This is a genomic window from Fulvivirga marina (genome assembly GCF_016775155.1).
Taxonomy (GTDB): domain Bacteria; phylum Bacteroidota; class Bacteroidia; order Cytophagales; family Cyclobacteriaceae; genus Fulvivirga; species Fulvivirga marina.
Window position 1 is genome coordinate 1 of record NZ_JAEUGD010000053.1, and the last position, 57,671, is coordinate 57,671.

Genomic DNA, 57,671 nt, shown 5'->3' on the forward strand with positions numbered 1-57,671 from the left:
GGAGTCTTTACAGTTTATTCAGATAAGAAAGACTTTATTTTCGGACCGCTTTACAGAAACTGGGGACATTTTGCTTACAACGGCAACAGAGACAGAGCCTCACAGCCCATTAACGAAGCCGACCTGAAGCTCAGTGATAAACTTGAAAACGGTTACCAGTCCGGAGACGTGCAGAGTCCCGATGACCTGTCAGGGCAAGACCCTTATGATCCGGCTGCAGAGAATTTCATCATGATGTTTACCAAAGGTGAAACCCGGGTATGGTCAGGGTATGATGAGTTTACTTACCTAAACGGAACCATGATCAGTAGCTCCCGGATGGGTGATGATGATATTCGTCCCTTCCAGGGATTCGATGGGTCTGGAGGAAGTACAATTCGTGCTATTAATAAAATCAATAAGAGTGAAACCATATCCGCTTCAGGCGGTGGTGGCGTAGGGAGTGTCAATGGTAGTGCCAATGCAAGTACAGGTTGGTCAAAGCTGATAAGCGATTTTATGGATATGAATGGTGACCGATATCCCGACATCGTTACAGAAAAAGGTGTGCAGTTTACCTTACCAACCGGTAGGTTGGAGGATACTTATGGAAACCTCAATAGTGGAGTGATCAATAAAACCACGACTGATGCCGCAGGCGCATCCATAGGAGGCTTTTATAAAACTGAACCAAAAGCTACTAATACAAACGCCAGAGCAACACGTTCCGATGCCGGAGGAGCCAAAGTAAGCGGTACGATCAGTGGAAATTTCGGTGTTGGTACCAATGAAGGAGATTACACCTGGGCTGATGTGAACGGTGACGGCCTGCCCGATAGGGTAAAATCCAATGGTATGGTAGCCCTCAACCTTGGATACAAATTAACACAAGAAGAGCCCTGGGGACATAATAGAATTCAGGACTCAAAAAGTAAAAGTACAGGGGGAGGCTTAGGTTTTAGTAAAGGAGTAGGTAGCGAGTCGTCATCTATTTCCGGAGGAATTGGCGTATCACTGTCTGAAAATAGTGTTACACATTCCCTGCAAGATGTAAACGGAGACGGCCTGGCCGATGATGTATTAGTTGATGGTGGTGTTAAAGTGAAATTAAACACGGGTAATGGCTTCCAGACCACTTACCAAGATTGGAGCGGGGCTGAGAAAATTACAGAAAGTTCAACTACAGGTGAGTCAGCCAATGCAGCATTTACCGGATGTATACCTCTTCCTCCCATTGCACCAGTGGTTAAACTATGTTTCAATCCAAGCGGTCATGTTGGGCAAAGCATGAGCCGGGACCTGGAGAAATTTACAGATATAGATGGAGATGGCTTCCCTGATTACTTAAAATCCACCCGAGATGATAACCTCACAGTAAAGCGGTCTACCATTGGTAAAACCAATATGCTTAGAAAAGTAAACAGGCCTTTGGGAGCAACTTTTACAGTAGATTATGAGCTGAAAGGAAGCACTTATGAAATGCCCAATAATGTGTGGGCATTGAGTGAAGTAAAGGTATTTGATGGTTTTTCTGGAGATGGAGTAGACGAAAATCCCGAGCTGGATACTATGCTTACAACCTTTGCCTATAACAATGGGCTTTACAATCGCCACGAACGGGAATTCTATGGCTTCGATGAAGTGGTAACAACCACCCACGATACTGGCAATGGTGATGCACCCTATATTGGTGTGACACAAACATTTGCCAACAAAAACTACTATGAAAAAGGCCTTTTATTAAAAGAAGTAATGGCCGATGCGGATGGCAATCTGTTTATAGAAAAGACCAATACATACGAACTGCACGACTTGGATGGTAACGTGTTGGATGAAAGTTTCACCTCTTCAGACGATGGCATTGCCTTCCCGGCAATGGTAGAAACCACTCAGAAGTTCTACGAAGGACAGTCAGAAGCAGGGAAAAGTACGCACATGCAATATGAATATAGTGCTATAGGTAATGTTACTACATATACCGACTTTGGTGACGAGGGAGAAAATGATGACCTCTTTGCCACTATAGTATATCATGACCTGGATGGCCCTTATATCAAATCTATGCCATCATCCATTGAAGTGGAAAGCACCGAGGGTACGCTCAGGAAAAGAGAGGCTGATATCAACAGTACGGGTAATGTTACTCAAATACGTCAATATTTGGAAAATGAGTCAATGGCTGTCCACGATATGACCTATGACAAGTATGGCAACCTGGAGACTATCACCCGTCCGGGAAATAGTAATGGAGAGCGGTTGTCCATTGAATATACATATGACGATGAAGTTCATACCTATGTAGAGTCTGTTACCAATAGCTACGGCTATACTTCTGAAGCCAAGTATGATTTTAGTTTTGGTCAGGTACTAGAAAGTATAGACCTGAATGGTAATAAGATTTCATATGAACTGGATGATTTGGGTAGAGTAACAAAAATTATTGGCCCCTATGAACAACAAGGAGCTCCTTATACTATTATGTTTGACTATCATCCAGATGCCGAAGTGCCATGGGCATGGACGAAACACTATGACCCACAGAATAATGGCAATGACATGGAGACTGCCATATTTGTTGATGGCTTGGGTCGAGTACTTCAAACCAAGAAAGATGCTGCTATCTACCAAGGAGAGGGCAAACCAGATGAAGAGATGATGGTGGTTTCTGGTCGAGTGTTGTTTGATGCATTTGGCCGTACCGCAGAAGCTTATTATCCAACCTTAGAAGCTACCAACCACCAGGGAGATTTTAATGGTGCTTTTGATACAGTAGACCCGACAGTCACCACTTACGATGTACTCAATAGGGCACTTACAGTAACCTTACCGGACGGGGCGACAACTTCTACTAAGTATAGTTTTGGTGCTGACCGTGAAGGGGATGATCAATTCAGCACCCTAACTACAGATGCCAATGGTGTGAAGACGGAACAATTTACCGATGTGCGAGGTAGGGTAACTGCAGTGAAAAACTACACTTCAGATGGTAGTGTATGGACTAGCTTTAAATACAACGCCATCAATGAGCAAATAGAGGCTACTGATGATATCGAAGCGACCACCTATTCTGAATATGACTGGTTTGGCAGAAGAGTAGAAAGAAAACACCCGGATGCAGGGACCACAACTTACAGCTACGACCTGGCAGGCAACCTAATCGAATTGGTAACCGCGAATCTGGCAGAGAGCGGTGAAGCTATAAATTATACTTATGAGTATGAAAGGCTTGCCGACATCACATACCCAGAAAATCCGGAAAATAATGTACATTATACTTATGGTGGTCCTGATGCTGAACATAACCGGGCAGGCAGGATTGTGATACAGGAGGATGCCTCGGGAGCCCAGGAATTTTTCTATGGTCCACTGGGAGAAGTAATTAAAAACATCCGCACGGTAGTAATCCCTCAGTTTGATGCCCAGACCTATGTGACGGAATGGAAATACGATACCTGGAACAGACTGGAGACTATGACTTACCCAGATGGGGAAGAAGTAAAATACCACTACAATGTAGGAGGGTTACTTAAGAGCATGGATGGAAAGAAGAAAGGTGCTAAATTTAATTATGTGGAGCAGTTGGGTTATGACAAGTTTGAGCAACGAGTATTCCTAAAATATGGAAATGGAACAAAAACCAATTATACTTACGAGTCGGATCGCAGAAGGTTGAAAAATATGACGGCAGCTACAGCTTCAAATCGTAACTTCATGGATAATGTGTATGAGTATGATAAAGTAAATAACATATTGAGCCTCAAGAATAATGCTCCAGTGCCTACGAGTGACTTGATGGGCGGTAGCTCAGAATATACGTATGAGTATGACGACCTCTATAGGCTAACTTCAGCGGAAGGCCATTATACAGGCAGTAATGAACAGCATCGTTATACTTTAGAGATGAGTTACAACACGGTAGGAAGCATATTGCAGAAAAACCAGCTACACGAGCGAGCTGGAGGTAATGGTGGTTCGTTTACTGAGCAGCATAAAACCACATATAATAATGTATATGCCTATGGAGATGAGCAACCTCATGCTGCGAAGCATATCGGTGACCAAAGCTATACTTATGATGAGAATGGTAACCAGACTGGCTGGACACATGATGTCAGTGGGCAACGCAGAGAAATACTTTGGGACGAAGAGAATAGAATCAGAGCGATTTCTGATAATGGAGCCAATTTTCACTACACTTATGATGCCTCAGGTACAAGAGTGCTGAAAGGCAAGAGTAGTGGCCAATCTATTTACAAAAATGGTAAGTGGAAAACCGGCTCCGGTCAGATGGGCAATTATACGGTTTATGTAAACCCTTACATTGTGCTGAAAAGCGGTGGTTATACTAAACACTATTATATAGAGGGTCAACGAATCGTGAGTAAGTTGGGGGGAGGCTTCGATAATAATGGACAAGGACCACTGAAAGCTGGAGCAGGAAAAGTAAGCTACAATACTAAACATCAGGAGTTGTTTGATGGCATAGTGCGAAATCTCAAATTCCTGGCAGATGATGGCTCGATACTTACTGCTGGTAAAAGTGGCAAGGTGCCTCCCGGCCAGATATTAGGAGATAGCCCTTCTACAAAAGCTGAACAGTTTCAATACTTTTATCATCCTGACCATTTGGGAAGTACAAGTTACATTACGGATGCAAGTGGTGAAGTGTATCAACACCTGGAGTACTTTGCTTTTGGGGAGACATTTGTAGAGGAGCATAGTAATACACATAGAACACCTTATTTGTTTAATGGTAAAGAGCTGGATGAAGAGACTGGGTTGTATTACTACGGTGCCAGGTACTACGATGTTCAAACGAGTATTTGGTTGTCTGTTGACCCCAGAGCAGATGAGCGGGAATGGCTCTCACCCTACAATTTTGTGAGCAATAACCCGATCATGAGAATCGACCCTACAGGAGCTCTTGACGGTGATTATTTTGATAAGGAAGGAAACCACTTAGGAAATGATGGTATTGATGACGGTAAGGTGCATGTAGTAGATGGGGCTTCTAAGTTTAATGAATCGGACTTTCAGGAAGGCGGGAAATATCATAACAATCAGGCTGAATATTATGAAAATAATGGCGATGGATACTCTGTAACTGAAGTTGGAGCGGACTCTGACTTAGGAAAAATGATAAGGACTGTTTATGCTGAAGCGGCAGGACAAGGGTCAGAGTCTAAATTAGCCGTGGCAGAAGTAATTCGTAACCGTGCTAATGACAATACAGCACCTTCAGCAGCAAATAAATACACAGCACAGTTTTCCGGAGTAGATACTTATGGTGAAGTAGTTGAGCAGCGGGGCCAATTTGAAAGTGTACAAAGTGGAGCGGCCCGGTATACAAACCCTCTATCAGTTACAAGCGGAAATGTTCTTGAGCAACGAGCATTTGTTGGAAGTGCAGGGGCTTCGATTAAAGCCCACTATCAGAATACAAATACAGCAAATGGGGCATTGTTCTTTTATAGCCCATATATCAAAGCTCCTAGTTGGACCTCTGTTCTGCAAAAGGTGGATGTATCAGGAGTTAGTAATAGTGATTTCAGGTTCTATAAATACAAGTAAGATGAAGATTATGATGGGACTTACAGGATCATTGTTGTTACTTGTTGCAATTAGCTGCGGAAGCAGTACAGATCCGGAAGGAAAGCAAGATAAATCAATTATCAAACGTGAGCTTTTGAATGTTGATACTACAAAAACTGAAGTTGTTCTGAATGAAGGTAGGATATATTTTGAGTTGGAGTATGTGGGATATTCTGAATATATAGCAAGGTGGGGGGAATCTTCCAACGCTTTATTCCAAGACACTATCAAGATATTGGAAAGTGGAAACCCTAAGATGATGGCTTTAGAAAGTAGTGGTATCTACATTAGTCAGGGTTGTGGAACAGCCTGTTCTTTTGCCTACGTACTTCCATTTAGGACTGATGCAAAGGTGAAGTACTACTTGTACCCGTTAGCGATTGATTTAAAGAATAATCTGATAGCTTATAATGGTGAAGAGACAGAATCGTTGGCGGTAGTGGAAAGCTATCTTACAGGTGAAAGCGAACTGATAAAAGCAGATTTTTTACCAGGTCCTTATCCAGGGTATTCGATAGATAGTATATTCCTATCAGGTGAAAAAATGTTTATTGAGTGGAAAAGCTCTAACGGAAAGTTGCAACAAAAGCAGTTTGAAATTACAATCAAATAAATCCGGGGAATTTCTTAAAAGAAATAATTGCTGATGATAGAAAATGGGAAGTGATATGTGAGTTAATCAAATCCCATGGGATTATTAAATATCAACCAGCGACTGAATTATTGCGACCAATGATAGATGAAAAGAGACAGTATGATATGGTAAGTATGGTAGCTTCTACTGCGTATGTACGTTTGAAAAGGAAGGATATAAATGATCTTCAACCCATGGTTGAATTGCTCCAGCAAAATTGTTATTCGATTTCAGAAGGGGCTTTAGAGGCTTAGGGATATGATAAGATGATTCCGGGAGAATCAACTCAATCTCAAATTATTGAGTTATGTTGGGATTTAGGTGATGATAGGAATAAAGATGCCTAAGCTGAATAATGTAGCTAAAAACACCCTCAATGGTAGATATGTGAAATTGAGATAAACCTTTAGATAATGAAACAATTGAACAAACTATGAAAATCAACAACCTAATTTTTTATGTTGCTCTACTAGTTGGCGTTAGTTTAGGGTTAGCATCTTGTAGTGAGGATGATGAACCAGAAGTGTTGATCGATCCAAGTGTGCTTATAGGTACCTGGAATGCTGTAAGTCAGCAGTATAAAGATTGCCCTGATGCAGCCAACAATGCTACTAATACCTGTGGAACTCAAGATTTTTGCTTTATCATTTCCTTTAATGAAGATGGTACATATACTGAGCAACAGTTTGGGAGTGCCACTGTGGATGATGGCAATTATAATGCAATGGAAGGTATATTAAGTGGGTGCTTTACTTATAAAGGGTGCCAAAACTGGATATTTAGTGTGAGTGGTGATAAGCTGACTCTTCAACAAGTAAATTCTACGGAGTGCTCAGAAGTATTGACTTTTACTAAAGGAAGTTGATCTTAACATAAGATTTTTTTAAAGAGAAATGAGGCCGTCTCAAATGTTACGTTTGAGATGGTTTTTTTGGTGTTTTTTCATCTCCGCTTTTGAATTGCTTGAAAAACTCATCATTGGATGTGCTCATCTTTTAATTCTTGATACATTTTTTTAAGGTAATAATTAGTTCTTAAATTGTCAGGATTGGCCCTAGTTGCCCTGTTTTCATCTACCAGGAATTTCAGGCTATTGCATATCAATTGTTTATATTTTTCTGGTTTCAGAAGAAGTTTCCATTTGTAAATTGAGGCAGTGTAGTAACCGATGTTTTGGTTTTTGGTGAAAACACCAACAACGGGAGTGTCAATCTTCGTGAGATAATGCGCCATTCAGCCTATAGCTAAATAACATATAGACATTTTCATGTCCATCCAACTCGGACAAATCTATGGTTAATATACCCTCTTGAGCATCTGAATTAAGACTGTTGGTCAAGTCAGATAAATTACCGGCCTTAATTGTGCCAAGTAGAATCAGGTCTCCTTGCTGCATCTCAACAATTTGAATACTAATTTCTGCAATCGCCATTTGTTGACTCAAATAATCCAATCTGTTACGCGAGAACTTAGCGGTAAAATTATTGCTATCTCCGATTGAAAATTGATGCCATTCATTGGGAAAATCATGTTTAAGACTAAACAAGCGGGTAAAAGTCCCTATTTTATTAATAACTTCATCTTTTATGAATTTTGTAGACCCATCTGACAGTTTTGTGCCCCCTTGCTTTGCAGTATAACGTATATGTAGAATCACATCCGAAATAGTATCATAATTAAACTGCCTGATCTCTGAAGGCAGATCCAGGCGCCAACTACTGATTACCCCGGCTTTTTCAAAAGGTAGGAAACGCTGATCATTCAGGTTGACCTCAAACATTCCACTATCATTTTGTCCACTACTAGTCACAATAGATTGAACCTCCCCGGAATAATCAACAAAGCGGGAATCTTCGGGTTGCCTGCCATAGTTATCACCAACAATTGAGGAAATCCGGACACTACTGGATTGCAGCGTCAACGAACAGTTTATACTTGTATATGGCCCGCTAATACAGGGTATCGATACGGCAATCGATTTTATGCGCCTCATATACTGCCCGGGAGTGTCCAGGTCAAATAACCATTCCGGTAGATTTATGGTGGCAGAGCCGGTAGCCTTGAGGTCAAGCAAAGCTTGCGGGGTGAGCTGGCGAATGGATATGTGCTTTGTCATTTCTAACTGGCGCTTATTTTTATCCATGAAGCTACGTTCCATCTGACGCAAAGCCAGATGAAGTTGCTCTCCTGCCATCAGCCCTTCTTTATTGCTTTCCCAGTATCCAAAACGAATGAAGTTGGATGCTGATTCTCCCAATTCTAATCGATAGAGCTTTTCAGCCTTTTTGGCTAATTCATAACTTAGCTGATAAAATTGCTTGTAGACACTGAATAACTGGTCTTTCATCCAGGCATAGAGCTCAACATTAGTGAACTTATTTTTCAGGTATTCTTCTACCTCTTTCGCCCTTGAAATTTGATTTTCGTGATTGGACAATTCATTTTCAGCAATATGGATGCGAATATCTGCAGCCGTGATGTCACTGTCCAGGCGAGATATTTCTTTGATCAACTGATTAGCCTGATGGGTCCACTCTTGTTCTCTGCGGATATGAGAGGCCATGCGTGATGCCTGGGAGGATTCAAAACTCAGGTGGGAGGCCATTATATCAAATCTTTCTGCCATAGAGGTAAGAGCAGTACCCAGGTTTGAACCTCCGTAGGTTATAGTTGCACCTATGCCAAATGGTTCTACATTTACAGAAGCATTAGGTATGAGGTGGGCCAAATTAGCTGAGTTTTTGATTACACTAGCAGTAAGTCTTAGGTTGTTCGCGTCATTTGCTTTAGTTAACTCCTGTAATTCTTTAGGGATAAGTTTTACACCTGTAGTATCGCTATCTGCCAGGCTAACATCCACATCTACTTCAAGCTCCGTTATTGCTTCCCCAATCTCAGGTTCTTGTGGCTCTTCGATTCCTAATAGTGTTTGGTAATAGACGAAATTGGAAACCAGGGTTTCTCTATTTTTAAGTAGACTTTCCTTTGCCAGCTTAGCTTCGCCAAGTTGCTGCTCTCTGACCAGTTTAATTTCATTGAGCATGGTCACCTCATGGGTAGCCCTGATTTGTGCGATATCTTCCGAATCCCTTTTCTCAATTGCAGATAATAATGTGCCTCCAAGGCTTCGACATTCCTGGCATTGCTCTATGGCTTTATTGAAAATATACTGGAATCGGTAATGCGGTAAAGGTGCATTAAGATCACCGAGGATACTGCCCAAACTTAGTCCCTGAGCAGTTGCCTGAACCAATAAGGCGGGATCAATTGGAGGTTGGAATAAGGCTAGCTGTCTTTCTATACCTTCAATATTCATGCAATGCCTGATTTTGAACAACCGGTCTTCAATAACCTCCCAATATTCAAGTAATTTATCGTTTGAAGGAATCCCAAAATATTTCGTGGCGCTTGCTCCCAGTAGTGAGCCGGGGCTATCATCAACCGAAGGTACAGATATGTCGCCCGAGTAGGGGAAAGTGTGCTCCAATATTACCTCAGCGTTGGAAAAGCCATCCAGTCGGTTTTTTAAACTATGATAGGTTTCTGGTCTAATGGTTCCCCGGGCAGGTATTTCCTGTGGTTTAGGCCCCAAGATATGCGAAGCGATAATATAAAGTTGGGTAGCCTCGTTGATACTTTCAATGGTGTCTTGACGAAAAAGACTATCCGCCCACGCAATCGTGTTGTCCAGGTATTTCATTACCGTTAGCTTCTTATATTTATTCGGAAGCATTTGGGCAATGAGGTGTGGACGGAATGGGTTATTACGCCATTCATCCAACAGGGTGTTTTTTTTGCCAATTGAATTTAAGTATTCGCGAATATTTTCCAGTTCCTTTTTAAACGGCTTGCACTTCCAATAGCGCTCTGCCGGATATTCAGGTGAGGTAGTAGCCTCATCAGTAGTAGGGTTAAAAATGTAATGAAACCATTTCATGGCCTCTGCATATTTGCTGTTTTTGCTAAGCTGTCCGGCAATATGTAATGGTAAGTGAAAGAATAATTCCCAGTTGTACAATGAATATGCCCCCGTAGCATCAAAGTCTATTTTTTCTTCAGGTAAGAATTTAGATTTCCTTACAGAATTTGTCGGATTGTGATGGCTTTTAAATTCATGACCATCGTCACTCTCTATTTCTAAATCCAATGCCAGCAATTCCTGTATCCCTTTTCGATTCATGGTGGCCAAAAATTCATCAGCAAAAGGATGGTAAAAGGTGTGAAATTGAAGCGATGTGATATTTATCCAGGGACTTGATTTTTTATGTGTTTGTGCAAATGCTCCGGCCACCTTGGTTGTGATTCCATTTTTCCGGGCTTTGCCATTTGCCAGTCGACCGGCATTATTTCCATTTAATGTCATCGTATCGAGTCTGGCTTCTGTAGCAATGCTCCGGTTATTCTCCCGGATATTATTTATATCAAAACCATTATGGTGCTCCAGGAAAGGTATGATCGGTCGAGCGTATTCAGGATCAATTGATTCATCCAGATTTACAAAATAATTATGAGGTGTTACATAATAGGCATGAGCCGTATCCTGATAAAAAAAGGATTTTTTGTTGGTTTGAGAATATCCAATGGACTCAGGCTTTAGGAGAACATCGGATGAAAACAACGTGTGAAAAGAACTTTTAACATCTTCTAAAATTTTAGAATTATCTAAATAGAACTCTTCCTCTACTTCTTTTATCTTATTATAGCTATTGAGAAAATTTGCGTAATGATGTTCCTCCCTGTCATTTAATAAAACAGTTGGATTTTCATAAATACTATTAATTTCAAATTCGCCTAATACTAATCGGTTGAGTTCACTTGAATGGCTATTTAGTGTTTCTAATTCTTTTCTTAAATTTTCTTTATGTATTTCGCGTATTGTGGGACTATTAAGAAGTGCTTCGATTAAGCGCTCAAACAAATCAATAGTTTTATAACTTCTGTTATATCTATTGGAAAACTTCTTAATCTGTAAAGACTCACCATTCTTCTCGACTTTGAATAAAAAATCCTCAGGTTTGAAAAACTTCTTAAACAAACTTGTATCAAGGTCTTCTTCTGACACCTTCATGGCCGGTGATAATTCATGACTAGCCGACCATAGCCCATTTTTATATTCACTGTAAACCAGTTTGATTTTCCAAAATATATCTGGTTCCAGGTTTTCTATATTGGTCCTTGAGGCATTATAAATGGACCGGTTATTGTCTTTTTTAATTTGAGTTTCCTCAAATATTGGCCAAAACAAAAATAGTCTTCCTTTCCATACTACCGGGAGCAAGTGAATGCCACTATTCTCACCGCCATTTTCATGGTCTTCAACTCCCTGAATGTTTATGTCTACTGGTTCCCATGGAGACCATGTTTCCGTGTCAATTTTATATCTCTGGTAATAGTACTTGTATGGAGTTGAGGAGGTTCTGCCAAATATATGGGCAATGTTTTCATCATTATCTTCATAATAGCCGCAAATATCTAATTTGGCTACTTCTGCCAGGTCAAAGAGATAGTTTCTGAAAGCGGTCTCCACATTATCCGGTGTAATGTCGTTTTTAGCAAGAAATGACTCTGCGGCTTTGTAGGCTGCACTTTTATTGAGACGAAGCTCAGGTAAGGCCCAGTTTTCGGCATAGAGCAAAACTTTTCGGTTAGCTTCCCATACGCGATAATTTTTCATCCATTTCCACTCAGGGCCGGAAAGGTAGTCAGGGCTTACACCGGTTTCTCTACCGTCTTCATCCTGATGGCTCTCAAGGTTCAGAAAACAGCGGTTTATAAATAGCTGAACGGATGAAATGGCTTGCTTGATCCTGGAAGTATCCATACAAGCATCCATTTGGACATCTAATAGGAAATATTCGAACAGACCGTTAGCATCTTGTATTCTGCCGTTGTCCCACAAGCGTAGTGTTGGGTGAACCAAAAGGTATTGAATTAGCGCTTGTTTTTGATTTTCTCTTAAAACATCACTTATGGCAGGAGCTACCTGTAGCCAGGTTTGTTCTTTATACTTTGATTTAACGGTATTTTTGATGCTTAAAGCAACTTCATTTAATTGATTGAAATTTTCATCCCAATGAGTGATGTCATCTTCAACAGGGCACCAGCTTATGGCAGTAGATGCTGATATGCCTAATTTCCTGATTAATTGTACCGCCTCATGAATTTGTTTCAGATGGGAAGGTGTAATTAAATCAGAGGGAGAGTAGCTCAGGTGCTCAGCCATTGCCCTGAAATGCTCAGACTTACCGGTAAACATGTTGGCTAGTTTGGCATATAATTCATCAACTGTCGATTCGGGGAGCTGCGCCTGAGCAAAGAATTCTACTAACGAGTTGGTGTCTGTAATTAGTCTATTTTTTAGATAAGAATAGTTGTGTAGGGATATCCACGAGTCTATAGTTGGGTTAAAAAAGTCTAATCCTGCAAAATCGAGGTTGTTATTTTTTATGTAGTTGATTTCAATAGCGCTAAGTGCAAAGCGGTCAGAGATAATTCTGGCTTTATTCCAACCGTCAACAGCCTCTCCAAAACTTTCGTGTTCCGAAAAAAGGAATTGAGCATGGATAAGCTCTTTCGGAATACTTGAAGATTTCCAACTTAAATTTATACCACCACTTTCAATACCATTACTTTGATAACTTAAATGGATTGGATATAACTCTCCGGCTTTCAAATCGCTGGATGTAACTTCTATTTTAGTGTTATCTGAGGCACTTCTGCTTGCCAGTGCTGTGTCATTTAACCAAAGAGTAAATGTTTCTGCATCTTGTTCTACGTCTATGATGAAGGTGAATTTTTCATTGTTGGGTACGCGAATCCATCCTTTCCACGAAATTTCATCCGGAATGTCACTGTCCCAATGAAAATCAATCGTAGGGTCTATCTGCGTACTGGTGGTGCCGGAATGGAGATAGGTTGCTTTAAGACCAAACTGTGACAACTTTTCTGCCCAGTAATTTAACTCTCCACCAGCCAGTTCGTTTAGACGGACTTCATCCAGGGAGGTCAGTTTTGAGAGGGAGGCCAATAAGCTATCACTTTGCAAAGTTGTTTTTATGATGGGTAAGAGGTAGCTATGGATATACTTAAAGTTTGTTCTGTTGTTTTCCTGTTCACCCTCTAAAGGCCGATCACGAAGGCTTTCATAAGCTTCATTCTGTAGGGTGTCATTCGGGAAAATTCCATAAAGTATATCTTTTATAAATTGCCGGGGTTGTTGGTAAAGCGCATTCGTAGCATCAGCGATAACACCACCGTCAATCGAGCGCAGGTAATCCCTTTCAGCCGCTGTCATCATGCCTCTAAATACTAACTGACCGGAGTCACGTAAATAGGTGGTTTTTTCCTTTATATCAGCTGCTGTATCAGGTATAGTGATGTCAAGACCTGAAGACGCTGTAGTCCTAAAGTTTAAATTACCTTTCGCTAAATCAATAATTTGATCTATAATATCAGGTTCATAAATAAGCCCAAGCTTTTCGCGGAGTGTTTCCTCATCTACCGGGTCTAAAAAGGTATGTTGTTCTTCTATGGATATGAATGAGGATCGAATCCCGAGCAAAGCTTTTTGTATCTGTCCGACATCCACGGAGAGTTTTTGGTCTTCCTGTTCAAGGTTTAAAATCAGATATTGGAGTTCGGATATAGAGGCCCCTGCTTTTTTGATATTATCCACTAGTTCAATAAAGGCAAGGGTTTGTGCCGGATTTTGTTCTCCAAATTCACCAGTTGGTTCATGCCATAGGCTAAAAGGGGTAAATCGATCAGCAAGGCTACTGTCACTGCGTATGATTGCTAACAATACTGCTATTTCTTCTATGCTTAATTTTAGTGCTCTGGCAAGTACCACATGTCGATAAATTCTACTCAGATTAGGGATGGTAAGGATGGAATCCTCTTCGTCTAATTCTTCAGTCTGTAATATCTGTGACAATTCGGAGTCTTCCAGGCTAAATGCCGCCAAAAGGCTCGGCTTATGGTCTGTGATAAGCAAACTTGGGCTTTCCTCTTCCGGGAGAGAAGATTCCACAGGTTTCTCATCCAAAAATCTGCCCAGCGGATCAGGTAGATAAATGCTGTCTATTTCTTGCAAGGCTTTATTAAGGAAAAGCTTACCGTAGAGGGCTTTTTCACCACGAGACTCAATGTTTCCCCAAAGCGTTATCAGGGATGTAATGGGAACATTCAGCTTATGCTTTACCTGTTGGATATGGTGGATTTGTTCTAATACACCGGCATTAATATCATCAGCATGTAACTCTTTAAGTACCAGGTCTAGTTCGGTGATACTCCACCCTAACTTTGGATAAAGTCGTACAAAACGATGAAGCTTACTAAAAGGGCTATCAGGGATTTTAATGTTTTCCGCTTCATAAATATCTTGAAGCGACCTCAATCGCGTATTTTCAAGGCTGCATTCGGAAATGGGGTTACCTTCTTCATCCGAATCAGGGGCATGAAGTGTGATTACATTTTTAATGCCCGGGAAATTTTCCGATACCCAGGGCTGAAAGCCTGACAGAACGCTTTCCGGTATTACTTCCTGAAGATCGGGGTCGGTTGTAGGATCTAAAGTTCCCGCTGCAATTTCATTTAATTTATCATACAGGTCTTTCTCGGGAAGATCACTATGGAGTAAAAGCTTGTTTAAATAATTGAAAGCTGTAGCCTTTGGATTAATGTAATGTGTATCTAAAAGCGTGAGAACATCCTTGTAGTCTAAATTTGTCCTTTTGAGCAATTCTGGTACGTATATCAGGCTGTCTTTCCAATCTGAGGTTTCCGTATTGTATCCATAAAAATTTTGTAGTGGAATGGATTCACCTCCTTCTTCCAGTTGAATTTCATTTCCCGCTATGATATGATAACTTATTGGGTTTAACCCAAGACATTCTATGGTCTTATTTATTACGCCGGACTCTGAATGAATCTCCGGATTGAGGGTATTGATCAATTCACACCGGCTACTTTTGAGGTGGTTGAGGTATATGCGGATGGTGTCTAAGGGTTGGTGGTAGGGGAGCGAAAGCGGATATATGGATTTAGCCAATTTACGATAGGCCTCACTTATCGTGAATTGAGGAGTAGCCTGTAATTCTTCTGTAGAAATATCATCTATATTTTTAGCAGTTTCTGCATTAAGTTCATCATGAGCTACATAGAACTCCATCACCTCATTGGCCAAATCGATATAAGGAATAATGGTGTTGGTGTTTTCACAAGTAAGGTGTAAATGGGCCAAATCCGGCCTGCGCTTTAGCAATACGTCCAGCGGAGTTTCATTGCTACTATTTACTTTACTGCCTTCCATATTCAGGTAGGAGTGCATCAAGTCTACCAGGTAGGCTGCCGGGCTTAGTACCGATCGACAGTGCTTGCATTCACAAAAATCTACCGGCCCAATGAGATTGCGCCAATCAGGCAGTACCTCTTCTATGGCTTCTCTGACACTTTCATCTTCTGTTGATCCTCCTGTTTTTTTTATGGCACCTCCTATGAGCGCAGGAGAATAATGGTTACTGATCTCATGGAAGTTGATCAGGTGTAGTTCATTTTGAAGAACTATATTTTTGGCCCTTCCATGAATGATCAAGGCCTGTTTAGTTTCTAGCTTTTTACCATATTCTTGAAGGAAGATATCTTTTGGAATGCTGGCAATTTGCTTTGCATTACCGATGTTCCTTTCGAGCAAAACAGCCATGGACTGAGGGTCAGGACAGAGTTGAAGCAGCCGCTTCAGTTTGTTTGTTTCTTCCTTTAACTCGGTAACCCGGTCGGGGTCAACCTTTCGAAAAAGATCTTCATAATCTTCAACGCGTGATTTACGCAGATCGAAACCATTGGGGATAGCCTCATCAAAAAAAGCGGACAGATTTTCCTGCATTCCATTACTGGGGAAAGTACCCTTTTGGATATTATGGGCTACAGTATCGGTGGGGTAGGAGGCCTGTAAAGCATGGGTGATCCTTGAGAGGTAATTGGCTTGCTTTTCCTTTTTATTCTTACCCGGTATATGCGGTGGGATTTCAGTGCTTTCAACGGCAGCTTTCAGTTCTTCAGGACGGTAAATAATTTCCCTTGGATGAGTGATCCCCTGATCTTTTTGAAGTTTTTTTACCAGTGTAAAATTGTTTTCGGAGAGCAGAGAAAGCTCATTCGTGAGCCTAAGCTGACTTACAGCTTCCGGGTTGTTTTCAAATGCGGGTAACTTGGGGACTACATCTTGCCAAAATTCAATAGCATTACCCTGATGATTGGCATAGGCGTTGAGTAATTGATTATGGCTCTCCGTTTGGTTAGGTAATGCCAGGTTGAGGAATTCTCTTGCGGGTACCTGGTTTTCTGAAGGAGGACGATCCAAAGCGAACTCTGTAGCCACTTTTTCTAAAGCAGTTAAGAATATTTCCAGCGTTTCTTCTTTATATTCTTTAATGATTTGCTCTTTCATGGCCTTACTCAACGCTTGTTTTAGATGGATTCGGGGTGTCTTAGCCAGGTTAAACCAGGTAAGTGTAACCTGCTTGCGACCCAGGGCATACATAAATCCTTGAAAGAGCGAGTCGTTCTGACTTTCTGCGAGTAAGCTGGCTCCGGTAGCCAGAATGGTAACATAGGCTACCGGCCATTCAATCTCTTCTGCCACTAGCTTCAACTGTTCTTCAGAGGCAGCTATATCGGAAAGCTTTAGTTTAGCCTCTTCAACGAAGCTTTTTGCGGCAGGGTAAATTTGATCATATTCGGAGAGCGTTTGGTCTGGCTCACTCAGGGCAATGTTAAGGTTGTTGATTTTATTTTCTGAGGAATATTCGCGCTTGAAGGCTAGTCTCGATCGACCCACAATCTCATTTTTCCGGATGGCAAAGGCGACTACATCGGCCTTTCCACGCTCGTTTGCTTTGAACGCTTCAGAAGAAAAACTGACTTCATATTCTCCATTATCATCAATCGAACTCGTTCCCAAAAATTCAATGCCTTGAGTGCCCTTCAGTTCCTTTACCGTCTGTACAGACTTATAATGAGCAGCTCCCAACAGATCAATGTCATAAACATGGACCGTAACTTCAGATTTGCTGCTATTTTCTAAATTCAAGACATGCCCTGAAACCGTGAATTCTTCGATTTCATCCTTTTCTTTCAAGGCTACCTCATAAGTATGTTTTCCCGGAGGTACATTATTGTACGCTTCACCTTCTTCCAGTCCATCATAGAATAGGGTATCCTCATCATATATCCGGAAATATAGTTGGGGGCTTTCACCATTATTATTTAGATCTTCCCGGGTAAACTGAAAGGTAGCAATCCCTTTTTCTGAGATTTTATTGGCTTGTATTGGGTAAGTATTTTGACCTACAACATTCCGGCATTCAGCTCTTAGCAACTTAAAATCCAGTGAAAATTCGCTTTTTACCTGTAAGCCAATCGTAAATACTTCTTTGGGTTTTGCCTCTCGGCTTACTGGAATTTTAATGGAGACGAAACGATTGGAGCTTTTTAACGGATGGACATAGCGATTGGGTAATATTTTTCCTTTGTTGTCCTTAACCTCAAAGGTAGCTTTAGTGCCGTTGGGTATAAATTCATCATGAAATGAAAGCTTGAAAAAACCATCATTACCCACCTTGGCGGATTGTTTTGGGACTTTCTTTCCTAACTGCGTTACAAGCAATGTCACGGTTACGTTTTTAATGATTTTTTGGGATTTTTGGTCAATTACTTGGCCTTTGAGCTTGAAGGTTGCCATGGTATTTGATGGTTATAGGTTAGAAGAAATAGTTTGCTTGTAGTTTCTATTGTTTATTAAAGGTTTTGTATGAGTCACGATTTAATTTGAATGGAATATTTGGCTTTCATGATTTTTCTGTTTTAAGTCTTTTTTAAAGAGGCACAAATGAGCCCTTGAATCAGCTTGGCTTTTAAATATTCCAGCTTTCATTCAAATTTTCATTCTCTATGAAATCCAATCAATGAATCTAAGGCTTCGCTTTCTGCAACTATCGTAGTACCGTGAACTCGTCGAATATCTGTACCAGAACTCACAGTTTCATTCTCAGGAACTCCAGGTAACTCGTTTATGCTTAAACCACTATTTAGGTGTTGGCGAAGCAATCTTCTTGAACTTTCTGAAGCGCCAAAGAATGATGCAGTCCAAAACCGTCTAGCTTCAGTAGATATGTCATCTTCGATCTCAAGATTTAATTCCTCTGAAATTCTTCTATAATTGCTCATAAATGCAGTATGTGCTAATGTTAACTTAGCTGCGACTACTTCTAATATTCTGTCTGTGGGTAAAAGAGCTGGAAAAATAAATTCGCCCGCTTCATTTAATGTACCAATTACCCGTCCACCTCTTCTTGTTGTCGCTGCGTTTAGACTTGGAAAATCATTAGGTAGTAACCCTTGTCTTCTTAATCTCCCCATTCTACGACTCCTACTCATTTCACCAAATCTTTCGGCACGATCATGATTTTCTTCACCTTCTTGCTCAGCAAATCCTTCGCTTAATTCATTTAAATATCGTCTAAACAGTGGTATTTGCCTTCTAGTCGCAATGTCAAAAAACAAATTATCCAAGCCACCACCATAAAAACTATTAACTCTACCATTGGCGAAAATATTTGCACCAAACTCCCTATGAGCAATAGTTAAAATTAGTGAAGGATCATAAATTGAATTGGTCTCTCTTATGCGATTAAGTTGGGTAGCTACCCGGTTAGCATTTTCTATACTAGTTAGACTTGTTATTAATTCTTCATTTGGAACACGATCACCTCTTCTTGCCCCTACTCGCCTAGGTCTATTTCGGTCGCGAATGAGCCAACCTCTTTCTGGATGATTTCGTAATGCCCCAAAATAAATAGAAGAAGATCTTGCTATGGGCATCATTCGGCCTGCTCTTTCTGAAAGTTGGAAACCATCAATTGGCTGTTCCCCATTCGGGTCGAAAATGTTAATTGAATTACCCCTAGAATATTCATATAAATTACCTCCCCCCTCAACCCCAATCGGATCAGAACTACACCACCGCCCTAACCAGGGCAAATAGTACCTGGCAGTATGATAATTCAAGCCAGTTTCCTCATCACGCTCCATCCCGGTATATCGGTAGCGTTTGGCTTTTGCTTCAATGGCGCTGTTTTTTGCTCGGTAGGCCGGAGTGCCATAGGGATGGTATTCCTCATAGGAAATGATTTGCCTTTCTTCGTTTAGTTCCAATCCAACCGAACCGAGGTGGTTGCTGTACTGGTAGCGAAACAAAGTACCTTCAGAAAGCCTTTCTGTTCCAGAAACTCGCACATCTTCTACTATCAAAATTTTCTGGTCATCAGCAAAGAGGTGGTGGGTTTCAATTACCTCATCCCGAACTACACCGTTGCCTTGTCTTCGGTACACTTCCATACCTTCCAGGTAAATGCGTTCTTCTATGATTCCTCCATTCTTGCGGATGTGTTTTCGTGTTCGCTGTTTGCTTGCATCATACTGGTACCAGGCATCCCCACCACCTCCAAGGTCGATATGCGAGATCATATCCCTGTAATCCCAATCGGGCAGGTAGGGAGCCGCTTCGTTTCCGAAGTTTAGCATGCTGCCATGGGGATCATAACCATAGCTAATTCCTCCGGGGTCACTATTGGTATAGGTGCGATCGAGCCGGTTGCTATCTGAGGCGGTTTCATAGTGACGGGTCCATCCATTGCCTCTGGCTACATGTTGCATGAAATTGAAATTCCCCACTGCATCGTAGCTGTATATTTGAGTGTAATTCCGGATTTCATTGGGAGAGTTCAGATGAATTACCGGAGGCTCCTGGCGATTGGGCGCTTCATTATAGGTATTATTTTCACGTCCGGTAGCTTTGATCAGGCGATAGAGGCTATCGTAGGTATAACGGGACCGGGCCACTACCTCCTGGCTATCATGAAAAACAGTTTCATAGGCGTCATCATAAACTTCGGTGATATTGCCTACAGGGTCATAGGTGTAGTTAAGGTCCTGTAAAACCTGAAGATCTTTTAACCCAAAATGAGATGCCGGAAAATCGGTATAGCCACTGCCATGCGGTGAACGAGTGGTCCTTAATTTGATTAACCGAAAGGTTTTAGGGTCATAGCTATATTGGGTAACGGTATCATTCCCATAGTGAATACGTTGGCGCTGCCCCTTTTCATTATATTGTATATCACGGATAGCAGGTGTGTCGGTGCCGTTGAGTGATAATGTTTCACTTTGAAGAACACCACGCTCGTTGTAATGAGGTAAATAAATGCCTGTTCCAGTGTTTACACTATGCCAGTTGTGCATTTCTGCCATGCGGTTCAGGGCATCATACGTAGTGGTTTTAATAAAAATTTCTTCCTCCAACAGAGATTCCCGGGTAATGGTGTCGTCAGCCCAATCTGTAACTTCTGCTTGAGCATCCAGGAGTAATCTGCGCCAGGCAATCAACAGGTTTCCTTTAAAATCCAGCCGCTCATTTTGAACTAGCCCACTGGAATCAAATTGCTGGTATACCTGTCCCCGAAGGTTGCGGTTGATAGCATCGGTTAACCCTTCTCCATAGATCGTGCGCGCTATGGTATGGTCTAAACCGCTATCCCCCCCGGTAATATGTGTGCTAATGGGGCGCTGTAATTCACCATAAGTATGCCTTAGCATATGCCCTTTCTCATCCCAGGATATAATGGGGTTTCCGGCTACATTATTGAGCATCCATCGCCTTCCGGCATCCATGCTTTCCTGAAATACCCTGTGTCCAAGCATATCATATTGCCAGCACATGACTGGGTTATCCCGGGCATCTATTACTTTCCGGGTGTTGCCTTCAATATCCAAATCAATATATGTGCTATATAATTCCTCAAAATCAGAGGTTGTGCCTGCATCGTTGTTTTGCCACTTATTATGTTCTATACTGAGTATAGGGCGACCCAGGGTATCCAGAAAGACCCGGTTGGGGGAGTTATTATGTATAACTGATTTTTCGGCTGCTTCCCTTGCCGCTGATCCTAACCCACCAGAAACTCTGTCGGTATACCAGGTACTTTGCAGGATATTGTCGTTTTGATCAAATGTGCGCTGCTGCCAGGTATCAAACTCTACAGCAGTAAATGTTCCATTCGGCAACTCGGTATAGACATTACGTCCCAGGGCGTCATAATGGATTACAGGTGTTACTTCCCCTTCTACCAACTCTTTTGCATCCTCGTAAAATGGATTTACTGAAAAATAGGGTTCGTACTGTTTTACCGGATTTCCTTTATTGTTTAGAATAGTGCGGCCATTACCAATCCAGCGCAGTTGATTAGAATCTGAAGTATCAATCGTTTCCAATCTGTAATCGCAATCCGGTTGAATTTGTAACTGAAGCGCTTCACCCGGTTCAGCCTGTGCTTTGGTCATCACCACATTGCCCATGCCATCTGTGTATTCGAAGCTTAGTTGCAAATTACTCAACTCGCCAGCTGCCAATACAGCAACATGTTTTTCCCGCATAATACTTCCCACTGTGGTAGGTATGAGTTTGGGAATAGTGCATGGTGCAGCTTCCGCATCATGAAGATCACGGTTTTCCATGGATGACTGATAGCGCTTAAAATCATAGACAAAGCGAGCGGTGGCATTCTGTAGAAACTCGCGGGCCTGTCTTCTTAAATCCTCGGTAGTTTCAAATACAAAATAATCTCGAATACTTTCTTCATTCGCTTCGGTAGTAATTTCGCTTATTCCATGCAAATTATCGGCTTCATCTCCTTTGCCCATTACGGCCATGGCCTTAACCAGGCCCAGTTCATCCACGAATACCTCTGACAGGTTGTGGTTGATATCCCGCATGAAGGTGGGGGAGAGGGTGCGAAAATTAAAGCGTTGAACCTCCGTCTGGTTATCCAGTGCATCAGTAGTGCTATCCGTCATCATGAAATAATCACGGTAGTAAGTTACCCAGGTCTCCGAACCAAAGGGATCAAGATAAGACTGTGGGGTAAAGAAACGATGTTCGATATCTCTAATTGACTCAGTGCGCTCATCAAGATAAAAGCGGGTTACCCCCGATCGTATCCACCAGTTGTTATCATCCCGATGTACAAAGCGGCATTGGCTATATTGATTATCTCCATCTGTATCATTGTCGCTAAGCAGGTTTTCCAACTCAGAAGGGTCGGAGGGGAGCTTGTCGCCAAAGATTGTATCCAGTAACTCGGGAGTGTAGGCGAGTTGATAGCCTTGGTAGGGGATACCGTGTTGCCCATGCTCATAAAGTCCTAATTCAGTGGTCAGGTCATCATTGTAATAAGTAGTTTGGATATGTTCGATCAACCTTCTTTGTAATCCGGAAGAGGACTCTTCATGGTAAGCGATCTCATTGTCGGGGTCCATTACACCGTCAAACTCTCCAATTTGAAACAAGGTATCTGAAGGTTGCAGTCCGGTAATTTCAAAGGTCTGATTTTCAGCCGGAAGTCGAAGAAGATACAGATCTGAATCTATCAGATCCTCCGTAAATTTATTACAAGTAAAAGTGATTAGTGTCTTCTGCTGCTCTGCATCCAATTCATCCAGATGGGCAAGGCATGCGTCTTGTTCCTCCGGGCGGGCATAATCCAGATTACGAACTTCTTCCTGAATGGCATTGATCGCACTTGCTCTGGCTGCATTTTGTCTGGGATATACCACGGATGCCGTTTTCAGGATATTTCCCAGGTCATCGAATTCAATATTCAGGGTATGGGCAATACGAGGATCCTTTTCATTACGCTCATAATGTATGCTCAATGCCTCGCTTTCCGTAGGCATAAAAACGGCATAGCGATTAGCTGCACGAGGTTGCAGGAGCTGGATATTACAAGTATGGGTGGCTATGGTATAAGGTTTTGCCTGAAGTTGAAGGGAGTCCGTATCCGCTTCCTTTCCATCAAGCGCAAATACTTCCTGTCGGAGTGTCATTCCCTTGCAGGCTCGCAACGCTTCCCGCCATTCCTCGGTACGGAGGTTTTCAATATCAAAATCCAATCCCTCAACACTGACTACCCTGGCAACAGGCAGAACGGGTTCGTTGACGGTAAGCATTGCCTCAGGAAAAGTATTGTTATAAACCTCATACCAATACTCTTTTTCGAATTGGGTGAGAATACGCTCACGATCCAAAAATGCTCCGGTATGGAACCAGGTTTTGGTGAGCACCGGAGGTTGGTATAACTCCTCTGATTTTTCTAAGCGTGTATCCGAATTGGCTTTATTCCAGGTATCATAAAACTCAGTATCCTGTTGCTCTACCATACCAAATCCCCGGAACTCTCGTTCGGCATGGTCATAATAACCATGATGGTAGCGGTATTGGGAGGCAAACCGAACCTGGGTAATTTTGTCTTCAACTATGTTGCGGGCAATGACCTGGACGGGAAAAGGCAGTTTTGTAATCCAGGGCAGTCCTTCTGCCTTGTCTTTCAAATAGTAATAAGTCGAGCTTTTGTATTCCAGAGCGGTTTCCTTTCCCATATTATTGCGATACCCCACCATGACATGAGGCTTTTTGCTATCCATCAGGTCAATGTATCGCATGGGAGTCTGCCTGTCGGCTGGTAAATCAGAAGACCAGACCAGGCAAGAGGTGCCAGTTCCCAAAAGGTCAGTTACAGTGACCTGTGCATTCCGATTGATAGGAAAGAAAGGGTTGATTTTATGGGCATCACTCCATCCATTACCGGAGAGGTTGATATAAGCGTTAAATGTATTTTGCCCCAGGTAAATGATGTCGGCAGCACCCGTTCCGCTAATATCAGCCAGTTGAATGTATTGTGTGTTGAACTGGTCAGGGTAGTCAAAAACGGGGGCATTGGCCATCGTGATTTTCGCGCTAAAATTACCGTACCCTTTGTTGGCCCAGTAACAAATCTCACCATTGCGCACCCGCACAATATCGGTTAGGCCATCTCCGGTAAAATCTGCCAAATATACCGCCTCACTTTGATCACTATCGGCAAAAATCAAAGCAGGTCCTCGTTCTTCATCGTAGGGTTTAGGGCTGCGCTCTGCCGCTTTATGCCCCAATTTTCCGTTAGCAGCATGCCAGGTGAATACATTTTCTTCCGTCATGACCAGGTCAGGTTGTCCATCACCAGTGAGATCCAGCATTCGTGTATTGGGGTCCCGAAGATCAATACTGGCAGTTTCTGTAAAAGCCTGAAAAGGTTCCCAATCATTACCTTCGGTGAGTTCGAAGAAACCCTGCAAGCCTGGGCGGTTCACTACAACCTGTTTTTTCCCATTCGCTTCCAGGTCTTGTAAGCTGAGTGCTCCGTTGGCCAGTCCGGTCAGCGATGGTTTGGGAATGACCGGTTTGGCTTCGGCCAAGGTTACCCGCCCATCTTCATCGATATCTCCCAGGTTGCTTTTGTAAAACCAGCCTTCTCCCTGTTCGGTCAGGATACCGGAAATTCCTTCTGCATAAAAGTCGGTGAATTGGTAGTTGTTGGTGAGGCCTACAGGTGTATGAACCAGGTTTTGCTGACTGACATTTCTGACTTCAGTGTTCCATTGAAGTTGTTGGTAATCAAATTCTAAGGGAGGTAAAGCTTTGCGAGAATAGCCGATGGGAGTACTTTCCTCATCATAAAGCCGTATATAACCGGCCTGTGTGATTGAAATTAAATAATTGACTTCAGTCTGTCCGGAATCATTAATAGAAGAGCCTTTGTGGTCCAGTTCGAGGGTACGAACAAGGTAATTCCGCCCAAAAGGATGACTGATTTGATCTCCATTTTCTTCATATCCCTGCATGTCAGTCTCATCTTCAAAATGATGAAACATCATGATTCTCCTGCAAAGCCGTTGGGTTCTGATTTCAAAACCAGCGCGAAAGGAAGAAAACGGATCATCACGGTAGTCCCACACATCGTTCTCTATATGCGGCTCAATTTCATGGGTATGCTCTCCATAATCCAGGACCAACTCAAAGAGGTATTCACTATCGCCAGGATCTGATAGATCATAAGGCTGGGTTGGGTCCGGATAATACGCTTGCCTATTTCCATAGGCTACACGCTTGAGATACGAATTGGTAAAGGGGGCTAACCCTGATTTTCTATTTCTTTCATGTACATGGTTAGGGATACTGGAATCTTCATGGATGGAGCCGTCATCATCAATGTTATAATCCCTTTTATAATAATAGCGGATCCAGTTGCCTTTATTGTCAAAACTAAATTCGGGAAGCCATTGATAGATCCGGGTAACGTCTTCAGGATCAGCAATACGAGAATGGGTGCTTCTGCCAAAAAAAGTCACTATATTCTCTTTAGTGGTCACTTTCCAGTAAGTATCATGATCAGGGTGGGTGATCTTTTCAATTCGTGCAAACCCACCCTCGACTCGTGGCCGATACCGTTTAACCTGATAGTCCCCCGATGCAAATTCAACAGGTTCCCAGTCTCCTGCAGTTTGCTTTTGCAGATAGGGTACCAAGTCTTCAGCACCGGAGAACATGAAGATATCTTCCTCATTACCTTCTCTATACCTTGGAAGCTGCTTGTCTGATTTTCTAATGATGGAAGGATATTGCAGAGACCACCCGAGACCAAAAGGGCTGTTGCCTGAGCCTGAGTTGTAGCCAAGAGCTAGTGATGGCGTAAATCCATTTCTCCCAGGGGTTAGTGGGAGTGGAATGGAAAAGGAAGCAGTGCCATTGGCGGCGTTCACCTCAAATTTTTCGTCTATTCCTTTTAAAGCTCCACCACCTTTAGGTAGTGATACAGAGGGAATATCAATTGCGTTAGATTCGGTAGCCCGTTCCTGGGTAAGGGTGTCTAGCTGATTTTTGGGCTTCTTTTGAGTTGTGTTTTCAGCATCTTTTGTATTCATTACACTGGTATGTTATCGGTGAAAATGACCTTCAAGAAAGGTATCCATTAGTATAGGTTGTCAGCAAGAAATGCCTGCTAATAGGATTGTGTAAGAGTAACACCAGCTAGTTGATAAAGTTATGTGTTTTGTGTTTTTACTGTTTAGTGTAGAGCTTCAGCTCTCGTGATGCTTGTTACTCGACCGTTAGTGTGTTTCTACATACTTGATAGTTTGAAAGGTGAATATTCATTTTGTATTTTCAATATCATTATCATACTAACTTTTTAAAGCTCGATTTTAGCCAAACCAGAGATGAAAAGGTTCGGTTTGTCCCGTTGGGGCTATGAAGAGTTGATTGTGATGCTAACTATTTGGTAGTCAGTTTGTTTGTGTCTATGTTTTTAGTTTAAACAGCCTTCCACTTAGAATCTTCTGAATTTTCTTTAATTCAATAATTGGCTGATAATCAATGTGCACTAAAAATTGACAAAGATCCAAATACAATTACAGGTTTTCTCCACTGACTATTTATTGAAAGGAAATATTCAAAATCTGTTAAAAGCATTTTGAACATTTTAAGTTGTTATGAGTTAGTAACGGTGGATAGGGAGGCAGCTCACTCTCCCAAATGATTTTATAGTGCAAGACCGTTAGGCACAACTATAGACATGGAAAAAAATGACATTAGAATAGTTGATAATTTTTTTGCAGACCCTTTATGGATTCGTGAAAATGTTTTACACTCAAAGTTTTCGCCAAATACTAACTCTGAGTTTTCGTCAAAAAAATTAGGCTTATCAATAGCATTTAAAAATCAATTTCGCAGGCAGGTATCCACATACATTGACAATGTTCAGTCGTATAATTTTATTGATAGCGAATTTTGTTACTATACTTTAGAAGACGAGCATATAAATAAAAAAAATGGACATTGGATACACTCTGACAGATGTCGGCATATTGGAATTGTGTTTCTTACTCCGAACATTGATTCTAGTCTTGGTGGATTGAGCTTCTACCAGCACATTGCTTCAGGGGCAACATCTTGGTATGATGTGGAAAATGATCCTGCTAATCAAAATTTGATTTATTCCGACTCGGTAGACTTAACAAAATGGCATGAATACTTCTATGTAGAGTGGAAATTCAATCGACTTGTGATATTCAACTCGTATTATTTCCATCAAGCAAGAGCCTATTTCGGAAACAATATTTTCAATAGTAGAATTACCCTAAATATTTTCTTCAACTAAAACAAAAATAAAATGGCAAAAAAAGTAACCAGTGGTGAAAACAAAGAGAACCCAATCACCAGTGAATCAGTTCAGACCCAATACGCAATGGAGGAACATTCTAATCCAATAACGAATGAAAATGTTCAAACTCAGTACGCTCGCATTATGGATAACACAAGCGACCTAAAAGGTGTAGTCTTAGAAGTTGACCAAATGGTTAAAGATGTTTTTCCAAATGCTTCCGAAGAATCCAGGATTACCTTGATAACTAAACTCATGGATAAAATATAGTTGTGAAATGAAAAAAACCAATGTCGCTTTGATAGCAAGTATGCCTTGGCCCACGTACAACATGCCCTCAATTCAGGTTGGAGTATTAAAGTCATTCATTGAAAGAGATGGGCACAAATGCATTGGAGCGCATTGGTTTTTAGATATTTACAAATACCTGGGACATGATTTATATACATCCATAAGTTCTGAGTACTTAATTGTTGGGGAAGCAATATATTCAAGCTTATATTTTGAAGAGCACAGAGAAGAGATTGTTAAATCAAACCCTCTATTGCAGAAGACCCTTTCTTCTGATCCAACCTTTTTAGAAAAACTAGATCAAAAACATGATGAAATTCTATTGAGATATAATTGGAATGAAATTGATCTAGTTGGCTTTACACTAAATTTTTCCCAAACAATGCCATCCATTTATATGGCTGCTAAAATCAAAAGGTTAAACCCTAAAATCAAGATCATTATTGGCGGAGCTGAAGGGACTTCAGAAATGGGTGCTTCTCTAATAGATCAATTTGACTGTATCGATTTTGCCTGCAATGGAGAAGGAGAGCAGCTATTACTGGAATTAGTTAAATCTGACCTCGTTGACTTAACAAACATTAAGAAAATAAATAGTTTAATTTATCGTGAAAACGGTAAAACTTACACTAACCCTTCCTCTCAATTAGATTCATTGAGAAACTTACCTGTTCCTAATCTCGATGAGTATTTTACTGGACTGGCCCTTAATAACTTAAATCCATATGATTTATCTGTTGTACTGCCAATAGAATCTTCTAGAGGCTGTTATTATTCATGTAGTTTTTGCTCACTAAATATACAGTGGGATGGTACTCGATTTCAATACCCTGAAACCGTAAAAAATAACATCAGTGAGCTTGTCGCCAAATACAAGATTCTTGACTTTTTCTTTGTAGACAACATTACGCCAATAAACAGTAAAGAAATATTCAGTGAAGTTCAATCCTTAAACTTTGATATAAGATTTTTTTATGAGATGAGAGCGAACATATCGTACGACTCACTTAAGGCTATGCATAAGGCTGGTTTAAAACGGGTGCAAATCGGAACTGAAGCAATGTCTTCATCACTGCTTCGTAAATTCAATAAAAAGAGTTTGACTATTCACAATATTCAGGGTCTTAAAAATTGTGAAGAGTTAGGCATTATAGTCTCATCGAATTTCATAATAAATCATCCTAGTACTGATCAAAATGATATAAATGAAACTATCAAAAATATTAGTTACTGTTATCACTTGCGTCCACCAAGCGCTTTTTCAGAATTTGGTTTAATGTTTGGATCACCAGATTACAATAGTCCTAAGGATACTTTTTCTATTAAGGGAAACCATAAAGATTATCGCAAGATATACCCTCGGAAACAATTCGACGCTTTGAATCTTCCAGTCAAAGAATATATAACAAAATCAAAACCGCCAGACTGGTCATCTATTAAACAGATCGTAGAACACTGGAAAAAAACCTACAATAATAAAACCACCCACCTGCTCTCAATGCAAGACGGAGGTACATTCCTAAAGATTGAAGATCGAAGATATGGCCCTGTTGATGTTTTCATTTTGGATAAAACAGAAAGAGATTTGTATCTCCTCATTAGTCAAATAACGCCCTTCGCAAAAATTAAAAATAAATACCCAGACAAAAATGAAAATGAGCTAAGAACTTGTTTACAAGGTCTAATAGATCTCAAATTAGTTTTTGAGGAAGATGACAAATTCTTAAGTCTTGCAATTAGGTCTGATTAGGGAAAAGTGCAACCTATATTTCTTTCATTTCTTCTGTGGTGATAATCCCTAAACCAATCATGTAATTTCTGAAGGTTCCATGGAACCCAATGATATGACTATTCCCATGAGCTCTTAGCTTATGATGAAAGCCTTCATATTCATTCAAATACTCATCATAGTGTTCCCCAACTTTAATTGTAGGCTTTTTGCCTACTACTTTTCCTTTTTCATCTAGTTTTACAATTTCAAAACCTAAATACCTAATTGCAGAATGTCCCTTGTACTTTTTCGGGTTTCCAAATTGAACTGACTTTAAGATTTCTCCTTTTTCAAAATTGATGGTAGTTTTGTGCTTGCTTTTCTTCCCTCCATGTAATGAACCAGTGATTACTTCATTATCTAGTTGATATTCAATTTGTATATTTGTAATCACCTCTTTGCCATAAACATGTATTCTTTTAATACTTGCTTGTTGCAAGAGTTCTTTTCTTTCTCCCTTCAGTTTCTTGCGATCCTCTGTAAACCAGACATCTTTATCTTGTGGAAACCTATCATTAAAATAGTACCCTAGTTCATCACCTCTTACGGAAGATTCTCTCAACACATACGGTTCGTGCTTTGGAGTGGAAAAAAGACCGTTATTAATGATCTCAACAAGTCCTTTATGAGCATTCAGGATTGGCTCATATTCAACAATATGAAACCAATATTTTGCCTGAGAATAACAATAGATTCTCCAATTATTTACCTCTTCAAATCCATGTTTTTTTACCGGGTCAGTGTTTATGTGATAGAAGTATACATAATCACCATTTCCATCGTAAATACTTTTATCAATGGCTGTAGCATACCTGCTATGGGAGATTGGCCCATCCTTTCTTAATTCAACACCAAACCTCCAGTCAAACTCAGAACCATTAAGACCCTTATAAAATCCAAAATCTATCTTACAGTCCCTGGTACCCATCTTTGACTTTTGCTTAAAGATCATTTCCGAACCTGAATAGCTATACCCAAATTTGGAAGCTTCGCTATTTTCGTCTGCGCCAGAATAATCAAATTCTCTACCATCCGCATCATATTTTGGTAAACTCTTCTTATACAAGTGTGTATGAATCATACTCCTTAGAATACCTTCAAGCTCTTCAAGGTTTCCTTTAATGGTGCTGTACTCATCTAATGATGTAATCCTTCTAAGGTTTCTATCTGAATACCAATCATCTTCTTTAACATTATTATCTATACATTTTTTTATCCAAAATGCTCGGATAAAAGCCTTTCCGTGGATCACAAACTGAGATACTCCCGTCAAAAAAGTTCCAATTGCGGTAACGCCAGTAAACGCTGCCAATTGTTTTAGAGACGCAAATAAATTGGTCCTTAACTGCTCTAGTTTATTTTCGAGATTTTGCCATTCAAATTCATTTAAACAAACTGCGTGATGACTATTCCAAAATGCTTTTTTTATAGCTCTGGAGTAATCATTTACCTCACCTATTGGAGCAAGGTGATAATCTTTTATTGCCTGAGTATGCTTCCAGGTGTCTTTAATATTTTGATTATCATTTTGAGCATCAATCAATTTAGATATTGCATCAAATAACATCGAAAACGGATTTTCTTCCTCACCACCAAACACCCAGTTTCGAAGAACGCCATCCATAGCTGCCAAAGAGGTAGCTCCGATCACATCCTTCTTCTTACCTAAACCCCAAACTGCTGTTTGGAGAATGGGCATCATAAAATCATAAACTTGCCTTAAATCATCTTTCTGATTGGAACTTCTATGCCTATACCGATCATACTTCCAGTTTGGAACATAATAGTTCATAATGAAATCTTCATAACTCCAATTCCATCTTTTTTCATCCCTATATCTTGGCCTATTGAAGGTAAAATTGAATGTAGCACTATATTTGTCATAGATATCATCTATTTTATCTGTAAATAGATAACTTAACTTTTCATCGATTAGCTTACCAGTTTTATGTCCCATCTCAGCTTACTGTATAATTTTTAAATAGATCCTTTAAATAATTAAAACTTAACCTTCTTCCCTCACTCCTTAAATCTAACAGGTAGTAGAGCACGTCCTTATAGTTTCTAATTCCTATCTTTTTAATGTCATGAGTGATTTTTTGGTATTGATCATCTGGTATATCTGGAGTAAAGTATTGAAGATCTAAATAGGCGGTAATCATCAATAGAATATCTACTTCCATTCTTTCTACTACAAAAGAAGAGGAATCAAAATACTCTTTAATCAATTTCACAAACTCAAAATAAAGATCATCATCAATTTCGAGTTGAGGTTCTTCAGAGGACTTTTTATATGCCATTTTGTTGATTACCTCATGTTCTGTCAAGTAAGTAATGGCTGCGGAGATTGCTCCTACTATAGCATAGGCTACTGCTTTATTAATTTTTGTTTTTTCATTATTCTTTAGAAAAGTATCCTTGAATTTCCCCCAGTAAATATTAAAGTCTGATAATTGACTTCGATCATACAACCTTGTGTTTTTAAACAAATCTTGAATTTTTGTATACTGGTTTGTATTCAGGTTCTCATGATCTATTAATTCGCGGGATATTTTTAACAAACGAACGGTTTCTCTTACGTGAGACATTCTGCTTAAAAACGAAAACAACGTTTCAGGGTCTTTGCGTAAAATTTCGGCTCTCCTACTAAGAATATCCGGCCGATCGTCGGGGGCGGCCTCGTCTAATTCACGAAATATGGAAAATAGTTCATCTCTATAAGTTTTATCATAACTGTTGAGATCGATTTTTATGCTCTCTAACTCTGTAGAAACTCTATCGGAACATTCTTTTATTTCTGTAGATACGCCCTCAGGTATTGTACCTTCCCCAGCCTTTAGTACAGTCCATCTTTCAATATCCTTTTTCCATTCTAGGTGATCACTATAAAGTGATTCTAACATAGACCGTTCTTCTTTTACTTTTTCAGAGTGTCTTTCCATGGAGTCATTATGTTCCTCTCCAATATGTCTTGGCTCCTTCATAAAATACGTTAAATAGTTGATGGTGATTTAAAATCGAAAAAAATCCAGTCAAGAAGTTAAATATCTCACATAATAATTACTGTCATTTGAGAAAAAATGACATCATATTATGATGCTGGAAAAATACAATTAGCGAGGTTTTGACACTTCTCTAATGCTTATGATATTTGAAGTTACCCCGAACATCATAGTTAAAAATACAAAACATGGAGGTCAACCAGCAACTTGTCAATTACTTTCTTTTCTTCCCCCGTGAAATTGTGGATAGTTGTGTTAATGAATACGGGAGGATCGCTACTAAGTCGATTGTATTGAGATGATCGACTTTTATTTTAGTGTATTGGTAGTCAGTTGTTTGTGTTTGATTTGTGGTGCTGATGATCTTCGAGTCAAGTTATGTAAAACCTTATCCTATTGTGTAATTTATTGATATTTAGTCAATTATGAGATTGGGCTTCTTTGTGGAGTATCACCATTTCATTACCTTATTCTCTTAAAATGCCAAAGGTTGGACATTGATACACTTTTTTATAGCCGTAGCGTTAAATTTTTCGTAAACGTTAAAAGAACTTTTGGCAAGTAATAAGTACTATTGGGAAAGTTTTGAGAGCCTAATGCTAAAAGTTATTAACTTGTAATGTTTGCTGCCCTCGATTTTAGTCGGTTGTAAGCATTTTTAAAAAAACCTACTGATTTAGCTATCAGTAGGTTAGTATTATAATAGCTATATTGGATATAATATGAATATCACAATGCTGTGATGTTCAGGTGTTGCCACTAACTAGAACAAACAATAAGATGACAGTAAATATAATCGGAGCAGGAATAGGTGGTTTGACCACTGCGGTTGCCCTTCAACGAAAAGGAATTAAGGTTCAGGTTTTTGAACAAGCAGCGGAATTGAAACCTGTAGGTGCCGGAATAATTTTGGCTAACAATGCAATGCAGGTTTACGAGAAATTAGGACTAAAGCCTCAAATCGAGAACCATGGAAATCCAATATCTTCAATGAAGATTACAGCCCCTAGTTTATCACCATTGTCATGTGTTGACTTAAAATATTTCGAGACAAAATATAATTGCCAGAATATTGCAATTCACCGGGGAGCATTACAGCAAATTTTGATAGAGGCATTAGAGCCAAATACCTTGAAATTAGGATATAAGCTCGCAGGAATTGAAGCCTCCGACAAAGAGAGTCTCTTAAAATTTGAAAATAGCAAAGAAATAAGCTCGCAGGTTACATTAGGGGCTGATGGACTTAGCTCCACTGTGAGAAAAAACCTGTTTCCTAACACAAAAATCCGAAGTGCATCTCAAGTCTGTTGGCGTGGAGTTGTTGATATTTCTTTACCTCCGAAATTTCAAAATGAACTCAATGAAGCGTGGGGGAAAGGCGAAAGGTTTGGGTTTGTCCAAATTCAGTCGAATAAAGTGTACTGGTATGCCTTAAAGTCGTTCAAAACTAATCCTAGTGAACATTCCGTCGAAAAGTTATCCCACTATTTCTCAGTTTATAATGATATAATCAGAAATATAATAGAAAGCACTCCAACCAAAAATATTCATACAGCAACTATTGATGACTTGAAACCTATTAAAACTTGGTTTAAGGGAAATATTTGTCTTATTGGGGATGCCGCCCATGCAACAACTCCAAATATGGGACAAGGTGCTTGTCAAGCCATTGAAGATGCTCGTGTTCTTTCGGAATGTCTAAGTAAATATGGTGTAATAAAAGCATTTGAGGAGTATCAAAAATTACGACTACCTAAAGCCCATCAAGTAGTGAATACAAGTTGGCAAATTGGGAAGATGGCTCACTGGAAAAATCCAATGGCAACAAAATTAAGGGATCAACTGATTAAAATGACACCAAGAAATATCAGCCGGAAGCAGTCAGAACAGATATTTAAACTTGAAACGGTTTGACAAAATAGTAACTTTTGGGAACAATGTATATGAAATCGTAGCAGCTATCGACAGTAAGTTGTTGGTAGCTATGCTTTTGAATACCTGAACCAAGTGAGTAAACTTACCTCTGCATGGGTGTAGACGTACAAACCCTTTAAGAATAGTTATAGATAACTGCAGCAAAAACGGCCGCCATCAATTTATCGAGAATAGAAAATAAGTAAGCAGCTTCATACTCGGCAGGAATGAGCAGGTAGAAGGATAGTTCAACTATCCCACCTGCCATAATGAAGAAAAGTATCTTATAAAGTGATCTGACATGAAATTTTTTAAATAGTATAAAGGTAACTACGATGTAGACGGAGAAACCTATGACTTGATCTCTGTCATTGGAGGGTAATGATATTTGTTTGGCTCATTATAAAACGACTTGTTACGCCAATAATTTATATTTTCTACCACAGGCTGTGCCCTCACCGACTACTAACCCAATTGAATAACTAACAAAATCATTTCCGGGATATTTTTGAAAGACAATATTGCTCTTCATGTTTTTCGTTTCTGGCATTTTTAGGGATAGTATGGTCATAATATTAATATTAATCGACCAATTAGAATCATTGCACAACAAGAGTTTTGGGAAATATAGATACGTATAACAAACTATGCCATATCAGTGTTATTAGGCATAAAATATATAGAGAATGGAAGATATAGAAGAAAAACAAGTTTTTACTCAAATACCCAGAATTGGTGATAAGGCACCTGATTTTAAGGCAAAAACAACGAAAGGAGAAATAACGTTTTCAGAATTTGCTAAGGGTAAGTGGGTGGTAATGTTCTCACATCCAGCAGACTTTACTCCTGTGTGTACTACAGAAATGAGCGGGTTTGCTACACGAAAATCAGAGTTTGATGCACTTAATACGGAGTTGCTTGGGTTGAGTATTGATAGTATACATGCTCACTTAGGTTGGGTAAACAACGTTAGAAAAAATACGGGTGTCTATTTTGATTTCCCGATCATAGCAGATTTGGATATGAAAGTATCAAAACTCTATGGTATGCTGCAACCAAACGAAAGTGAAACAGCCGCTGTAAGAGCAGTATTTTTTATTGACCCAGCAAAAAAGGTAAGGCTTATCATGTATTATCCTCTGAATGTAGGAAGAAATATGGACGAGATTCTGCGGGCCTTAGAGGCATTACAAATATCTGACCAGTACGAGGTAGCCATGCCGCTTGATTGGAAGAAAGGAGACAAAGTCATTGTACCTCCTCCAAAGACATTGGATGAATTAGAAGCACGTTTGAAAGATGACTCAGTGGAAAAAGTGGATTGGTATTTGGCCAAAAAGGAACTGGGCAAGTAAGGTTAGATTTAATAGTTAGGGAAGTGTTAAGCTTCCCTTTTACTTTACAGACTATGCTTTTAAAAGCCTGAACCAAGTGAGCAAACTCACCTCTGCATGGGTGTAGATGTATGACAATGAAAGTCCACATAATGATAGCTGAAGATCTTTAATTTTAAATGTTCCTAGCTAAGTAAAGCTTGCAGTACAGCATTGGTATACAACACCTTCCGATAATATATTACCCCATTTGTGTAACCTACATTCGTTTTATTGTTGTCTAATGGGCAAACTTAAAATGAAACAAATGAAGAAAAAATATTATCCTAAATCCAGCACATTAATTATCCTTTTTATTTTTCTGTTTGCACAATCCAAAATCTATGGTCAATCAATAGGTTCCAAGATTGATAGTTTACTAAATAATAAATATACAGACAGCTCTACGGGTGGCGTATTTTTAGTATCTATAGATGGAAAATCTATTTATAAAAAGGCTTTTGGGCTCTCAAACCTGGAGTTAAAAACGCCTATGAAAATAAACAATGTATTTGAAATAGGTTCTCTAACTAAACAGTTTACAGCAATATCTATTTTAATTCTTGCAGAGCAAGGAAAATTGAATTTAAACGATACAATTAAAAAGTTCATTCCTGACTATCCAAATGGTGAATTAATAACCATACATGAATTACTAACTCACACCTCGGGCATTAAAGACTTCACAAAAGTCAAAGGGTTAAATACTATCGCAAAAGAGGATTTAACGCCAAATGAATTGATTGATTTTTTTAAAAGTGAACCGATGAATTTTAAACCAGGAGAAAAGTTTGAATATTGTAATGCTGGTTATATTCTTCTTGGGTATATCATTGAGTTGGTCAGTGGCAAAAGTTATAATGATTTTGTCGAGCAAAATATCTTCAAAAAGCTAGATATGGTTAACTCATATTATGCAAGTCATGATAAAATTATACCTAATAGAGCCTTAGGCTATAGCCAAAAGAATGACCATTATGTAAATACTAGATATATAAGTTTTTCTATACCTTATTCTTCCGGGTCACTAATGTCAACCGTTGAAGATATGTTGAAATGGCAAAAGGCTATAGAAAAACATATTCTAATCAGTGAGGAATCAACTGTTAAAGCATTTACAAATTATAGGCTAAATAATGGAGAACCCATAAACTATGGCTATGGGTGGCATATAAAATCAATAAATGGGATGCCTAGTTATGAACATGGAGGTTCAATTTTTGGATATAAATCAATGGGAGTGTACTTGCCAGACAATGACATTTATGTCATTGCATTAAGTAACTGTGGATGTAATTCTCCAACCGAGGTTACGCGAAAAATAGCAGAAATAGTTGGAGAAAGTTTAAACTAAAACGCTGTTCAATACATGGTATAGTGTAGCGGGTTTTTCAAGCGTTTTGGCTCCATCTTAAATTGTAAGAAATAGCTTCGAACTCCCGCACGCCACCATGTCAGCACCCCGAAAAGAGAGAAGTGGTTGGTGTTGATATGGAATCGGGACTTTTCATTATGCCAATTCTCAGAAAAAGGTTTTATAGCTCAAGGGGTTCAGGAAGGCCACCACTTACAATTCATCGAGAGATTTGGTATGCCAAAACAAATAAAACAGTTATTGGTTTTTCAATAAAAGCTGCACTCTACCTAATAAATCGACAAGTTCTAATTGCTCATCATCGTTTAAGTGAGCTATATTGGATGTTACCATGTCTGAAGAAAGATTATCTAATTTCTGATATTCTCTTTTCCCTTTATCCGTGAGATTGATAATGTACACTCGGTTATAAAAAATAGCGATTGTTTAATGTAATTTGTTTTAGACTACAGTTTATGTTGACGGACATTGCCGTGCATTCTTCAGGGTATTATGACGAACAAAACATAGTGGAGAGATACCTGACGGTTAACTGTAAGTTGTTGCTAATCTGAAATATATATAGAAATTGTAAGGGCAGTGGGCTTGGCAAGTTCAGTTCTTTACAGTTAATTTACAACGAGGAACAACGACTCACCTCTATATATCCCTGTCTTAGCCGAGTGTTAGTAACAAATTAGAAACCATGCATAAAACCATAATATCATTACTGTTAGCAATTACATTTTTTTCGTGTGAACCTCAGAAGGCAACTGAAATTATTGTTATTGGGACCCAACACAAACCCGTACCGAATTTTAACCCGGAGACTCTTTTTAATATATTGGAAAATGTAAAACCTGATTTAATTTTACATGAACTAGATTCCTCGTCTTTTAATTCAAAGTTTGAATTTAAAGATGCTCCCTCCGAAAATGAAGGAATAGCTTCTTCAAAATACATCGAAAAATACCCAACTACTCAATTAAGACCCTACGAATTTGAAGGCAGAAACCAATATAGAATAGACAAAGGAATGCGGCCTACGGATGGGTTAACCCTAAAGTTAGTAGACAGTCTTTATAGAGTTGACTTGTTAACCACGTCAGAAGCTAAAATTTTTGAAGCGTACAGGGAGGCTTTAGAACCGTTAAAAATAATTGCTGCAAAAAGTCCGGAAGCCTGGAACAACTCAATAGCAGATAGCTTATGTGAAAATCGCCAGTTTTACCAATATCAAATGGTTCCCAAAATCACTAATACGCGAGAGGAATTTGCTAATAGATTTTTAACAAAGCCGAATGGGGAAAAAATAAGTTACAGGGATGGGTATCAACTTTGGGCTGATTTTTGGGATTTAAGAAATCAAACGATGGCAAAAAACATCATGATAATTTCTGAACAAAATGAAGGGAAAAGAATTGTTGTCATGGCAGGTTTTATGCATCGCTACTACTTATTAAGGGAATTAAAAGAGTTAATAAAAGGGAAAAATATAGAGATAAAAGAGTTTTATAAAATAAACTAAGAACAGCTACTATACACCTGCATAACTTACTACCTGATTTAAGTGACACTTTTCTGTACTCATACAATGTTAGCAGGGGAAGCGGACCTATTGTTAGCATATGATTTGAAGTGAGCAAGAAATCCAATGGAGCTACTTACTAAGGTAAGTCAGCAATAACCATGTTTCAAGGCTAATATCTGGCAATAGAAACAAAGTGTGGTGTGGTAAGGAAAGTGTAATTGGCCCAAGGGTAGCCTCTCCAATAGGAGTGCTCCCCCTGGAACCATTGGGTTTTGAACGATCGAAAGTTATTTGCCTGGTATATAATTTTTAATGTCCCTTTGGGAGACTAATTCATAAACACAAGGGATTACTACCAGATTCAATAAGGTAGCTGAAAATAATCCACCCAGAATTACTACAGCCATGGGGCTTTGAATTTCATTGCCAGGTTCACCGCCCTTCATTGCCAGAGGGATTAGCGCCAGGCCGGTAGTGAAAGCTGTCATTAAAATAGGATTCAGTCTGTCCAGGACACCGGCTTTGAGTAGTTCAAGGCCATGCATCCCTTCCTTTCGCAAGTCCTCATAGCGAGATACCAGCAATATACCATTCCTTGTAGCTATACCAAACAAGCTGATGAAGCCTATGGTAGCCGCAATACTGATGATACCGCCGGTAAAATACACGATCAATATACCGCCAATCAAAGCCAGAGGCAGATTGATCAGTACAATGAAGGATAGCTTTGCGTCCTGAAACTCGAAGTAGAGTAAAAGGAAAATGATGAGAATGGCTATCACAGCAGTTATTACAAGCAGTTGTGATGCCTTGGCTTCACTTTCAAACTGCCCGCCATATGCTACACGGTACCCTTCAGGGATTTCAATATTGCTATTGATTATTTCCTTAATATCATTCACCACGCTTCTCAGGTCACGGCCCTGAACATTGGCGGCTACCACAATTTTGCGCTGCACACTTTCTCGACTGATGGTGTTGGGGCTGCTCACAGAAGCAACTTTTGCCAGTTGATTTAATGTAGTATGGCCTCCGTTTGGCAGGCTAATCAAAGCAGTTCTGATATTGTTAATACTATTTCGGGATTCTTTGCGGAATCGGACCACCAGATCAAAATATTGTTGTCCCTCATAGATTTCTCCCACTTTCTCACCTGCAAAAGCAATATCTACCTGCTCCATCAGGTTGCCCACCGTCATACCATAAGCGGCTAGCATCTGGCGGTTGGGAGTAACCCTGATCTGAGGAACTTCTATTTGCTGGTCTACAGCTACGTCGGCAATTCCATCGATAGATTTGATACCCGATTCTACACTTTTGCCCAACTCAAATAAGCGCTGTAGGTCGGAGCCAAAGATCTTGATGGCGATGTTGGCACGGGTACCGGATAGCATGTGATCAATACGGTGAGCAATTGGTTGTCCCAAGGTGATATTAACCCCGGGAACTACACTCAGTTTTGTTCGCACTTCCTCAAAGAATTGTTCCTTCGACTTGCCATCGAGTGTAAATGGTACATCTATTTCAGCAGCATTCACACCTTGGGCATGTTCGTCCAGTTCGGCACGTCCCGTCCTTCGGGTTATCACATCCACTTCAGGCATTTCCAAGAGCAGCTTTTCAATCAACTGACCATTTTTATTGCTCTCTTCCAAAGACATACCAGGCACGCCCACTGCACTAATTACTAAAGATCCTTCATTGAACTCGGGCAGGAAACTACGACCTAGTTGTGTTAGCAAAATCAAACTGATCATAAAAGCTCCAACAGTCAACCCTATCACCGTTTTGGGAAATTTCAATACTTGTTCCAGCATCTCTGCACACCGGGCTTGAAGCCAACGTTCTACCTTAGTTCCTTTCACTTGTTTGGTGAGCACACTTTCACTTTTTAGCAAATAAGAACACAGAACCGGGGTTACAGTCACTGCCACAATCAAAGAGGTTAATACTGAAGTAATGAAAGCGATACCAAGTGGCCGCAACAATCTGCCTTCCATTCCGCTCAGGAAAAACAAAGGTACAAATGATACTATGATGATGAGTGTTGCAATGATGATCGAACTACGGATTTCTACCGAAGCATCTTTTACCACCGTGAGCACAGGTAATCGCTCAGCTTTGGGTTTTCGAATGTTCTCCCTCAATCGTTTAAACACATTCTCTACATCGATGATTGCATCATCTACCAAGGCACCTATGGCAATAGCCATACCGCCCAAACTCATCGTGTTGATGGTATATCCTAATAATTTTAATACGATGATGGAAACTAACAGGGAAACCGGAATCGCTACCAATGAAATAACAGTTGTTCGCCAGTTCATCAAAAAGATGAACAATACAATCAACACAAAGAAAGCACCTTCCAACAGTGTTTGGTTCAGGTTGTCAATAGACGCTTCAATGAAATTGGCCTGACGGAATATACGGCTTTTGATTTCCACACTTTCAGGCAAAGTATTATTCAAATCAGCAATTGCCTCATCCAATCTATTCGTCAACTCTAAAGTGTTGACATCAGGTTGTTTGGAAATCGTGAGGATTACCGCAGGAGCAGCATTCAATGAACCATCACCTATTTTGTCAGCAGCTGCAATCTTTACTTCTGCCACATCCTTAACCTTGACCGACTGGCTGTTGATATTCTTGAGAACAGCTTCTTCCAAATGTTCTACCGAATAAGCTCTTCCGCTCCCTTTGATGATGTATTGATTGCCATACTCATTCAAAAATCCACCTGGAGCATTCACATTGCTTTCCTGCACTTTTTTCAGAAGTTCGCCAAGGCTCACACCGTAATATTTCAGTTTCTCAGGATTGACAAGTACCTGGTATTGCTTGTAGTCTCCACCGATCACAATCACATTGGAGATACCCCCAATGGATTTGATTCTTGGTCTGATCGTCCAGTCAGCAAGTGTTCGCAATTCCATTGGAGACAAACTATCGGAACGTACACCCAATAGCATTACTTCACCCATAATAGACGATATAGGGGCCATCGTAGGCGTACCTACCTCAGAAGGTAAGTTTTCTCGTACCAGAGGGATACGCTCACTCACAATTTGTCTTGCTCTATAGATATCAGTTCCCCATTCAAATTCTACCCAAACAATAGAAATTCCGGCAGCAGATGAAGAGCGGATTCTACGCACATTGGGCGAACCATTCATAGCAGTTTCCAATTGGTAAGTCACCAATTTTTCCACCTCTTCGGGTTCCATTCCGTGAGCTTCGGTCAGGATGGTCACCGTTGGAGCCGTTAAATCTGGAAACACATCCACATTCATATTACGGGCTATGTACAAGCCAACTACACTCAGCACTATTGCACCCAACAGCACCATCAATCGGTTTTGTAATGAAATTGATAATATCTTATTCAACATAACTTCAACCTTTTAATGTGCGTGTCCATGAGCAGGAGCCTGACCAGACATAGATGCCATTTTTACCTGATAAGCACCTTTACTTACTACTACTTCACCCAAAGACAAACCTTTGGTGATTTCTACTTCACTGCCATTTCGCTTGCCGAGTGTCACATTTCTGCGTTCAAAACTTTCGCCGGATATTTGGACAATTACTGAGTAATTGCCATAATCCTCCATCAGGCAGGAAGCAGGAACCACCAAGCTTTCAGAAGAAGTACCAACAGCCAGTTGTGCTTCCGTGAAACTGCCTTCCGGCATTTCCACACCTTCATTCACTTCAGCAAAAACTGAGATCAATGGTTTATTGGCTTCTACCTCTTTGCTCACAGACAAGATTTTTCCCCTCTTTTCATTCAGGCTTGACCATGACCCTGCTTTAGGCTGATACCAGATATTTTGAATGTTTTGAAGTTCGGCATTGTATATAGGGCTGACCTGAATCTCCAGCAAACTACTCTTTTGACTTGTAACCGTCACTAAAGGGCTCCCCTGGCTGGCAAAACCCCCATTTACGGCCTGAATGGATTTAATGAAACCATCAAACGGAGTCGTGATCTGCTTGCCTCCGGCGCTATATCCTTTGCTCAATGTTTGATAATTGGTTTTTGCTACCTGGTATCTTTGCTCTACCTGTTCAAACTCCGCCTTAGGTACAATCTTGGAATGGTATAACTCCTTCTTCCGTTCGTATTCCGCCTTAGCTTGTTTATAATCAGCTTTTGCTTTTTGGATCTCTGCACCCAGGTTATTAGATGTGAGACCTACACTGCTTACAGTCATCAAAACCTGACCTTTCTTCACCAGGCTACCTTCTGTCAACACACCTGAGCTGAAGTTTATTCGTCCTGTTGCAGGGGCTACCAATGTTTGATAATCAGAAGGAGCTACTTTCCAAACACCAGAAGTGGGAATGGTTTGATATACCGCTTTTTTCAATACAGCTGCTGTTTGAAATTCCATTTTCCATGCTTGTTCTTTTAGGAACGTGATGACATTGCCATTCTCTTCCTCTTTGCCCAAAGCCTTTTCAGCTTCTTCTGCGGTGGCAAAAACTTGAATTTCTTTCAGCACAATCCGATCAGAATAAGAAGGAGTTTTCAATTCAAAGACCAATTGATGAATCCCTGCTTCTTTTGGCTGTAGTGATGGCCCAAAGATCCCAGGAGAAGAAGGAGCGTCCACGGAATGGCGAATACCCTTATCACCTTTTATCAAGCTCACACTTACACTTCCCTTTCTCACCGGTTGGTGTCCATCCAGTATCGTGAAGTGTGCAGCAAACCGGCTCGTTTCACCTACTACCAGAGCAGGAAACTCTACGAACAATTCAGTTTGATCTGTCCAAATCGTATAATCTATAGCGGGCTTACCGTCATTTGCATGAGAATGACCGCCTTCTTCGTCATGGCTATGTCCATGATCTTCCGCTGATTGGCAGGAAAACACCATCAACGAAAGCAATACCATTATATATCGCATATCAACTTTTAGTTCAAGAATTAATGATCGTGATGAGTTGACCCGTCATCATGTGTATGAGTGCCTTCCTCAGTATTAGTGGAGTCATTTGTTACTGTAAACTCTTCTTGTTCTTGATGCTCGGCATGCTCATGAGAATGATCAGCATCATCATGTGTGTGTGTCTCAGTGTCGTGTGAATGGCCATGTTCTGATTCTGACTTCTTCTCTGAACAGGCAATGGCGAAAACAAAAGTTAATGCGATAAGAATATTTGAAATTTTCATAATAATTTGATTTTTAAGATTTTACAATTGATGTTTTAATATTTGATTTTGCGATATATAAAGTTGGTATTGCATATCTAACATAGCGTCGTAAGCCTTTCGGTAAAACTGAAGCTCCATATAATATTCAAGAAACGACAACTCACCCAACTGATAGGCTTGCAGCAACAACTCATCACTATTGAGCCCTGAAAGTGTAGCCTCATATTCTTGAAATTTGGAAAGCATGATTTGATAATCACTGAATTGCTTTTCAAATGAAGCATGTGCTTGTAGAGTTCTTGATGAAGTAACAGTTTGCTGAAAATTCAGTTGAGACTGAGCGGCTTTTACTTTATTGCGATTACTCCATAACGGTATCGTCACTCCTGCATAAATGCCGGAAAACCGCTCACCTGCAACTCCTTGATTATTGTAACCAGCAATGAGATCGGGTAAGGATTTGTTTTTGGCTAATTTTAACGTTTGCTGAGCAATAACCTCTAGTTGTTTCAACTGAGTCATTTCCGGGTCTTGTACCTGTTTTTCTTGCCAGATGGAATCTTTGCCAGTCAAAAGCAATGTAGTACTATATTCGTCTAAATAGAAGCTTATTTCATTACCTCCATTCAAATTGGTGAGTTGCAACAATGCATTTTTGATATCGCTCTCAATCTGCAGAACCTTAAACTGCTCCTGCATCCACGCTACTTTAGCTTTATTGAGTTCCAGGATACCAACTTGTTCCTTTTCATATAGCTCTTGTACTTGTTCGAACACTTGCCTGGCCTGTTTAACCCGGATCGATTCAGTATCCAATCGCTTATTCAAATAGATCAGGTTCAGGCAGTAGCTTTTGGCCTCTGCAAGTATTTTTTGTCTTTTGGTTTGATAGTCTAATGCCAGTTGATTCGATTGTTGATCGATAAGGCTGCCACGAGCACTGTAAACCGTTGGAAATTCAAAAGACTGACTAATTTGAAACTCGGTATAATCACCCGTGCTATGTTCTCCAAAAGGGAGGTAGTAAGCTCCTATTTGGGGGGCAGGTAAATTGTTATCGGATTTCAACTCAAGTCTTTTGCTCTCCACATATTCGGACAGAGCCTTTAGCTCTTGGTTGTTTTGTTCTACTTGTTTGAGAGTGCTTTCAATAGATGAAGATTGGGCAAAACCACCCAACGACAGCAAGCATCCGCACAAGACGAACACAATATCTTTATACATGTAAATTGATTTTAGGATGAATCAAATAATGAACTGCATACAATGTATGCATCTATGGCAAGGCAATTCTTGCACAGAATAATTATCCTAAAGAAGGAGGGCCACGGTGTGGGTATGCCTGTAAATAAGGCGGTTGGTGTGTTAGTAAGTTCGTATAGAGGGTAAATTTCTGTAAGTCTGAGTCAATATACCCACTTCTGATACTCCAGTATTCTTTTTGTATGATGGTTATAACACCAAACTCTTTAGCAGATTTTGTTGAGAAAGTAGTTGTAGGTGTGGAAGTAAATTGATGCGTATGCCCCGAATGAGAGTGGTTTTTGCTAAGGAGATCAAGTAAAATATTATATTCAGTTGAATTTTCTTCTGAATGATGGTGACTTCCTTGGTGCTCCGTATGAGGTGCATGCTCTTCATTATGCTGATGATGCACATGGGGAAAAGCATTATGAGCCGTAAAAACGCTAATAATGATTAAAAACAGGTATGCTTTAATTTGCGAAGCTTTCCTCATATTTTGTGAAAATAATAAATTTAGAACTAATGGAAAGTATTAATCTTAGCAAATGGCAGAAATATAACTAGAGGAAAGGGGTATTTACGTGACTTTCTCAAGCTAAGGGTGAGTGTTTTGGTAGGCGTGTACTATGAGTGCAAAATATATCCCCAAAATGATAAGTGTTTAAAATTTACAATTAAACTACTTATACAGAATATATCTTTGTGGCTGATTATTAACTGGTTCCAGTTGTTTGTTTGCACTTTTTCGGTAGGAGGGTAACTAGTAGAGGAGGTTGGCTTTTGGGGAGGCATACTGTTTGGCAATTGTCAGGTGAGCCGTTAAAAACATGACGCCTTCCAAGAAATGGAAAATGCTATTATTCAGAAGGTGCATTTACACAGATTTATAAATTAAGAAAGGGGAAAAGAAGTTCCTGAAATGGAACAATCCAAGTTTAATAGACTGATGAAAACCTGTATCAAATGCCAGGAGTCAATAGAAATAGAGACTCGGTTCTGTCCAAAGTGTGGATTAGATCAAAATCAAATAACTTTAGTAGCCAGTTCTTCATTTCTTATTACGTTGTGTATTCTAACAATTGTTGGGTCAGTAATAACAATAGGAAGAGCCCTTCTATATGAAATAGTGGCCTCGGCAGTGGAACAAGACTATTATCGTGGGTGGATATATTTTTGGTCTTCGGGAGGCACCCTTATTGGAGCAATAATGATGCTTCAAAAGAAAATTAATGGGTTATATGTCTATTCCATCTCTCAGGTGATATACTTGATTACTATTGTTGTAGCATCATTTTCATATGGAGATGTGTCCGCAGAGATTGCATTTTTCGTTGCGATGTGCTTTTTCCTTCCTTCTTTGGTGATGCTATACCTGTATTGGCTGAAAGTGGTTAGACAACACCTGAACTAAATTAAATATTAGAAAATCAGACCTATTGCCAGTTAGTCATTGATTGGGCATATGTCTTAGTGCCCTTCTAGGAACTGTGGTACGGCTTGACCATAACGTAAACCTTCACATAAAGGTGTCAAGCTGCTTTCTGCCATTTTATACGATGAATCTAAGGTTTATTTATGAGCCATGCCTCAACATGGCCGCTATCCAGTTTGATTTTTTAAGCATCTGCTTTGACCTTGTTCTTTATACAAACACATGCCTGATAATCTGTGTTTTACATTAATGTTTTGTGAATTCACAGCGTCCTTTTTCATGGCCATATTTTAGTGCTGTATCATATCGGCTTTTAAAAGTTGAAGCAGCCATAAAGCTAACTGATGTAGAAGGTGCACTAAAATGACTTATCAGCCGGAGAACTCGATTTTCCCTTTACAGTGAGGAAGTTAGGTGATAGTTTGCCATTCTTTTCCTTAAAGAATAAAATCTTTTCCCCGGATGTCACTCTCTTTTTAGCGGTGAAAATTGGAATTAATTTCCTTCTAAGGAGTAACTCATCTCACTTCACTCCTGATCATAGTAAATAAGGGTGACAAATAGGTGGACAATTTATTATGAGGCATAAGTTTTCTAAAGCTCTGATGTAATTTGAACGCTTGTATGAAGATTATTAAGTAGTTAACCTAACCAATTGTAGTAAATATGAATGTACAATTACGTCTTTTTTTAACATTTTTATTCACGTCTGTGCTTCTTTCGAACATAGGCTTTGCTCAAAAGGAAAGTCTGATCAAAAGATTTAATCCTCCGACCAGTAAGTTAGATTTAGTAGAGCCTCAAAGGTTACAGAGTACCTCCTCTGACCAAGGGTCCGGAGTTACGTATTCAATAGGTAATTCCGGTATAGATGAAGAACCAATTGTTGGTGGTACAGGAGTTGATATTTCAGAGCGTCCCTGGCAAGTTGCTCTGATTGCTAAATCCAATGGGTTTCAGTTTTGTGGGGGAACAATCATTGATGAAAATTGGATTGTGTCAGCCAATCATTGTATAAATGGAGCTACAGCAGATGCAGTTCAGATCTTTGCAGGGAGCACGGATAAAACTGACTTTGCAGGAGGACAGCTTATCGATGTGGATGAGATCATCATGTACCCGGGCTTTGATAATGTAGGTGGAGGGTACGACCTCGCGCTACTTCACCTGGCGGAACCTTTAGATCTAAGTGGTCCTAATGCACAAAAAGTAGGTTATGTAACCAAAATAGATGAGGCCAACGGTCTTATTGATCCAGGTGTGATCGCTACTGTTTCAGGGTGGGGTACACTAGAGTCAAACGGGAGTGCATCTGATGTATTGATGTCAGTTGATGTGCCCATCGTGAGTAATGAAACTGCGAACTCGCTGGATTATGATGGAAAGATCACGGAGACTATGCTGGCTGCGGGAGATATCGTAAATGGTGGATCAGATGCTTGCCAGGGAGATAGCGGGGGACCCCTTGTGGTGCCCAATGCATCAGGTTCCGGGTATTTACTTGCAGGTGTAACAAGCTGGGGCAATGGCTGTGGAGTGGCTAGTGCTCCGGGGATTTATGCCAGAGTTCCATATTTTGCTGACTGGATTGCTGAGACTACCGGGGTGCTTAATAATCAATACCCAGGCTTGATTATAAGCGAAATAGTTGAGGGTGATGAGATGGGAGAGGATTTACCAAAGTATGTTGAAATATTCAATGCCTCGAAGGAAAGTTATAATCTGGATAGCGTGGCAATTGAGATCTATACGGATGCAAATCATGAATCACCAATTACAATAGCTCTTTCCGGGGTTCTTGCTCCGGAATCTACTTATATAATCTCAAAATTAGAATTTGATCCATCAATGGCCGTTTTTTTCCCTGGAGCCAGTGCCGATCTAATTGATGGGACACTTGATTTTGATGGTAATGATGTAATACGATTGGTAGCAGCGAACGAAGGGTATACTATTGATCAGTATGGAGTAACTGATGCAGACGTAACCGGGGCATTCTTTTGGAGTTATGAAAACTCTATTGCAATCCGGAAACCTTTCGTGCGGAAAAGTAACTCGGGAGGTTTTCTCGAAAATACTTTCGCTGAGTGGGAGTTGAAGTCATATTTACTGTTTGATATTACCCCGGGAACGCATACATCTGCGTTGCCTGCTAATGATGTAACACTTAACTCCATCGCTAATATTTCTAATGGTAAAGAATTTATAACATGTGGTACGGGTTATACCGTGACCCCTGAGGTAAGTATTAAAAACAGTGGTTCATCAGAAATCACGTCTTTAAAACTATCTTTTACATCTAATGTTGGGGATAGCATTATGACTTATGATTTGACGGGTAGTCCCTTGGCAGTGGGAGCAGTAAGCACCATCTCAGGACCAGAAGTGGATTTTGGAGCGTCTGGGGCCTATTCTTTCTCTGTTGAAGTTGTTTCTGTTAATGGAGGAACGGATGGTAACCCAATCAATAGCGCAGCCCTTGAAGTTGGTTTTAGTTTGACAAAAGGATACCCGGTGACATTTTCTATGATTTTTGATGATGAATCTGTAGAAAATACTTTTTTTATCTATGATGAAAACATGGAGAATGTTATTTATGAAGGCAACGGTGGAGAGTTTTTTAACGGGTATGCATCCGGGGAGACCTACGAGGAGATAATGTGTCTGCCGGAAGGGTTTTATAACTTTGTGTTCTATGACCTTGAAGCAGGTTTTTTTGGGTATGATGCAGGTGAAGGATTGCATGATCCCGGAGTGGCCACTCTTACCATTAATTCAGGTACAAATGGCGATGTTGAAGTTGTAGAAGTATCAGGCTTATTTAGTGGAGGGATACTAACTTATGGGTTTAAATTACCTTATGAAAGTGTAACTGACGCCTCTGTTGAAATTGTGAATCCTGTTACAGGGGATTATAGAATGAGATGTGATGCAGCTCAACCGGTTACTGTAGAGGTTAAAAATGTTAACTCGATAGCGATTAATCAATTTAGTTTGAGTTATGGGCTTACGGGGGCTACTACGTTGACCTATGATTATTCCGGGAAGCCACTTTTATCAGGCGAATCTGCCACAATAACATTAGATGATATTCCATTTGCAGAAGGTGTTAATTCATTTGAAGTAAATATAGCTTCAATAAATGGAGGTGCGGACGATAATGCTGCGAATAACTCATCGACAGAAAGTGTTGAAATTATAATACCCGACACCCCTGAGACACTTACCCTGGGAATTACTCCGGATGATTACCCTACTGAGGTTTCCTGGGAGCTTTTAGATGATAGCGGGAAATTGATCGCACAAGGGACATTAACAAAGGAGAGTGCCAATATACTACAGGAAGAGACGCTGTGTCTGGTTGAAGGCACATATACTATCAGGTTGTTAGATGGACATGGTGACGGAGGAGCAATGGCTGTTGCCACTGATGCTGACGGAAATATTATATTTAGAATCGGGCCGAATTATAAAACTGAAATCGAACAGGAATTTTCGTTACCGTTCGTACCTCGTGTAGATGGTTCAATTCAACTGGCCAGCCCTGAAAGCGGAAACAGCTATACCTTTTGTTCAACTTTATCAAATGTCCCTGCCAAGGTACAATTTGTAAACAAAGGAAATGTACCGGTAACTGGGTTTGAGCTTACCTATGGTTTTGGAAACCTGAATCAGACTTATACTTTTGATACGGAGGAAGTGGGGGTTGCCATTCAAGTAGGACAGTTGGCAAATGTTTTTTTGGAGGTGCCTGTAGCAGTAGGTAGTGATTCACTCAAATTTGAGCTGGTTTCTGTTAACGGAGCTAGTGATGCAGATGAAAGTAATGATTTTGCAGGGGCTAATATCGAAGTGGCAATAGATAATTCATTGAATAGTCTGCACGCTGAATATACCACCGATAATTATCCTGATGAGTTTTCGTATGAGATTATAGATGCAAGTGAAAATGTTGTTGCTTCTTCTGCCGGATTGAGTGAATTTTACACTACTATAAAACAAGAATTCTGTCTGGCTGATGGAAGCTATATCTTCAAGTTTCATGATGACTATGGAGATGGCGGTACCGCTGTAAAATTGACCAACGGTCATTCAGGAGTTCTTTTTGATGAAGTTAGTAGTTCGGGTTATACAACTGATGGACAAATCCCATTCTGTTTTGGCTGTGGAGAAGTAAAAGTACCTCTTAATCCTTTAGCGGAAGCCACGGACAGTGGAGTACTGCTGACATGGACGGACAATTCTGATAATGAAGAAGGATTCAACATAGAAAGATCATTGGATAAAGCAAGCTGGAATTCTTTAGGAACCGTTAACCCGGATGTGGTCTCTTACCTGGATGCAGCAGTGACAGCCGGAACTACCTACTATTATCGTTTGGAAGCTTTTAAAGGAGATACAGTTTCCGGATATAGTACCATTGCCGAAGCAACTGCTATTGCAATAAAAGTTGGTATAGCAACTCCCGGAAGCTTAACAGCTGAAGCTACAAGTGCCAAAGTTACTCTAAGCTGGGAAGATAATTCTGATAATGAAGAAGGGTTTGGTATAGAAAGGTCTTTGGATAAAGCAACTTGGGAAGTAATAGATACTGTTGCTGCCAATACCACAACAGCTGTTGATAATACAGTGACCTCAGCTACTACTTATTTCTACCGTGTAAGTGCATTTTCGGGTGGTGATTCTTCTGATTATAGCAATGTAGTTGAAGTAAAGACAGGTGTTGTTTTAGGATTGGGCAACGAATTTGAAATAGGTATGTATCCCAATCCGGTTGAGCGTGGAAGTGTGCTTACCGTGAAGTTACCAAACAAAGCGACTGTAAGCTCTGTAGTAGTAGTAGATGTTACCGGAAGATCGCAGAGTGTGGACACGAAAATAACTCAAAACAGTCTTTTGATCGATACAGGTGCAATACCTGCTAACATTTACCAACTGATTATTAAATATAAAAGTGGAGACATATCTTTTGGTAAGTTTGTAATAAAATAAAAGTAATATTTAAACTAAATGGGGCCGTCTCAAAAGGCTATGGAATCTCTGGTTTTTTCAGGGGTTGACCTGTGAATGTCTTTTGAGATGAGCCCCTAATTATTATCTGTCATTATGAAAAATATCTTAATAATTCTCGTGCTGTTTGCATCATGTAAGGGTGCCAAACCGCAGGATGGACAAAAGAGTGAGACTGAGAATATGAAGAAGCAGTTAAGTAAATCGTGGTCGATTATATCTATTGGAGGGGAAAGTCTTAAGGGCTATAAGTTTACTAAAAAAGCACCTGAGCTGATCCTGGATCTGGAGGACAAAAAACTAAGCGGTTTTGGCGGCTGCAACATGCTTTCAGGGACGGTGGACTTCAGTGAGAACCACCTTAATTTTGGAGTAATCTCTTCATCAAGGATGATTTGCCCTGACATTGAGATAGAACAAAGCCTATTGAAACTATTGAGCAACCAGTCATATGCATACGAAATAGGGCATGATCAACTTATACTTACTGGAGCTTCGGGCAGCGAGATTATAATGAAAGGTAATTAACCAAGCGTCAACCTTTTTCAAATTTAAAAATACTTTCTGTTGCTGAATAAATGTGCAGTTTCATGTCTTATATTTTAACCTTATAAGGTGTCTTTTTTATGGCAGTCTGGCACATGTGTGCACTGCCATGAGTTATAAAGTGCGAAGAACCTCTCACCTCATTCAAGGTAATGATCAACGATGGTTTCCCCCGGAGTTGAAGTACATGTACTTAATTACCCTTACAATAAGTTTTCTCCCTCTGGTCAGAACCTTAGCATGATTAAAACAGATTTAAAATCAATGTAAGGATTCGATGCCGTTACTTGTTCATAACACCGATAATTTTGAGTTGGGGTATGGCCCAACAAAACACTTGAAAATTATTTTCTGGTTACTTACTTGATATTCAGTCTGCTATAGAGCCGTTGGCTTACCCCATAATTTTCCAGGCAACTCTAAAAATGAGGTTGCCGTACTTTTTACGATGGTCAATGAGCAGGCATGACACATTTCTTACCTGGTTGTGCTTTGGTATGCAAGGGTATTTATTTAAAGAAAGCCAAACTTATGAAGCCAGTCACTCAATACACAAAAAGCGGTCGCATCAATATTGCCTATCAGGTATTCGGTTCCGGACCGGTTGACCTCGTTTACATTCCGGGATGGGTTTCCAATATCGATTGCATGTGGGCATGTCCCGAGTTGGTTGATTTTCTGTTGGAATTGGGCAAAGTCTGTAGGGTCATTCTTTTTGATAAGAGAGGGACAGGGCTATCCGATCGAATAGTGGAGCTATCCACACTAGAGGAACGAATGGATGACATAAGAGCGGTTATGGATGCTGTCGGTTCAGTGAAAGCCATACTATTTGGGCATTCCGAAGGAGGATGTGTATCCACTTTGTTTGCAGCTACCTACCCAGACCGGGTGATCTCCCTGATCACGTTTGGGATATTTGCCAAACGAAGGTACTCTCCTGATTATCCGTGGGCACCTACCGATGAAGAACGTCAGGAGATCTATGATATGATCGAAAATGGCTGGGGAAGTGGGGAGATGTACCTGGAGTCACTGGCACCTTCAAAGGCCAATGACAAAGAGTTTATGGATTGGCTGGTCAATTATTTCCGCTCCGGAGCCAGCCCGAGTGCAGCAATGGTACTCACAAAAATGAATACCGAGGTGGATATTATTGACGTATTGGGTTCGGTAAAAGTGCCTACCCTGATGATACAACGCACCCATGATATAGATGTTAAAATTGAAGAAGGGAGATTTATTGCAGAGCGCATTCAAGGAGCTGAATTAGCAGAGTTTGAAGGAGAAGATCATCTTTTCTGGACAGGTAATACCAAGGAAATATTGCGTGAAATGCGAGCATTTATATTAGGTGTTAAGCCAAAAGTACATTATGAAGAGAAGCTGTTTACATTTGTAGTTGCCAGGGCCATTTCTTCTACGCTATTGTCTGCTGATCTGGAACTTATAGATCAGTATGTAACACAATACCGTGGAAAGGTTATACGGCATAATCAGGAAACTTTCATAGCTATTTTTGAAGGACCAAGCAAAGCCGTCCATTGTAGTTTAGACCTGGCCAAGGCCTTTCGGGGAATGGACGCAAAATTGGCAGTTGGAATTCACCTCAAAGAAGCCACAGTGGATGAGGTCCATCTTGTGAGTAGTGAAACTGAAGAATGCCTTGTGGCAGTGCTTAAGCAGGCAAATACCAATCAAATACTGATTACTCAGACAGTAAAGAGCCTTTTATCAGGTTCGGGGCTGAATTTTACTCAAGTTAGACCGTCTTTTGAAACAAGGTCTTGCGAACCCGTTTTGCTGTATCAGGTATCAGATCATGCGTTAACCTATGGACCATTGAACGGTATGCCTCACGTACAGTTGCCACAAAACGATTCATTTCTGGAAAATGTGCTTCAAAGTATTGAGACCCATCTCGATGATACCTGTTTTGGCGTGGAAATGCTATGCAGGGAAGTAGCCATGAGTGAGCGACAGTTGCAGCGAAAGCTCAAAGCCATTACCAATAAGTCTCCTAACCAATTGATCACCTCCGTGCGCCTGCACCGGGCGAAAGAATTCATGCTCTACAGTCAGGATAATATTGCTGAAGTGGCATATCAAACAGGCTTTTCTAACCCCTCATACTTTTCAAAGTGCTTTAAAAAGGAGTTTGGACTGAGTCCATCCTCATTACTTCAAAGCCAAAATTAATGCTTGGTTTTACGGAGATGTAAGGCTACTGAGGATAGGGCTGGTGTCGTCTAAAATGATTGAACTTACCGAAAGTTAAAAAATGCTAAACTTCCGAAAGTTTGGTAAAGCTTACCGTTAAGTGGCACAAGGATAAGGCAATTACCCTTATTGCAGTAATTCTCCCTTTTGGTCCGGATTGAGCGATTCAAAAGTGGCGCTGAACTGAGGAAACAAAATTCCATGAGATGTCATAACAAACTCATTATGAGATAGTCTTATATATAGAGGGCAATAAGAGGGTTGAATTTTTGAAAGCCGAAAATTGATATTAATGAGATCGTCTCGTGATATCTTTTATTGGCAGATCTAACAAAATAAGCGATAGAAGTGACCGAAGGGTAGCCCCAGGAGACGCCAACAAATATCGGTGGTTTGAGTGACGGATGTCATATGAAAAAGGAAAATGATTATCTAGATTCATCGAAAATCAACAAAAATGACTATGAAGAAAAATGAAATAAAGGCTGGTGTTGATGTTGAACAATTTATTGACATAGTGCAGAAATTTTACAACCTCATTATGCAGGAGCAGAGGGAGCTACCTGTGATCTTGCATGAGGTGAAGGACCTACAACTTGTTATTGCCGTTAACCATCAACTGAATTTAGCTAAAAATCAGGTGCATCATACTGAGGTGATACTTCAGGAGATGGGCATAACCCTTCATGACTATGGCGAGGATGTAGAAGTCTTCAAGCAGAAAATAAGCGAATTGATAACTACCTATACCGATCACAAAAGACAAGATTTATTTATAATCCACTTGATCCAAAAAATAAATCGTCAAAAAACGGTTTATCTGAACCTGCTCATGGACTATGCTGATAGCCTTGAAACGACGACATTAAAAGACTTTTTAAACAATACTCGTAAGGAAGAAAAGGCTACCTCGCGCACACTCGCGAAATTAGCGCAATTACTCAGACGTCGCGGTGACAAATAGCTATTATGCCAACCCTCTGAAGATGCTTAGACTGTAAAAGGTGGTTTTATAAAAGGTAACTAACTCAAAGAGACGGAATAAACTTCCGGACCAGGTGCGTAGCATTAACCTCTTCCTAAAAAATAAAGGATCATAAAGAAAAAAGCTTGAATTTAGAGTGGTCCGTAAGGCTTCATAAGCAACTGCAAATATAATAGGAGTGTGAGCGGTCGGCATGGTCCAGCCATTATTCCAGGTTGAACCACATCAAAACGATAATTTTCTGCTATGGATTTTCGACAGTTTTGTCGTTTGATTAAAAATTAATTCAGTAAAGCATTAAAAACATTTCAATGGAAAAAATAGTCCATCATAAAATATCAGACCTGTATAAAACCCTCAGCTTGCCCTTTGAGCAGGAATTAGATTTTACTATTCTAAGCATCCCGGATATTCACCCTCAAATTCCCTTTAAATCCCCCATTTTACAAGCAGATTATTTTTCTTTTATATTAACAAAAGATGGTTCAGGGGTTTATTATCTCGATGATAACAGGTTTCCTTTCGGTTCCGGAACTGTTTATTTTACGAACCCGGGACATATTAAATCATATGAATTAAATGAATCAAATGATGCCTATATAATAACTCTCACAGAAAACTTTTTACGTGAAAACGTACATTCAGAAATCTACAGTGAGTTTCCTTTTCTGTTGGCCGAAATAGTCCCCCCACAAAAATTATCTCAAACCGATTTTGAGGAGTTTGATATTCTTTACAAGCAAATAGAAACCGAATTCAAAAAAGATTCTAAATACAAAAACAAAATTCTCGGGCATATGTTTTTAGTGTTCCTACTAAAAATAAAAGAGAAATTTTGGTTGGATTACGATGCAATTGAAGAAGGTAACAGGAATTCTCAAATAGTCAGGTCTTTCAAGCAGATTTTGGAGGCAGAGTTCAGGAACGTTATGGAAAAGAAGCAAAACAATGACAAATTGCAGGTTCAGGATTTTGCCAAAAGATTGAATCTACACCCTAATTATCTGAATTCGGTAATAAAAAGTAAAACAGGTAGAACTGTGAATGATTGGATTTCTAAAAGAACCCTGGCCGTTTCAAAGAACCTACTTATAAGTACTTCATGTTCTTCAAAGGAAATCGCCTATAAATTAGGCTTTAGCGAACCTACTCATTTTAGTCGGTTCTTTAAAAAGCACACCCAGCTTTCCCCGGGAGCATACAGAAAGTCAAATAAGTTATAGGTGAATCTTTGAAATTGGTCATTTATTGTTTGGTTGAGGTTGTTATATAAGGCCTCAATATCCCGAACCTTTGCATAGTAAACTTTAGAAGTCAGAAATAATTAAAAAAAGCGAATCATGAAAAGAAGAATCGGGAACAGCGACCTGGAAGTTTTTCCAATCGGATTAGGAACAATGGGAATGTCTGAGTTTTACGGACAAACAAATGAAGAACAGTCTATCAGTACAATTCACAAGGCTATCGAACTTGGTGTTGATTTTTTCGATACGGCCGATATGTATGGTAGTGGGCATAACGAAGAGCTTCTGGGCAAAGCTTTAAAAGGCAAGTTTGATAAAATTACCCTTGCTACAAAATTTGCAAATATGCGTGGGCCAAACGGTGAGTTTTTAGGCATAAACGGTAAGCCTGAGTATGTTAGGCAAGCCTGTGAAGCTAGCTTAAAAAGGTTGGGTATTGATACAATAGATCTGTATTATTATCACAGGGTTGATCCTGAAGTTCCAATTGAGGAAACTGTTGGTGCAATGGCAGAGCTTGTAAAAGAAGGAAAAGTGAGATATCTGGGACTTTCGGAGGTTAATGGAGAAACACTACGAAGAGCCCATGCCGTCCATCCCATTTCTGCTGTCCAATCGGAATATTCAATCTGGACACGAGATATTGAAGAAGCAAACTTGAAAGAATGCCGTGAATTGGGTGTTACCACAGTTGCTTACAGTCCGTTGGGCAGAGGTATCTTAACCGGGAAATTCAATAAAATAGAAGACCCTAATGATTACAGGTATCATTTACCCAGAATGCAAACAGAAAATTTTAATTCAAATAAAAAGATAGTTGAAAAGGTAGAAGAAATTGCGGCTTCAAAAAATGCAAAAGCTTCGCAGATTGCTCTCGCCTGGGTTTTGGCAAAAGGCAAAGATATTATTCCTATTCCAGGCACCAAACGGGAAAAATATTTGATTGAAAATCTGGGGGCTCTTAAAATTGAATTAACCAACGACGAAATAAGTGCATTGGATGAATTATACGGGCTTGTAAAAGGTAATCGTTACGATGACTACTCCATGACCAGTACACTACAATAAAATTGTTAGGTGACTTATGTAACCCATTAAAGAAAAATGTTGAATAGGTCATTTATTGCGGTTACTATTAAAGCTGTTGATTGTGGTAAAGCCATGGGCGGGTTTGCGCAGGGGCTTTTCCATGGTTCACAGCTTTCTCCAGTATATAGCTAATGCCTCATGGTTAAAGTCGTCAGTGATGTTTAATATGCTGTGTTTTCTGCCGTCAGTTATAACCTCGCCCATAA

General features: G+C 40.0%; 28 protein-coding genes. 17 read left to right on the forward strand and 11 right to left on the reverse strand.

Going from position 1 to position 57,671, the window contains the following annotated elements:
* The 3 genes from JMN32_RS15135 to JMN32_RS15150 all read left to right on the forward strand — a co-directional run.
* A partial coding sequence (locus JMN32_RS15135; protein WP_202857192.1) for an RHS repeat-associated core domain-containing protein occupies positions 1-5,550 on the forward strand: 5,550 nt, incomplete at its 5' end.
* Between the two features lies 1 nt (position 5,551).
* Positions 5,552-6,184, forward strand: coding sequence for a hypothetical protein (locus JMN32_RS15140; RefSeq protein WP_202857193.1), 633 nt, complete (start codon positions 5,552-5,554; stop codon positions 6,182-6,184).
* Between the two features lie 454 nt (positions 6,185-6,638).
* Positions 6,639-7,070 (forward strand): hypothetical protein, encoded by a 432-nt coding sequence (locus tag JMN32_RS15150; RefSeq protein ID WP_202857195.1) that lies wholly within the window; start codon positions 6,639-6,641, stop codon positions 7,068-7,070.
* A 110-nt stretch (positions 7,071-7,180) separates the two neighbouring features.
* On the opposite strand, the gene JMN32_RS15155 is transcribed toward JMN32_RS15150, so the two are convergent.
* From JMN32_RS15155 to JMN32_RS15165, 3 genes are all read right to left on the reverse strand, one after another.
* Complete coding sequence (locus tag JMN32_RS15155) at positions 7,181-7,438, reverse strand: hypothetical protein (RefSeq protein ID WP_202857196.1); 258 nt, start codon at positions 7,436-7,438, stop codon at positions 7,181-7,183.
* The gene (locus JMN32_RS15160; RefSeq protein ID WP_202857197.1) at positions 7,413-17,945 is read right to left on the reverse strand and encodes a Tc toxin subunit A-related protein; all 10,533 of its coding nucleotides are present in this window, start codon (positions 17,943-17,945) and stop codon (positions 7,413-7,415) included. The genes JMN32_RS15155 and JMN32_RS15160 overlap by 26 nt, the downstream gene beginning before the upstream one ends.
* Positions 17,946-18,145: 200 nt before the next feature.
* On the reverse strand, positions 18,146-26,056 hold the full coding sequence (locus JMN32_RS15165; RefSeq protein ID WP_202857198.1) for a SpvB/TcaC N-terminal domain-containing protein: 7,911 nt from the start codon (positions 26,054-26,056) through the stop codon (positions 18,146-18,148).
* Between the two features lie 650 nt (positions 26,057-26,706).
* On the opposite strand from JMN32_RS15165, the gene JMN32_RS15170 reads away from it, so the two are divergent.
* Genes JMN32_RS15170 through JMN32_RS15180 form a run of 3 tightly spaced genes read left to right on the forward strand, consistent with a single transcriptional unit; the run spans position 26,707 to position 29,335 of the window.
* A complete protein-coding gene (locus JMN32_RS15170; RefSeq protein WP_202857199.1) occupies positions 26,707-27,291 on the forward strand; it encodes a DUF6445 family protein in 585 nt (194 codons plus the stop codon).
* 12 nt (positions 27,292-27,303) lie between these two features.
* Entirely contained in the window at positions 27,304-27,564 is a 261-nt protein-coding gene (locus tag JMN32_RS15175; RefSeq protein WP_202857200.1) for a hypothetical protein, read from the forward strand.
* A gap of 7 nt (positions 27,565-27,571) precedes the next feature.
* Positions 27,572-29,335 carry a RiPP maturation radical SAM C-methyltransferase gene (locus tag JMN32_RS15180; protein ID WP_202857201.1) on the forward strand — a complete coding sequence of 588 codons (1,764 nt, stop codon included), beginning with the start codon at positions 27,572-27,574 and terminating at the stop codon, positions 29,333-29,335.
* A 13-nt stretch (positions 29,336-29,348) separates the two neighbouring features.
* On the opposite strand, the gene JMN32_RS15185 is transcribed toward JMN32_RS15180, so the two are convergent.
* Both JMN32_RS15185 and JMN32_RS15190 read right to left on the reverse strand, forming a co-directional pair.
* Positions 29,349-31,313, reverse strand: coding sequence for a jacalin-like lectin (locus JMN32_RS15185; RefSeq protein WP_202857202.1), 1,965 nt, complete (start codon positions 31,311-31,313; stop codon positions 29,349-29,351).
* Between the two features lies 1 nt (position 31,314).
* On the reverse strand, positions 31,315-32,340 hold the full coding sequence (locus tag JMN32_RS15190) for a hypothetical protein (RefSeq protein WP_202857203.1): 1,026 nt from the start codon (positions 32,338-32,340) through the stop codon (positions 31,315-31,317).
* Positions 32,341-33,138: 798 nt separating this feature from the next.
* Here JMN32_RS15190 and JMN32_RS15195 point away from each other — a divergent pair.
* On the forward strand, positions 33,139-34,272 hold the full coding sequence (locus JMN32_RS15195) for an FAD-dependent monooxygenase (RefSeq protein WP_202857204.1): 1,134 nt from the start codon (positions 33,139-33,141) through the stop codon (positions 34,270-34,272).
* A 136-nt stretch (positions 34,273-34,408) separates the two neighbouring features.
* Here the strand turns inward: JMN32_RS15195 and JMN32_RS27535 are convergent, their stop codons facing one another.
* Positions 34,409-34,540 carry a hypothetical protein gene (locus JMN32_RS27535; RefSeq protein ID WP_262896722.1) on the reverse strand — a complete coding sequence of 44 codons (132 nt, stop codon included), beginning with the start codon at positions 34,538-34,540 and terminating at the stop codon, positions 34,409-34,411.
* 418 nt (positions 34,541-34,958) lie between these two features.
* Between JMN32_RS27535 and JMN32_RS15200 the strand changes: the two genes are divergently transcribed.
* The 3 genes from JMN32_RS15200 to JMN32_RS15210 all read left to right on the forward strand — a co-directional run bounded on the left by JMN32_RS15200 (position 34,959) and on the right by JMN32_RS15210 (position 38,527).
* Positions 34,959-35,627, forward strand: coding sequence for a peroxiredoxin (locus JMN32_RS15200; protein ID WP_238354495.1), 669 nt, complete (start codon positions 34,959-34,961; stop codon positions 35,625-35,627).
* A 286-nt stretch (positions 35,628-35,913) separates the two neighbouring features.
* The gene (locus JMN32_RS15205; RefSeq protein WP_202857205.1) at positions 35,914-36,999 is read left to right on the forward strand and encodes a serine hydrolase domain-containing protein; all 1,086 of its coding nucleotides are present in this window, start codon (positions 35,914-35,916) and stop codon (positions 36,997-36,999) included.
* A 706-nt stretch (positions 37,000-37,705) separates the two neighbouring features.
* On the forward strand, positions 37,706-38,527 hold the full coding sequence (locus JMN32_RS15210) for a hypothetical protein (protein WP_202857206.1): 822 nt from the start codon (positions 37,706-37,708) through the stop codon (positions 38,525-38,527).
* 290 nt (positions 38,528-38,817) lie between these two features.
* Here JMN32_RS15210 and JMN32_RS15215 read toward each other — a convergent pair whose 3' ends face one another.
* The 5 genes from JMN32_RS15215 to JMN32_RS15235 all read right to left on the reverse strand — a co-directional run bounded on the left by JMN32_RS15215 (position 38,818) and on the right by JMN32_RS15235 (position 45,432).
* Positions 38,818-41,922 (reverse strand): efflux RND transporter permease subunit, encoded by a 3,105-nt coding sequence (locus JMN32_RS15215; protein WP_202857207.1) that lies wholly within the window; start codon positions 41,920-41,922, stop codon positions 38,818-38,820.
* A gap of 12 nt (positions 41,923-41,934) precedes the next feature.
* Positions 41,935-43,446, reverse strand: coding sequence for an efflux RND transporter periplasmic adaptor subunit (locus JMN32_RS15220; protein ID WP_202857208.1), 1,512 nt, complete (start codon positions 43,444-43,446; stop codon positions 41,935-41,937).
* A 20-nt stretch (positions 43,447-43,466) separates the two neighbouring features.
* Complete coding sequence (locus tag JMN32_RS15225; protein WP_202857209.1) at positions 43,467-43,712, reverse strand: hypothetical protein; 246 nt, start codon at positions 43,710-43,712, stop codon at positions 43,467-43,469.
* Between the two features lie 21 nt (positions 43,713-43,733).
* On the reverse strand, positions 43,734-44,918 hold the full coding sequence (locus tag JMN32_RS15230; protein WP_202857210.1) for a TolC family protein: 1,185 nt from the start codon (positions 44,916-44,918) through the stop codon (positions 43,734-43,736).
* An 82-nt stretch (positions 44,919-45,000) separates the two neighbouring features.
* Entirely contained in the window at positions 45,001-45,432 is a 432-nt protein-coding gene (locus JMN32_RS15235) for a hypothetical protein (RefSeq protein WP_202857211.1), read from the reverse strand.
* Positions 45,433-45,885: 453 nt separating this feature from the next.
* On the opposite strand from JMN32_RS15235, the gene JMN32_RS15240 reads away from it, so the two are divergent.
* From JMN32_RS15240 to JMN32_RS15270, 7 genes are all read left to right on the forward strand, one after another.
* Positions 45,886-46,350 (forward strand): zinc ribbon domain-containing protein, encoded by a 465-nt coding sequence (locus JMN32_RS15240; RefSeq protein WP_202857212.1) that lies wholly within the window; start codon positions 45,886-45,888, stop codon positions 46,348-46,350.
* A 687-nt stretch (positions 46,351-47,037) separates the two neighbouring features.
* The gene (locus JMN32_RS15245; protein WP_202857213.1) at positions 47,038-51,363 is read left to right on the forward strand and encodes a trypsin-like serine protease; all 4,326 of its coding nucleotides are present in this window, start codon (positions 47,038-47,040) and stop codon (positions 51,361-51,363) included.
* Positions 51,364-51,477: 114 nt separating this feature from the next.
* The gene (locus tag JMN32_RS15250; protein ID WP_202857214.1) at positions 51,478-51,909 is read left to right on the forward strand and encodes an META domain-containing protein; all 432 of its coding nucleotides are present in this window, start codon (positions 51,478-51,480) and stop codon (positions 51,907-51,909) included.
* A gap of 549 nt (positions 51,910-52,458) precedes the next feature.
* Positions 52,459-54,126 (forward strand): alpha/beta fold hydrolase, encoded by a 1,668-nt coding sequence (locus tag JMN32_RS15255; RefSeq protein WP_202857215.1) that lies wholly within the window; start codon positions 52,459-52,461, stop codon positions 54,124-54,126.
* A 478-nt stretch (positions 54,127-54,604) separates the two neighbouring features.
* Entirely contained in the window at positions 54,605-55,111 is a 507-nt protein-coding gene (locus JMN32_RS15260) for a DUF892 family protein (RefSeq protein WP_202857216.1), read from the forward strand.
* A 332-nt stretch (positions 55,112-55,443) separates the two neighbouring features.
* Positions 55,444-56,355: an AraC family transcriptional regulator gene (locus tag JMN32_RS15265; protein ID WP_202857217.1), complete on the forward strand. Its 912-nt coding sequence runs from the start codon at positions 55,444-55,446 to the stop codon at positions 56,353-56,355.
* Positions 56,356-56,472: 117 nt separating this feature from the next.
* Positions 56,473-57,444 carry an aldo/keto reductase gene (locus JMN32_RS15270; RefSeq protein WP_202857218.1) on the forward strand — a complete coding sequence of 324 codons (972 nt, stop codon included), beginning with the start codon at positions 56,473-56,475 and terminating at the stop codon, positions 57,442-57,444.
* The last annotated feature ends 227 nt before the right edge of the window (positions 57,445-57,671 follow it).

Coding starts and splice junctions, on each gene's coding strand:
- JMN32_RS15140 (WP_202857193.1), top strand. CDS start 5,552: ATGAAGATTATGATGGGACTTACAGGATCATTGTTGTTACTTGTTGCA.
- JMN32_RS15150 (WP_202857195.1), top strand. CDS start 6,639: ATGAAAATCAACAACCTAATTTTTTATGTTGCTCTACTAGTTGGCGTT.
- JMN32_RS15155 (WP_202857196.1), bottom strand. CDS start 7,438: ATGGCGCATTATCTCACGAAGATTGACACTCCCGTTGTTGGTGTTTTC.
- JMN32_RS15160 (WP_202857197.1), bottom strand. CDS start 17,945: ATGGCAACCTTCAAGCTCAAAGGCCAAGTAATTGACCAAAAATCCCAA.
- JMN32_RS15165 (WP_202857198.1), bottom strand. CDS start 26,056: ATGAATACAAAAGATGCTGAAAACACAACTCAAAAGAAGCCCAAAAAT.
- JMN32_RS15170 (WP_202857199.1), top strand. CDS start 26,707: ATGGAAAAAAATGACATTAGAATAGTTGATAATTTTTTTGCAGACCCT.
- JMN32_RS15175 (WP_202857200.1), top strand. CDS start 27,304: ATGGCAAAAAAAGTAACCAGTGGTGAAAACAAAGAGAACCCAATCACC.
- JMN32_RS15180 (WP_202857201.1), top strand. CDS start 27,572: ATGAAAAAAACCAATGTCGCTTTGATAGCAAGTATGCCTTGGCCCACG.
- JMN32_RS15185 (WP_202857202.1), bottom strand. CDS start 31,313: ATGGGACATAAAACTGGTAAGCTAATCGATGAAAAGTTAAGTTATCTA.
- JMN32_RS15190 (WP_202857203.1), bottom strand. CDS start 32,340: ATGAAGGAGCCAAGACATATTGGAGAGGAACATAATGACTCCATGGAA.
- JMN32_RS15195 (WP_202857204.1), top strand. CDS start 33,139: ATGACAGTAAATATAATCGGAGCAGGAATAGGTGGTTTGACCACTGCG.
- JMN32_RS27535 (WP_262896722.1), bottom strand. CDS start 34,540: ATGGCAGGTGGGATAGTTGAACTATCCTTCTACCTGCTCATTCCTGCC.
- JMN32_RS15200 (WP_238354495.1), top strand. CDS start 34,959: ATGGAAGATATAGAAGAAAAACAAGTTTTTACTCAAATACCCAGAATT.
- JMN32_RS15205 (WP_202857205.1), top strand. CDS start 35,914: ATGAAGAAAAAATATTATCCTAAATCCAGCACATTAATTATCCTTTTT.
- JMN32_RS15210 (WP_202857206.1), top strand. CDS start 37,706: ATGCATAAAACCATAATATCATTACTGTTAGCAATTACATTTTTTTCG.
- JMN32_RS15215 (WP_202857207.1), bottom strand. CDS start 41,922: ATGTTGAATAAGATATTATCAATTTCATTACAAAACCGATTGATGGTG.
- JMN32_RS15220 (WP_202857208.1), bottom strand. CDS start 43,446: ATGCGATATATAATGGTATTGCTTTCGTTGATGGTGTTTTCCTGCCAA.
- JMN32_RS15225 (WP_202857209.1), bottom strand. CDS start 43,712: ATGAAAATTTCAAATATTCTTATCGCATTAACTTTTGTTTTCGCCATT.
- JMN32_RS15230 (WP_202857210.1), bottom strand. CDS start 44,918: ATGTATAAAGATATTGTGTTCGTCTTGTGCGGATGCTTGCTGTCGTTG.
- JMN32_RS15235 (WP_202857211.1), bottom strand. CDS start 45,432: ATGAGGAAAGCTTCGCAAATTAAAGCATACCTGTTTTTAATCATTATT.
- JMN32_RS15240 (WP_202857212.1), top strand. CDS start 45,886: ATGAAAACCTGTATCAAATGCCAGGAGTCAATAGAAATAGAGACTCGG.
- JMN32_RS15245 (WP_202857213.1), top strand. CDS start 47,038: ATGAATGTACAATTACGTCTTTTTTTAACATTTTTATTCACGTCTGTG.
- JMN32_RS15250 (WP_202857214.1), top strand. CDS start 51,478: ATGAAAAATATCTTAATAATTCTCGTGCTGTTTGCATCATGTAAGGGT.
- JMN32_RS15255 (WP_202857215.1), top strand. CDS start 52,459: ATGAAGCCAGTCACTCAATACACAAAAAGCGGTCGCATCAATATTGCC.
- JMN32_RS15260 (WP_202857216.1), top strand. CDS start 54,605: ATGACTATGAAGAAAAATGAAATAAAGGCTGGTGTTGATGTTGAACAA.
- JMN32_RS15265 (WP_202857217.1), top strand. CDS start 55,444: ATGGAAAAAATAGTCCATCATAAAATATCAGACCTGTATAAAACCCTC.
- JMN32_RS15270 (WP_202857218.1), top strand. CDS start 56,473: ATGAAAAGAAGAATCGGGAACAGCGACCTGGAAGTTTTTCCAATCGGA.